A 57671-nucleotide genomic window follows, 5' to 3' on the forward strand; every position below is an offset into this window, starting at 1 on the left:
CCAGAGTGAATGCAATACAAAAGAATACGCCAACCATGTTAGCTAATGCGGTACCAATCCGTTTAGCGTTTTCCGCAACCATGAGCTTTCAAGCGTTATTGGAGCAAACCTCCAAAGTCGTACGTCATGCGTTACGTCATCAGCTATACCGTTATGAAGATTTGAAACGAGATCTGGGCATGCTCTCCGTCAATCAACAAATTGCGTCTTTAGGAGTGAATATTGAACCTTTTGATTACGACGTGAATTTTGGTGATTGCTCGACCACATTGCACAATCTCAGCAATGCCATGATCGATGATTTGACAGTGTTTATCTTTGATCGCAAGAATGGCAATGGCCCGAGCATTGAATTTGATGCCAATCCAAAACGTTATACTGATAAGGAATTGAGCCAGCACTTACAACAATTTGAACGCTTAATTAAAAGCCTATTGAGTTCAGTAAAACAACCCATCGCACAAGCACAACTGTTAAGTGATGCAGAACAACAGATTATCCTTCATGATTGGAATCAAACACACAGCAAACTTACTGACTATGGTTATTTAGACCTATTTCATCAGCAAGTAAAGCAACGAGGATCAAGCACAGCAGTCATAGGAGAAGATGGCAATTTCACCTATCAAGAACTTAATGAAAAAGCGGTGTCTTGGGCTCACCGCCTCATTCAATATGGCGTCAAACCAGAGCAATTAGTTGCGGCCTGCCTACCTCGCAACAGTGAGATGCTCGCTGTGCTTTTAGGCATATGGAAAGCTGGGGCAGCTTACCTACCACTCGATCCAGAGTTTCCACAAAAAAGGTTAGCCAACATACTGGAAGATGCTGAACCAGCTTGCATTATTACCAACCACGAAGTCAGCGCCAGTCTTCCGGATAGCAAACTCAGTTTGCTGTATACCGATCAAATAGAGGCAATAACAACTGACTTATCGCAACAACAAGCCGTTCTACAAACACAAGTTCAAGTGGCGCCTCACGCACCGGCTTATGTAATCTATACCTCAGGCTCTACTGGTCGCCCTAAGGGCGTTGAGATCTCTCACCATGCCTTGAAAAATTTCTTGCTCGGGATGCAAGCAGAACTCAACTTCAGTCAACAAGATCGTTTTTTAGCGGTCACCACTATCTCTTTCGATATTTCGTTATTGGAACTCTTTTTGCCTATCATGCTTGGCGGTTCTGTGGTCATAGCAACTCGAGACACCGTCAGAGCACCAGAGCGTCTTACCCATTTAGCAAACGAGCAGCAGATCACCTTTATGCAAGCCACACCTTCACTCTGGCAAGCTCTATTGCCAGAGTATCAAACACAGTGGTACGGGGTGCGAGCATTAGTCGGTGGTGAAGCCTTATCAGGGCAACTGGCTAAACATATGCATGCCTTAGGTCATCCGGTGATGAACCTCTACGGGCCAACCGAGACTACTATATGGTCAAGTGTCATGCCTCTTGAGCATGAGCGAGACCTGCAAAGTCCCCCCATTGGTCGTCCCATTTTTAATACTCAAATGTATGTGCTTGATAAAAGTATGCAACCCGTTCCCGTTGGCGTCACGGGCGACCTCTACATTGCAGGGCAAGGGTTAGCATTAGGGTATTACAAACGCCCCGACTTAACCGCTGAACGTTTTATTGATCACCCTTTCGTCAGTGGCGAAAAGGTTTACATCACGGGAGATAAAGCCAGATGGCGTGAGGACGGTGTTTTAGAATACCTAGGACGTGAAGATAATCAGGTGAAAATTCGCGGCTTCCGTATTGAGACTGGTGATATCGAATCGGCCTTAGCTGCTATGTCAGCCATAGAGCAAGCAGTGGTTATGCCGCAAACCTCTCCAACCGGCAATAAACAACTCGTCGCTTACCTTCTTACGGATCAGGCTGAATTAGACATGCATGATATTCGACAGACATTAATCACTAAGTTACCCGACTATATGATTCCGAGTCACTTTATCTGCATAGATGAAATGCCTTTAACGCCGAACGGCAAAATCAATCGAAAAGCACTACCACAGCCCAGTTGGCAGACGGCAAATCATTATCAAGCGCCACGCAACCACACGGAAGAGATGCTCGCTAACCTGTGGGCAGAAACCCTTGGGTTGACCTTAGTGGGAATACACGACAACTTCTTTGAAATAGGTGGAGATTCCATAACGGCCACTCGTATTCTGCATAAGTTAGAACAAAACCTAAGCATGGACATTCCCTTAGGCGTCTTGTTTAAAGCAGCGACTATTGCGGAATTGGCGGAGCATTTACAACAAACTTCCAACTGGAACCCTCTACAAGCATTATTACCCATTAAGTCGTCAGGCGAACACACTCCTCTATTTTGTATTCACCCCGCCTTAGGGCTATCTTGGGGTTATGCTGCACTACTCAAACATTTACCTCAATCAACCCCATTGTTTGGCTTACAGTCCCCAAGCTTAACGCAAACAGAGACCATACCAGAGACCTTAGAAGACGTCGCAACTCACTACTTAACCCTAATACAAAGTGTACAACCCAAAGGGCCATACCAATTGTTAGGTTGGTCCTTCGGCGGCTTAGTTGCTCATGCCATAACACGACAATTAGAAGCTCAAGGGGAATCCGTTTCTTTCCTATGTATGCTAGACAGTTACCCATACAAAACAGACTATCAGCAACCCAAAAATGAAGCCGATATAGTCAAATCTGCGTTAATCTTTTTAGGCTATGATTTGAGTAAACTTGAGGCTCTGCCTATCAATAAAGCAGAATTAGCAGCCTTGCTCTGGCGTGATTACGACGACTCATCCATGTCGGTGGTGAAGAAAATACAAGCTAGCCAAGAGGATATTATGAGTCGTATTCAAGCAACCGTTGAACATAACCTAGCACTGGCTAGTCAATATAAAGCCCATAACATAGAAGCAGACATTCTGTTCTTTGCGGCTGCAGACAGTGTTAACGGCTCAATGGAAAAAATACTCGAACATTCTAGCATCGCTTGGCAAAATCGTACCCGTGGTCAGGTGGTCAGTCATCAAATCGCCTGCCATCATCAGGATATGCTCGACCCATCGGCACTCAGTCAAATAGCCCCCATACTGCGCAATCAATTAAACAAGGTCCAGATTAAGCAACCCAAAAATAAAAAAGATAAACTGCGTTAATTCAAACAATTTAACCTTTATATAAAGATCATAAAAACTGACAAGCTGAGATTAAAAAGCCCCGCATAAGCGAGGCTTTTTGATACTAATCGTCTAAGGGATTAAGTACGCTTCATGGCAAACAAACCATAAGCAGCAACCACTAGGAAACAAGCTGCAGGAACAATATAAGAAACGGTTGCACTGTATGCGTCAATCGTTGCACCTTGAACCAATGGCATAATCGCGCCACCCAAGATCGCCATGACCAAACCAGCTGAACCGAACTTGGTATCACTGCCTAAACCATTCAAAGCCACACCATAAATGGTTGGGAACATAAGTGACAAACAAGCCGAGATAGACACGATCGCCCATACACCAGATACATTTGGTGTTACTACCGCATACAAGCACAATGCTGTACCAGCCGCAGCCAACAAGCTAAGCAACAAGGCTGGACGGCAGAAGCCCATCAACCAAGTCATCACGAAACGCGAAATTAGGAAGATGATTAAGCTGTATTGTAGGTAATCCGCTGCACTGGCTTCCGTACCACCAATCGCTTCTTGAACATATTGGATAGTAAAAGTCCAGGTACAGGTCTGTGCTGCAACATTAAAGAATTGCGCCACCACACCCCAGCGGTATTGTGCATTACCAAACAAACGGCCTAGAGTGGCAAAGAAATCAATCTTAGTGGCTTCTTCACGGTAACCTGCACCAGATGCATTGGTTTTTGGTACACGAATGAAGAATACCAATACCCAAATCAACATAAGCACAAATGCCATGCCAACATAAGGCGTCATTACCCCTGTCAACTCATCTGCTTGAATGCTCTTAAGCATTTCAGGCGCCATGCTGGCACGTTCTTCAGCGGTGGCTGTATTCAACTTAGGAAGGATCAAAGTCGCAGCAAGAAAAACACCGATGTTAGTACCAACTGGGTTGAAGGCTTGTGCTAAATTCAAACGGCGTGTTGCTGTTGCTTCTGGGCCCATCGCCATAACAAAAGGATTGGCAGACGTTTCCAGAATGGACATGCCGGCCGCCATAATGAACAAGGCCGCTAAGAAAAATCCATAGGTCATGGAAGTACTGGCAGGATAAAAAGCCAACGCGCCCAAAATCGCAAGGCCAAGACCACTCAATACACCCGCTTTATATGAATAGCGCGCATTGATAAATGCAGCAGGAATGGCTAAGCAGAAATAAGCACCATAATATGCAAACTGCACTAAGGCAGATTCAAAAGTACTCATAGTAAAAATTTTACTGAATACTTTTACCAGAGGATCGGTCATATTGGCCGCGACACCCCAGGCTGCAAAGCAGGTAATCAATAAAATAAACGCCAGTTTCATATTGCCATAAACAAACTGGTTAGAAGAATTTTCTTGGATCGCTGAGTTTTGATTTTTCATAAAGCAACAACATCTATTATTTATAGTTAGAAGACAGCGTTAAGGAAATAGTTTTCCTCACTGTCAGACATTGATAATGATGCTCAAGAACTAAAAATCCACAGCACTTCATCTAGAAGAAAAATGACACGATTTTTAGCACTCGCAGTATCAAAATTTGGTGCAGGATCCTACCACCAAGCGTGCTAAAAAATGACCGAAATGACGAAAACTTGTATTAATCACAAGCATTTAACTTTTTCTTGCCAAGTTCGTTAACATTAATGAAACATTCGTGACGCAACATTCACTAAAGCCAATCAAGCCTTGTCGAACAAAAACCAACAGACACCTAAAGATGGGCGACCATGACTCATGCTAAACTGATTAACGTTCTGCCCTATTTGCTATTTTCAACAAGAGAATCTTCACACTATGTCCAGCAGTCAGCCTAAAAAGCGTTACCCTCGCCCTCCTATGAGCTTAATCGTTGAAAATATCGAGGGCTATGATATTGATATTTATCTGGGCGGCTCAGCTGGCGCTGCAGATCGTCAACTGCATGAAGAAAACAATATAAAAGTTATTTTCAATTGTGCGGTGAACCTGGATATTGACCTTGCCAGCACCACCGACCATAAACATCAGCCTCCGTTACTGAATTTTGGTACGGGGCACGTACGATATTACAAGATTGGTTTGATTGATGGGCCAGGCAATCCCTCAGAGATGTTGTTATCTGGCTACTATTTACTGCGTGCTGCGTTACTCCAACGTATGCCTGAAAAAGCCTCTTACCCAATTAAAGAACAAGGCAACCTATTAATACATTGTCGGGGAGGTAGAAGCCGCTCTGTGGCCTTACTGGCACTGTTTTTACACCTAGAATACCCACAAACCTATCCTAGTCTGCAATCAGCCATTGATTTAATCCGTATCAAGCGAGAATTGCACCCAGACGAATGGTATGAAACCCCAAAACCAGCTTTGATTGAAGCAACTGAGCAAGCCGCTTTGATGGCTAAGCATTTGCAAAAAATGACGCTGTAATTCCTTGCGCTGCCATACTGTCATTAAAGTTAGGCGATTTTGTCATTTGCTTGCTCTGCTTGTCCCTTTAACCTTGATGAGAATAAAAATAACAGGAGGGTTATATGCAAGGTAAAGTGCAAATCAAAGTCAGAGGCTATCACCTCGATATTTTTCAGCATGTTAATAATGCCCGCTATTTAGAGTTCTTAGAAGAAGGTCGCTGGGCTTTTTTTGATGAATTCAACGTCGGCGATGACATGCTAAAACAAGGCATTGTATGGGCGGTAGTGAACATTAATATCGATTTCAAAGCTGAGGCAGGATTTGGCGATGTGCTTGAAGTAGAAACTCAATTTTCCAAATTAAGTAATCGCAGTATCACCATGAAACAACGTATTCTAAATGCCAGCAACAACAAATTGGTGGTGGAAGCTGACGTTACCTATGTGTGTTTTTCAAAAGAGCATCAAGCCGCCATTCCGCTTCCCGAAGACTATCGCCAAAAAATAGAACAAGCGATTGTTTGACGCTTTTCAAACTTCATATTAAGGCCCATAAAGCATTGTGCACAATTGGGCCTTTATTGTCTTAAATTAAGCATAAAACCTACCTAATTTAGCCAAAAAACCACGCAAAATCAGATAGTTGAAATAAGCTCACCAATGACCTGAAAACACATCAATTGTATACAACAAAGTCTCCTTTTAAGCTTGCCCCATTCGTCACCCAAGAGGGGGAAATCATGATGATTATGCTGTTCACAAGAAGGTTAAAAGGCACCATGAAACTACTAAACAAAGCGTATAAATTTCTCTTTACCGAAGCTAAGCTAGAGCGATTCCCAAATCCGAATAGCCCAGCCTCCTACATCAACTGGAGCGGTGTTGAGACAACGGACTGGTTGGCCTAAAAACCCCATCAAGCCATCCGGTTTTAGAGCATTATTAGCAAAAAAAGCCCCTTTACATTATTGCAAAGGGGCTTTTTCATTAGGGGAAAGAATCGCTAAGCTAATTCATTACCAAGAAAGCGATACTTTCTCACCAGTATCGAATGACTTCTGTGCCGCATCGGCCAAAATCTGCGCACGACGACCATCTTCGAAGCTTGGTGATACCGGACGCTTCGCCAAAACATTCTCAATGAAAGCCGTCAGCTGTAGGTTGTAAGCTGCACCATAGCGATCTATGAAGAAGTTAAACAAAGGATCTTTCACGCCTGTGGTATCTGTGTTGTAGCGTACGACAGAAGTTGGCGTTTGGTTGTCAGAAAGCACCATTCCTTCCGAACCAAACACTTCAACACGCTGGTCATAACCGTAAGTTGCACGACGTGAACCATTAATATGGATCAAACGACCTGATTGGCTCTTCATATTGATCATGACACTGTCAACGTCACCAATTTCAGTGATTTTTTCGTCCACCAAAGCACTACCAAAAGCTTGAATTTCAACCACTTCTTCACCCAAGATGAAACGCGCCATATCAAAGTCATGGATGATCATATCGCGGAAAATACCACCAGATGATTTCAAGTACTCAACCGGTGCCATGCCTGGATCGCGACTGCTGATGATCACTTGTTCAAGCTTACCGACGCTACCATCATGCGCCGCTTTAGCCGCAGCACCGTGACTTGGGTCGAAACGACGATTAAAACCAATTTGAATCGGTACATTGCAATCTTTGATCTCTTCCATACAAGCGTTTACGGTAACTGTATCCAGATCAATTGGCTTCTCACAAAGAATCGCCTTACCCGCTTTCGCCGCTTTAATGATCAAATCCACGTGCGTATCCGTACTGGTCGCAATCAATACCGCATCCACTTCAGGATCCGATAACGCGTCTTCCACACTGGCTGCCACTTTCGCACCCGTGGCCTTTGCCACTTCTTGAGCCGCTGGCGCATACACATCATAAACGTATTTCAAATTTGAATGAGCGAACGCCTGAAGGTTTTGCGCATGCATCTTGCCAATACGACCCGCACCAAATAAAGCAAAGTTCAACATAGTGAAATCCTTATGTTATTTTTATTCAATCAACCATTGGTTACTTTTTTATCCCGTTCTATGATCCACTCATGGTCGGGGTCATTATGAAAGATCCAGTTACGACTGGGTCCTGCCATGACATTTAGATAGTAAGATTGATAACCGTGTGGCACCCCCACAGGATGGTAGCCCTCTGGTACCATCACCAAGTCACCATCTTCCACTGCCATGGTTTCATCAATGCTGCGATCGTCCGTATAGACACGCTGAAAGGCAAAACCTTGAGGTGGATCTATCTTATGGTAATAAGTTTCCTCTAACTGAGTTTCCGCAGGTGCTGCATCGGTATCATGCTTATGAGGCGGATAACTCGACCAACCACCACTAGGTGTGATGACTTCACACACTAACAAACTATCCGCAGGTTCATTACCAAACAAGATATTGCAAACGTGGCGCGTATTACTCGCCACACCACGGGTTTCGTACTGACACTGATCAGGACGAATCAATTTAGCGGCATGACCGCCTTTGCCTGGCGCTTTGCAAAATGCGACTTCCACATCGGTCAGCGCCTCAATAGCAATTTCATCTTGAGCAGGCGCATACACCGCATAAGGGGCTTTTTGATCAAACACACTCATGCGATCGCCAATGTCATCCCAGGACTCATTCTGAGTGCGTGCATTCGCCTTACCACTCAAAATCACGGCGCAAACTTCGTCGCTGCCAGTCGCAAGGCTAACTGACTCACCCGCTTTTAGCTGATGAGCCTCAAAGCCAACATACTGCCAATTGGCACTGGCTGGCGTCACCAACTGAGTTTGTGACTGCCCGGCCTGTTGACGCTTTTTACTGAGTAAACGTGACATATTGCTTCCCCTCGTAAAACATTACTTCATGGTTGGCATAGAGAATTCCAGCCCTGCACGAAGCCCTGTTGGCCAGCGTGCTGTGACGGTTTTCATGCGAGTATAAAAACGTACGCCATCTGGACCATGCATGTGCAAAGGACCAAATAAAGAACGCTTCCAACCACCGAAGCTGTGGAAGGCCATTGGCACAGGAATCGGTACATTGACGCCGACCATGCCCACCTGTACTTTCTCAGTGAACTGACGTGCAGTATCACCATCGCGAGTAAAGATGGCCGTACCATTACCGTATTCATGTTGGTTAATCAGAGCTAAGCCTTCTTCATAAGAATCCACTCGCACCACAGACAATACTGGGCCAAAAATCTCTTCTTTATAAATTCGCATATTCTCTTTCACATGATCAAACAAGGTTGGTCCAACAAAGTAACCCTGTTCATGATTTTTGCGGACAAACTGACGACCATCTACCACCAAAGTCGCGCCTTCTTCTTCACCTGAAGTAATGTAGTCACGAACTTTCTGAGCATGCTCTTTACTGATCAGCGGTCCCATGTGAGGCTCTTCTTCTAGGCCAAACTGTTTGTACAATCCAGGACCAACTGTCATGGTCGAAATCTCTTGCTGCAATTTTGCAATCAAGTTATCCGCCACTTCATCACCGACACAAACGGCCACTGAAATTGCCATGCAACGCTCACCTGCAGAACCATAAGCCGCTCCCATTAGAGAGTTCACTACTTGGTTAGGATCTGCATCTGGCATCACCAGCATGTGATTTTTCGCACCGCCAAGCGCTTGAACACGTTTACCATGAGCGCTGGCTGTCGCATAAATGTATTCTGCGATGGGCGTAGAACCCACAAAGCTCACCGATTGAACACGTTCGTCTGTTAGCAAGACATCAACCGACTCTTTATCGCCGTTCACCACGTTAAACACGCCATCAGGTAAGCCAGCTTCTTTCAACAATTCTGCCAAACGCATAATGGTGCTTGGGTCTTTTTCGGATGGTTTCATCACAAAAGTGTTACCACAGGCAATCGCCACAGGGAACATCCACATTGGCACCATGGCTGGGAAGTTAAATGGGCTGATACCAGCGCACACACCCAGTGGCTGCATCAAACTGTAGCTGTCTACACCACGGCCAACATTGAGGCTGTGTTCACCTTTTTGTAGGTGTGGAATACCGCAAGCAAACTCCACGACCTCAAGACCACGAGTCAATTCACCTAAGGCATCAGAATATACTTTACCGTGTTCACTGGAAATCAACTCCGCCAATTCACGACTGTTCGCTTCTACCAATGCTTTAAACTTAAACAATACTCGAGCACGATTTAGCGGTGTCACCTGAGACCAAGTTTCAAAAGCGGTTTGCGCGGATGCAATCGCTGCTTCCGTCTCAGAAACCGTACTTAACGACACCTGCAACGAAACATCACCGGTCGCAGGATTAAATACATTGGCCTGACGAGCTGAGGCACTCGCGACAAACTGATTATCAATAAAATTACCCATCAGTGTGTTTGAACTAGACATAAACCTTCTCTCTTTCATTCATCAATTCGGTAAACAGAACACCTTTTTTGATGCTCCCTGTTGTTATCAATCTTGTTGTCAGCTTGTCTTAAATCGCAAACCCTGCTTGTTGCAGATTGCTCGACAAGTACTTATACCCCATGGTGGCATAGGTTAGCGGATGCGCAATCGCCGGATCCTGTTCAGCTTCCACCACAATCCAACCTTGATAATCGACGCTTTTTAACACATCGAAAATCGGCGCATAATCTATGCTGCCGTCACCTGGTACGGTGTAAACACCATCTAATACGGCATTTAAAAACGGACTGTCACGGTTTAGATTGTCCTTTAAGATGCTTGGACGAATATCTTTACAATGCACATGAACAATACGTTGAGCATGTTTCTTCGCCATTTCCAGAGGATCACCACCAGCAAAGGTGATGTGACCTGTGTCTAATAGCAACCCGACATTATTGCCCGTCATGGCCATCAATTTGTCCACTTCTTCAGCGGTTTCAATGACAGTGCCCATATGATGGTGATAAGCCAATTTAACACCTTGCTCGGCCATGTAATCCGCCACTTGGGTAATACGCTTAGCGTACTCAAGCCATTGCTCCTCAGTCATACCTGGACGCTGTGACAAAGGAGCAGACTGATCACCGTGAATGCAATTGGTGACTTCGGCAAACACCATGACATCAGAACCTAATGCTTTGAGCAGGTTAAGGTGATCTTGCATGGCGGCAATTTCTTCCTCCGCACTGCGCTCCATTAAACGCGCACTGTACCAGCCTGACACTAAAGACAAATCGTGCGCTTGCAAAATTGGCCCAAGAACCGCTGGATCACGAGGAAATTTGTTACCCAACTCGATGCCACTGTAGCCAGCTTGGCGAGCTTCGCTCAAGCACACTTCCAAAGGCGTATCTGCACCCAATGAAGGCAAATCATCGTTAGTCCAAGTCAGCGGATTAATGCCAATTCGAACATTAGAAGCGGTTACGGCGTTGTTATTTTTGTTCATCTGATTGCATCCTAAATCGTTTCAATGATTAATAAGGCTGTTTTTGTTTCGCTGCTTGATAGCGACGCTCAGCGTCCACTACTTGCTGTCTACTCGATACCTCTGGTACGGCTACATCCCACCATGCACCACCTTCTTGCGTGCTTGGCATAGGGTCAGTATCAATGGCGATCACATAAGTTTTGTCACTGGCTCGGGCACGCTCTAACGCGGCGTCCAATTCGGCCAAACAAGCGACCTGCTCGGACTCAGCCCCTAACGCTTTGGCATGTGCCGCAAAATCGGTTTTTGGCGCACCGGCTTCCACCGTATGACAGTCTTGTAGTAGGTTGTTGAACGGCTCACCACCACAGGCATTTTGCAAACGGTTAATGCAGGCATAACCACGGTTATCCAACACCACTATGGTGAGTTTCAACCCCAGCATGACTGAGGTAGCAATTTCAGAATTGAGCATCAAATAGCTACCATCACCAACCATCACAATCACATCACGCTCCGGTGTGGCCATTTTCACGCCCATGCCACCCGCAATTTCATAGCCCATGCAAGAGAAGCCATATTCCACGTGATAACCCAAGTCGTCCGAAGTACGCCACAACTTATGTAGCTCACCTGGCAGACCACCTGCCGCTTGCACTATGGTGGTATTGGCTTGTGCCTGACGATTGATGACACCAATGACGTTGGCATCAGTCGGCAAATAAGCGCTATCACTCGCCTGTTGTGGCAAAGCTGTCGCCTTGTCTACGGCGGCCAACCAAGCTTTATTCCAATCCATGACTTGCGTTTGCCATGCCTGATCACTCTGCCAAGCAGACAAATCCGCTTGCATCTCTTGCAAGCTGGTTTTCGCGTCCGCCACCAATGGCAAAGCATTGTGCTTTTCCGCATCAAAAGGTGCCATATTGAGACTCAACAAGGTGCAATCTGGATTGGCAAACAAGGTACGTGATGCCGAGGTAAAATCTTGCAAACGAGTCCCTACGGCGATAACCAAGTCGGCTTCCTGAGCAGCCGCATTCGCCGCGCTGGAGCCCGTCACACCGACTGAACCCAAATTCCATTGATGATCCCAAGGCAAAGCGCCCTTACCCGCTTGGGTTTCACAGGCTGGCACACCATGTTTTTCAACGAAAGCTTTGATTTCTGGCAAAGCTTGGCTGTAATGGGCGCCACCACCTAGCACCATTAAAGGTTTCTTCGCTTGCTTAATGGCCTCAATCGCATCAGACAATTGTTGTACATCAGCACGATTGCGACGCAATCCATGTACTTTTTTAGCGAAGAAGCTAACTGGATAATCATAAGCCATGGCTTGCACGTCTTGCGGCAAAGCAAGAGTGGCTGGACCACAGGAAATCGGATCCAACATAGTGTTGATCGCCACAGGCAAACTGGTAATCAACTGTTCAGGACGATTAATACGATCAAAGTATCGTGACACAGGGCGGAAACTGTCGTTTACCGACATACTTGGATCATTGAAATGCTCTACTTGCTGAAGCACAGGGTCTGGCGTTCGCGAAGCAAACACATCACCTGGTAAGAACAGCACAGGTAGACGGTTGGCCATGGCCAAACCGGCCGCTGTGACCATGTTCAGAGCGCCGGGGCCGATCGATGTAGTACAAGCCATAATTCGCTGACGTCTGTGCTGTTTCGCAAAGGCACAAGCGGCTAGCGCCATGCCCTGCTCGTTGTGTGCGCGAAAAGTGGTAAATTCCTCTTTTACTTGCGCCAGTGCTTCCCCGATCCCAGCCACATTACCGTGACCAAAGATCGCCCAAGCACCGCCAAATAATGGTACTTCTTTACCATCAATCACTGTGTATTGCGCTTGCAAATGCTTTACCAAGGCCTGTGCCATGGTCAAACGAATTGTTTCCATTTTTTGCCTCCGTTAGCGGGCGATTAAAGAGATTTACCCGCTTCGTTACGCTGACGCCAGTATTCGCTCATTTCAAGATAATTGCTCTTCACTTGAGCAACAAATTCCGCATCACTAATGTCATTTCTCAGCCAAGCCTTGGTTGGCGCTGAGAAAATCGTGCGACCAATGGCAAAGCCTTTACATACTTCTTGACCTGCTGCCGCATAGAAACCTGCTTTCAATTCCTCTACCGGCGCATCCAAGCCCAGTAACACCACCCCACGACAGTATGGCGCACGCGCTTTGATAATATTATCTATGTTCTGCCAAGCGATTTTGCTTGGAGAAGGCAGTTTCCACCAGTCTGGGAACACACCAAGATTGTAGAAACGCTCAATAGAACGAGACAAGGTTTCATCGTCTACATCGGAATCCGCTGGCGGAATGATTTCCAACAGAAGTTCATGTCCAGTGGTACAGCAAGCGCGATACAAGTCCATGACTTTTTGTTCTTGCTCACTGCGTAGATTCACCTCGTCATCTGGGTGATAAAACACCAAGCATTTGACGATATGATTGGCAGGCCAGGTTGCAATGGCTTGACCGACATTGTTCCCTAACTCAAAACGCAAAGGGCGACTGCTCGGCATTTCGACCGGACGAGCAATCCAATGGTCCTTACCCGTAATGTCATTCAACACATTTTGTGCAAAAGTGCCATCTGCCAAGATGCCCGTTCCACCCACGGTATCACCTAGCGTCTGCGCACCTTCATAAGCCGCTTGCAAAATCAACTCTTTCGCTTTGCTGATACGCGAAATAGGTGCACCGGCTTCACGACACATATCAACAAATTGACGTCTATGATCAAAGGCCAAAATACACATATCTTGCCAATCTTTGTCATCCCCTTCACGTTCGATACGCTGGGTCGTCACACGATGCAAATAATTCAACACTGGATCCAAATCTGGACGTGGAATTTCATCACGATGGATCAGATAATAATCCAGCTCTTCTAAGCTTGGCATGGCAGGCGAACAACCATGACGTGATACAACAATGGCCCCACAGGCATTGGCATAATCACACGCGTTTTCGGTACTTTCTTGATTGATCCAACCTCGTAAATAACCACTCAAGAAAGCATCCCCAGCACCCAATACATTAAGCACATCAACGGTCACACCGTAACGAGTAATGCCTTCATCCAAGGTTTCAGGAATGTCACCTTTGAACACAGAGCATCCCAAAGCACCTCGTTTTACAACTAACTCAGCAGACGACACCTTACGAATACGCTTCAGGCACTCAATGGTATCTTCGCAACCACCCGCAATGTGAATCTCTTCTTCCGTCCCCACAATTAAATCGCACAAGGGCAAAATAGACATAATATGTTGCGTCACAGCATCGTCAGAAACAAAACGGTTTTCACCTTCACCACGCCCCGTCAAGCCCCAAAGGACAGGACGATAGTCGATGTCGATGATGACTTTGGTGTCATTTTCTCTAGCGTATTCAATGGCTTTGCGTGCCGTTTTGTCAGTAGACTCAGTAGAAAAATGGGTTCCCGTAATCAATAAAGCTTTTGATGAGGCAATAAACGCCTCATCAAAATCCTCTTCTGAAATGGCCATGTCGGCGCAATTTTCACGATAGAAAATAAGCGGGAAAGTATCCTGATCTTTAATGCCCAGCAATACCAAACCAGTTAAGCGGTCCTGATCCGTCACCGTATGAGACACATCGACCCCGGCACGAGCTAACTCGTTGCGCACGAAGCGCCCCATGTGCTCATCGCCTACACGAGTCAACATGGCAGACTTTAACCCCATGCGAGCCGTACCAAATGCGATATTGGCTGACGAACCACCCAAATACTTCTTAAAGCTACTGACATCTTCCAACGGTGATCCGATTTGTTCGGAATACAAATCCACCGCCGCACGACCTAAACAGATGACATCCAGATTCTTATTTTTCATTATTGATCCCCATCATATTGTTCAACCTTGACCCAAGCATTTCCTTCATATGACTTAAGTACGTCATCGAGTATCACATTCACTTGTGCAGCTGCTCTAAAATCTGGCCACAAAGCTTGACCATGAACAATGCCCTCATAGAGGTCACGAATTTCAACTGCTTTCATATCATTGAAGCCCAAACCGTGCCCAGCCGACACACAAAATGCGGCATAGTCCGGATGTTCAGGCCCAACCAATACTCGTTTAAAGCCCTGTACGTCTGGCTGTTCACCAGACAGGTAAAGTGAAAATTCAGACAAACTTTCCTGATCAAAAACCACACTACCTTTCGTGCCAGTGAGTTCAAACGACAAACCATTTTTCCTACCCCAAGCCACACGAGAGGTTTCCAGCGTGCCTTGTGCACCGTTGGAAAACCGCACCATCATGTGTGCTTGGTCATCATTTTCAACCTGACCTTTTGCCATACTATTCGTGGCTGACGCTTCTAAAGGGCGTTGCTGATGTACAATTTTTAAATCCGCGCACAAGGCACTAATGGGTCCAACCAAATGCAACGCCAATTGCACCAGATGCGAGCCCAAATCGTTCAATGATCCAGTTCCAGCAAACTCTTTCTGGAGTCGCCAGCTAAATGGCACAGCAGCATCGGCCAAGTAGTCTTCATTAAACACGCCACGAAAATGCACTATGTCGCCCAACTCACCACGCTCGATAAGCTGCTTAATAAATTGCACTGTAGGATTTTTGATGTAATTAAAGCCAACCAATGTTTTCACACCTGCGGCCTCAGCCGCTTCGGTCATAAGTTTGGCATCTGCGGCGCTCAACGCCAGTGGCTTTTCACTGTATACATGCTTACCTGACGCAATGGCTGCTAAAGCAATGTCTTTATGAAGAAAATTCGGTGCGCAAATATCAACCACATCAATCTGCGGATCGGCGACTAACTCTTTCCAGTCCCCAGTGGAGCGGTGAAAGCCAAGCTCTGCGGCTTTTTGCTTGGCCAGCTCAGGTGTTGCATCCGCTAACATGTCACATATCAGGGATTGATTGGATATTTCAAATGCCGCCATCGCGTTACGATAGGCAATCGCATGGGCCTTACCCATGTAACCTGATCCAACCATTCCCACTCTAAGTTGCTTAGACATCCACTTTAACCTCTAAACAAAACCCGAATTAAACCGGGTCCTATGTTTCATCTGTTTCTTGTTCAGCGGTGGAATACTTACCTGCGCCGAAACAAAGTTTGTTTTTATATTTATCGTTTATTTCAACAACAGAACAATAATAGAATATTTGTTTCAAAAATTTCAAGAAATAAAAAAAATATTTTGCTTTTTTTAACAACTTTCTTATCTGAAATCAAAAAATGAAAAAATAATTCTTTATAAACAATTAGGTAGGACTTAACTCTTAAAGAAAACAACACTTCCATTTAATTTGCATTATTGAAACATAGGTTCTAAAATTTGCGTTTGGGGAATCTGCTATTTAATGCAAAGCCTTATTTAAAGAGGAAGTCATCTAATAGTAGCTCCAGCTGGAATGCCCATAATCAGCATCTCCATAAAAACTCTAATAATGATAAGGAGAGCTACTTTGGCCGCACCTTCTAGCCTTGAGCAATTACAACAAGCCATCAGTCGAAACTACGACAATTTATCGAAACGTTTACAACAGGTAGCACGCTTTTTACTAGAACATCCCAATACGGTTGCCCTAGAAACCGTTGCTAGTCTCGCACAACAATGTGGTGTGCCGCCTTCTACTCTAGTTCGCTTTGCAGCGGCGTTTGAATACAATGGTTTCAGTGAAATGCAAAACCTGTTTCGCCAATCCTTGGTGGAACAAACCTCGACCGCCAGTTACAGCGAACGGGTAAAAATGAACAAAAATACGGCTGGCAATAACATCAACGCCAGCGATGTACTGAATGAATTTAGTAGTAGTAATGCCTTTTCGATGAGTCACATGGCTCATCAGTTCTCACCTGATGCGTTAAATGCGGCTGTGGATCTATTGGAACAGGCACAAAACATCTACCTTATTGGCTTGCGTCGGGCATTTCCCATTTCCAGTTATTTTGCCTACAGCTTACGCCACCTGAATAAAACCACACACTTGATCGATGGCGGTGGTGGCATGTTAGTCGAACAAGCCAGCAACATACGAAAAGATGATGTGATCATCGCGACCACTTTTAGCCCTTATGCCCAAGAAACCGTCACAGTGAGTGAATACGCCTATGCAGCGGGGGCCAAGGTCATCGCCATTACCGACAGTAAAATTAGTCCATTAGCCGGTATGTCTGATGTGTGTTTTGATATCAAAGAAGCTGAAGTCATGGGCTTTCGCTCCCTAACCTCTTCTATGACACTGGCTCAAACCTTATTGGTATCACTGGCGTATCGATTAAATGCAGACGGTCAGATTGGCGATACTAAGCAGATACAGTGGAAACATTAGCTGTAAGCTGATTCATTTCAAAAAGATGAAGAAAGTCGGTTGTTCGACTTAGGCTTGTCTCGCTGTAGTACCCAAAACAAATAACTCACAACGATGAGATTAAAGAGCAAAATCATCCAATTGCTGAGTTTTGCTACGTCTTGATAAATCGCATAGAGCTCAAACGGGATATACAAGCAACCACTGACAAAGGCAAACCACTCCGTCCAACGTAAGTGAAACCAAAGTCCATACGCCATGACAAAACGAAAGCTGGCGTACAACAGAGCCAAGCCAGTAAACATAGGAAAACGACCTTGTGAGACTTTATCAGCAAGCATCAATAGCCATTGGGCGTAATGGCTTTGCTCAGATATGGCCAAGGCTCGCATTCTCTCCAGCGTCATCGCATGCAAATCTTGTCCTGATAAAAAGTACACCAATAAAACAAGCATCAAGGCAATCACTCCTTTGACGCCTTCCATCAAGGCTAATGCATGCAAACCTTCAAACTTCATTTGTGCCTCTGACCCTAAAAATGACAGACTAACCAGAGAAGATGACAAAAGCATGATGAGACAAGCAGATTGGGGACACATACACAAAAAAAGCCAAACAGAATATTCTGTTTGGCTTTGCTGTGTAGAACGTTAGAAAAACTTAGAACATTAAACCTTAAACTTGTCTAACGACTTAGCTTGTTCTGATGTGATGCCAACCATGGTTTCACATAATTGAGATTGATCACCCACAGCCTCAGAAATCGTTTGACTGATGTCGCGGATATTCGTGGTGTTGCGATTAATTTCATTTGAGGTCGCACTTTGCTGCTCTGCGGCGGCGGCAATCTGCACCGTCATATCATTAATCTCATTAATACTGCTGCGTATAACCTCTAATGAAGCTTTCGCTTTGCTTGAAACTTCTTGAGTAACCGTAGCGTCTTCACGGTTTTCCAAAATAACTTTTTCCGCCACACGTACGCCATTTTGCAGCTGTTGAATCATGGTTTGAATCTGCTCGGTAGATTCTTGCGTTTTCGAGGCCAAGGTTCTGACTTCATCCGCAACCACCGCGAAACCTCGACCCTGCTCGCCTGCTCGCGCCGCCTCAATCGCCGCATTCAGCGCCAATAAATTCGTTTGATCCGCAATGTCTGTAATAACCGTCAAGATAGACTCAATGTTATTACTGTACCCCACCAGTTCATTAATGGTCTCGACCACTTCTCCCATACGCTCGGTCAAACGAGCAATGGAGGCCGTTGTCTGTTCTACCACTTGTTGACCATCTTTAGCGGCGACATCCGCTTGATTAGCGCGTCCAGCTGCGGTTTGCGCATTATCAGCAACATCATGCGCGGTAGCCGACATTTGATGCATGGCCGTAGCCAACTGGTCTAGCTCACTTAACTGGGTGTAAAGAGCATTGGCAGACTGATTTGCTGACGCCGCGGTTTTATCGGTATTCTCACGCACTTTTAGAGAGCGTCCCTTGACCTCTGTAATCAAGGTCTGCAAATGCGCTACAAACTTATTAAATTCGTCCGACACTACACCAAATTCATCATTGCGATTCACTTCCAAGCGTTTCGTTAGATCACCATTTCCATCGTTGATCTCTTGCAAAGAACTTTGTAAAGCTCGCAATGGTTGCAATAGCTTAGTAATGACCAAATATAAAACGACCGACACAAGCAATACGGCAATTAAAGTACTAAAGAATGCGATCCAGCCGAATGAACGAACATCAGCAAACAATTTATTTTCGTCTAACACCACACCAACATACCAATCCGCTCCGTATAAATCTTCTAACGGGCTGAATGTCACATAGACATCTGTTCCATCGGCGAGTTTTTTCGGCGTCAATTCGGTCGCCATTTTCGGCATACTGCCCTGCAATAAGTCTGATACAGACTGACCATTCAATTCGGTATTTGGATGACTAATGATCTTGCCATCTTTACTGATCAAAAAGGCATAACCCGTTTGATTAAAGTTCAAAGAGTTCACCGCATCAGAGACCACTTTTAAACTTAAGTCTCCACCAAATGCGCCTTTAAACTGTCCGTTATCAGTGAAATTAGCAACAACAGAAATCAGAATGTCGCCGGTTGTCGCATCCTCATAAGGCGCGGTTAACACAGCTCGATCATGAGGTTTTGCCGTCGCGTACCAAGGACGTTTACGAGCATCCCAATCCGAGGGTGGAATCCAAGAAGGGTCATTGCTTATCGCCTTGCCATTTTCCGACTCTAAACCACCGAAAAGCAATATGAACTCATTTTTATAGAGGGGTAAATTAAAGGTATCCTGAATTTGTTGCTTACTGAAATTGCCATCAATATTTTGTGCCGCTAGATCTATCACTGCCAATTTGGCGTTTAGCCAGTTGTTAATTTGCAATGCCAGCGCTTTACTGCTTTCTTGCGTGCTCACTTCTGTTTTTTCATACAAAGCAGATTTTAAACTTTGGTACTGAACAAAAGAATAAAGAGAAAAGGCGAACACAACGACTAATGAAGCCGCCATTACAACCTTGTGAGATACTTTCATATTTTAACCCTGCGCATTGAAACCATGAGAAAGAAGCAATAAAAACGCGATTATTACTGTTCTTTAGATTAAACAGGATAGATTTTGACAAATTATTACAAAATCAAAATATCAGCATCATAAGAAGAAATGAGCAGATGAACGCGCACGCGGTTTCATCTGCTTGTTCTAACTAATTAAAAGGATCAATTCTCGATCACTAGGACTTTCCAAGCCAACATAGACTTGTCCGACATGGCTTTGGTCGACATCAAAAAGCCCTGATAGCCTTGTGATGGAAACACCGTATCGGTGGCATTGGTGGTATCGGGTGCACCGTGTCCAGAATAAACCGCTTCATTCACCATGATGTCGTGAACTAGTGCGTCATCAAAACCAACTTGGGTGGTTAACATGCTGTTTGATGTCGTAATAGTAAGGTGAATATGAACCGCTCGGCTTACATACCAACCAGGGAAACAGGTCTCAAAATATACCAAACCATTTTGGTCTGTGATCTGTACACCTCGGAACCAATCGCTAGCTTGATAGGTTTCATCGCCATTGGTACAAAAATCCACCATTTGCATATCACTGCCACTGTACACACCTAACGGATCACAATGCCAAATATCCACTTTTGCCCCCACCACAGGCTGACAATCGTCATCTATCACTTTGAACCATAAACGTACCGGTAAGCCATCACGTCCTGCCGAAATATCTTTACGAAAACGTGTACGTGAATAACATGGCCCCTCTGTGGTTGGCTCACTGACTATACATGCATTTTCTAAATTGGCTTGTCTCAGTGGATTAAAGTACATCAGGTTTTGATCCATTGCCTGTGTGCCGCCGGTCAGCCATTTGGCATTCGCCGCTGCTTTGCCTGCCACTAATTCTCGTGATGGTGGCGTGCCTGGCATACCATCCGGTGGAGGCATACCTTCAACGCCATTTGGTGGTGGCATATTGGCTTCTCCCATGGGAGGCCTTCTGCTTTGCCCCATGGATGGGTGTGAAGCAGAAGTAGATGCGCTTTCCTTCGTCGTAGCAGAAGAACAGCCTAGTAAATTCACAAAAGGTAAAGCCACGAGACTCGAAGAGGCTAATTGAATCAGTCGTCTTCGGCTGGTTTGCAATTTGACTAAGTTTTGTTTCATCACTGTCATTCTCCTCCATTAAAAGCCGTAAGATACTGTGCCAAGGTATCGGAATAAACCGACTATACATTGCTTTACCTTCTTGACACTTTCACCACCAACAATAAAAAGCCCCACTACTTTTCAGTAGCGGGGCTTTGCGTGGTAACACTAGGAAGTGGGAATCAATCTATTAGAATCATTCACCTTTCCCCTAGGAGTTAAGCGAGATCAAAACGATCTAGCTCCATTACTTTCGTCCATGCTGCAACAAAATCCTTCACAAAGTCATCTTGTGAATCTGAGCATGCATAGACTTCAGCAATTGCGCGTAATTGCGAATTCGAACCGAAAATTAAGTCTGCTCGAGTCGCTGTCCAACGTTTGGCACCGGTGTTACGATCACGTCCTTCAAACGCCATTTCATCATCCGAAGTCGCCACCCATTGTGTGCCCATATCGAGCAAATTGACAAAGAAGTCATTACTCAATACCGCTTTTTGTTCCGTAAACACACCCTGTTCAGAGTCCGCGTGGTTTACACCCAACACTCGTAAGCCACCTAACAAGACGGTCATTTCAGGTGCTGTCAAAGTCAACAATTGTGCTTTATCCAATAGCATTTCTTCTGTTGTCACAGTGAACTTGGCTTTTTGATAGTTTCTAAAACCATCCACTAAAGGTTCCAGCACTTCAAAGGACTCAATGTCTGTCTGTTCCTGCGTTGCGTCACCACGACCAGGGGTAAATGGCACCTCAATGTCATAACCTGCTGATTTGGTAGCTTTCTCTACCCCAACCGAACCAGCCAATACAATCAGATCCGCCAATGAAATGTGTTTTCCACTGGTTTGCGCTTGATTGAATTCAGTTTGAATGGCTTCCAGTTTTGCCAAGACAACTGCCAATTTCTCAGGCTCATTCACCGCCCAGTCTTTTTGTGGCGCCAAGCGAATACGAGCACCATTAGCACCACCACGCATGTCAGAACCACGGTAAGTCGAGGCAGACGCCCAAGCCGTTGATACCATTTGAGCAACAGACAAACCACTTTGTGCAATCTTTTCTTTTAATGATGCAATATCATTTTGATCCACTACTGAACGTGTGCTTTCAGACACAGGATCTTGCCAAATCAATTCTTCACTTGGCACCAAAGGCCCTAAGTAACGCTCAACAGGGCCCATATCACGGTGTGTCAACTTATACCAAGCTCGGGCGAAAGCATCCGCTAATTGATCAGGGTTCTCGTAAAAACGTTTCGAAATCTTTGCATACTCTGGGTCTATTTTTAACGCCATGTCAGCTGTCGACATCATAGGCGCATGACGTTTAGTTGCGTCGTGTGCATCTGGCACAGCATCCGCTAACGCCCCGCCTTTTGGAATCCATTGAGTGGCTCCGGCTGGGCTAGTCGTTAATTCCCACTCATTGTTCAACAAGGTTTCAAAGTAACCGTTGTCCCATTCAATTGGGTTTGGCGTCCAAGCGCCTTCCAAACCGCTGGAAATGGTATCGACACCATGACCACTGCCTTGGCTATTACGCCAACCAAAACCTTGTTCGGTGATACCCGCCGCCTCTGGATCTGAACCAACTTGAGCCGCATCACCAGCACCGTGAGTTTTACCAAAGGTATGTCCACCAGCGACTAAGGCAACGGTTTCTTCATCGTTCATCGCCATACGTGCAAAAGTGTCGCGAATATCATACGCTGATGCCAATGGATCTGGCTTACCATCTGGCCCTTCTGGGTTAACATAAATCAAACCCATTTGTACCGCCGCTAATGGGTTTTCAAGATCTCGATCACCTGAGTAACGACTCTCTTCACCACCGCTTAGTTCCAACCACTCTTTCTCTGATCCCCAGTAGATATCATCCTCTGGTTCCCACACATCCACACGACCACCGGCAAAGCCAAAGGTCTTAAAGCCCATTGATTCCAAAGCACAGTTGCCCGCAAGAATCATTAAATCTGCCCAAGAAATTTTACGTCCGTATTTTTGCTTGATAGGCCATAACAAACGACGAGCCTTGTCTAAGTTGACGTTATCTGGCCAGCTGTTAAGTGGTGCAAAACGCTGAGTACCGGATGTAGCACCACCGCGACCATCTGCTGTTCGGTAAGTACCTGCACTGTGCCAAGCCATTCGAATAAAGAAAGGACCATAGTGTCCGTAATCCGCTGGCCACCAGTCTTGAGAATCCGTCATTAGCGTATACAAATCCTGACGAACCGCTTCCAAATCTAGACTATTAAATGCCTCAGCATAATCAAAATCGCCCCCCATTGGGTTCGATTCTTTTGAGTGCTGATGTAACATTTTTATGTTCAATTGGTTCGGCCACCAATCTTTGTTCGAAGCACCGCGTCCTGCAGACTGAGTGGTAGCGCCTGCACCGTGATTAAAAGGACATTTACTTTCGTTCGACATAATCTTCTCCTGCTTGATACGTTATGTTGCTTTGACTGCTCCAAGCAACACACTCTTTCTTATATAGCTGGTTAGAGGTTTCCCCTCCGTGTAGGTATATTTATAGAACTATTAATAAACAACATCTAATAAATAAAAACTAATTAACCAATAGCCTAATGACCGACTTACTTCAAACTTGGCTATAATTTAGTGCATTCAGTAAATTCATTTTGCTCCTCTCAACAACAAGATAGAACATCCTTGTACAACTTGCCTAACCTTAGCCATCATTTTTTGGGTATCTCGCCAACAATTCACCACCAGCGAACATTTAACGAAAACTGGTTCATAAGTTGCTTTGTAAAAGATAGACCAGAGCAAAAATCATCCAAAGGAGAGTGTCATGAACCAGTCTGATTATCCGTTATCGGAAGTTCCACAAAGTGCGCGTCGAGGCTTATTGCCGATGGCGTTTGTGTTGTTGGGTTTTACCTTTTTCACCGCCACCATGTGGGCTGGAGGAACATTAGGTAAGGCCTTTTCTTTTTCTGAACTATTGTGGGTGATATTACTAGGCAATTTCTTGCTTGGAGCTTACGCTTCTGCGCTTGCTTATATCGCCTTTAAAAGTGGTTTAAACAGTGTATTAATGGGACGTTATTGTTTTGGTGAAGTCGGCAGTAAACTGTCTGATTTTGTATTGGGTTTCACCCAGATTGGTTGGTATGCGTGGGGCACTGCAACATTAGCGATTGTGCTGGTAAAAGTAACCGGCATCACCGAAAGTTGGCAAACGCCTTTGATGATTTTGTTTGGCATGGCCTTCTGCATTACCGCCATGATAGGTTTCAAAGGCATGGATATCTTGTCACGATTTGCTGTGCCGCTGATGCTGATCTTTATTTTAATCAGTCTTTATACCGGCTTAGTGGATGTGGGCGGTATGGCTGGCTTGCTCAACATTGAAACCACCGAGAGCCTCAGTTTCACCGCGGCGGTGACCATAATGATTGGTACTTTCATCAGTGGTGGTACGCAAGCCACTAATTGGAGTCGTTTTGCCAGCAGTGGCAAAGTGGCCATTATCGCCACCATGGCGGCTTTTTTCATTGGTAATGGGCTTATGGTGCTTACTGGCGCATTGGGAACCCTTATCTATCAACAAGCCGACATTGTGGATGTTATGTTAGCGCAAGGCTTTTTGGTACTGGCGATACTCATGTTGTTTATGAACATCTGGACCACACAAGACAACACCATTTACAACTTTGCCGTGGCAGGTTGTAACCTAGTGCGAACAGATAAACGCCGCACAGTTACTTTAGTGGGGGCCGCCATTGGTACTTTGCTTGCTGTTTTTGGTATGTACAATTTCTTAATTCCTTTCTTGGTTTTACTTGGTACCTTTATTCCTCCCATTGGTGGCATTATCATGGCGGACTTCTGGATTCGTCATAAGGGTCAATACCCAAGCCTTGAAACCAGCCAATTACCCGCTTTCCATTGGCCGGGCTTGGTGGCTTATGTTATCGCCTCGGCGGCGGCCTATACCTCACCAATATTACCCCCCATTGTGGGTGTGATCAGTGCCATTCTGGTTTATGCTGTACTCACTCTGATTACACAAAATCAACCTAAGACAGCAGTTAAGGAAGGTCCTTAAGCATTCGTGAGCAAACCTGGCGTCGCTGCTCTCAATTTACAAGAGACCAACACAAAGAGTGTTGGTCTCATTTTCAAAAAGCGAATTCATCTAACTTTGGATGACAGAAAACTGATTTTTATGACACACATGACTAACTTCTATACCAACGAACGGTTTGCTAAATAATGCTCAGCTCCGTTTTGTAAACCAAGGATTAAAGACACTTATGCAAATTATTAACGCCCGTTTACGTCACGAATCCGAACTTTTTACACTTGATATTGAACACGGCAAGTTCACCAAAATCACCTCACAAACTCAGTTTATTCAAGCCACGGAGGGGCAAATAGATGCGCAACAAAACCTTATTTGTGCGCCCTTTGTGGAACCTCATATACACTTGGATGCGGCACTGACCGCCGGAGAACCCGAGTGGAACCAAAGTGGCACTCTATTCGAAGGCATTGAACGCTGGCGTCAGCGTAAGCCCATGCTGGATGAAGCGGATATCCGTCGCCGAGTCATGTCCACCATCGAATTGCTGGTGCAAAATGGCGTACAGGCTATTCGCACCCACGCAGATACTACCGACCCTAGTTTAATTGGCATAAAGACATTGTGTGCGATTCGCGATGAATTGAAAGACAAAATTGATATTCAAGTGGTCGCTTTCCCACAGGACGGCATGCTGTCTTACCCAAACGGTTTGGACTTGATGGAACAAGCGTTGGAAATAGGCGCCGATGTCGTCGGCGGCATCCCGCACTTTGAATACACCAGAGAACTCGGTGAAGAATCCGTCAAAACCTTAATTGCTTTAGCACGAAAATACGATCGCTTAGTGGATGTGCATTGCGATGAAATTGACGACCCCAACTCACGCTTTTTAGAATTCCTTGCTTACGAAGCGTTGCAACATGACATGGGACACAAGGTCACCGCCAGTCACACGACGGCGATGCACTCTTACGATAATGCCTATTGTTCAAAGCTGTTCCGCTTATTGAAAAATTCAAACATCCATTTCATTTCTTGCCCTACGGAGAGCATTCATCTGCAAGGCCGTTTTGATAGCTTCCCAAAACGCCGTGGAGTGACTCGCGTAAAAGAGCTATTAGAAGCCGGTATGAATGTCTGCTTAGGCCAAGACTCTATTTTTGACCCTTGGTATTCCTTAGGCAATGGCAAGTTATTGAGAACCTTAGATTTTGCCCTTCATATCTGCCAAATGATGGGCTATCAAGACTATCGCCAAGCACTCGACCTTATTACGAATAACAGTGCAAAAACTCTGTGCATAGAAGATTACGGCATTGAAGTTGGCAAAACGGCAAACTGCATTTTATTGGAAGGCGAAGACGATTACAGTGTCATTCGTCGTCAAGGTGAAGTGTTGCTGTCAATACGAGCTGGCGAGATCATTATGCAACGGCAAGCCTCCAAACTATTAACACTCGATTATCTAATAAATTAAAACGGCTCATGACTAAAGAAATCTCTAAGCCTTTCTTTTTACTAAACTTTACAAATTAAATGAATACAATTTTGGCATAATACTTCTCACATAACCTAGACTATTTTTTGTACAGTCCATATTACTAGGTAAAGGGAACAAAAATGCGCATTCATTCAATTCGATTAAAAGTCATGATGCCAATCATATCGCTTGCTCTCATTTTAGTGGCCCTATTTGTCTTCATGATGTTTATGAGTAATTTTCAAAAACACACCATGGGGGTGCAAACAGAGCATTATTTTGAGGCCATTTCTGAAGTGCTAAATGCCGATCGCGATATTTATCAAGCTCGCTTGGCGCAAGAGAAATTATACGCAAACGATGGCCACAGAGAGCAAAACTTAAAGGATTATGAAGAAAACGCCCAACAAGTTTATGATCGTTTTCAGCTATTTTTACAACACCTTGAAGACGAACCTGCTGAATTAACTCAACCTTTTGAATCGTTTGAAGCACTTTATAATCGATGGCTTACTGCCAGTAACCAATTAGCCATTACCTCAAAAGCACAAGTCACTATTTCACAAGAATTTCTAGAACTTGATGAGAAGTTTATGGTGATTCGAAATATGCTGGATGAAGCAGGTGAAAAGCTAAGAGATCACACCCATGCTATGGAAAAAAAGTATGGTTCTGATCTGGATTTACAGCATTATATTGAAGCAATAAGTGAAGTCCTTAATGCCGACAGAGATCTATATCAGGCCAGACTGAGTCAGCAAAAAATCATTAATGGCGTGGGTGACTTTGCAGAAAACAAACTGTCTTTTCAAGAAAATACCCAACAAGCCTTACAGCGTTTCCATACTTATGGCAGTTTATTAGTTTCTGAGCCTTTCCTTACCGAACCATATCGTGAGTTCGATACCTTATTTAATGAGTGGTTCCAAGCAAGTGAAGCACTTATCGACTCTCCCAACATTGAAAGTAAAATCATGCTTTCAGACAGCTTTATGATTGCCGATAAGGTTTTTTCCGACATTCGAGAAATGCTGGATCAAGCCGGCGAAACCGTCAGAAATTACTCCAGAACGGCAGAAGAAATTACTCAAGAAAAAGTGAAGTCTTATCAAGAAATTGCCATGGTGATCATTGCCATCTCCTTTATAATTGCCATGATATTTGGCTACTTCATTCCGCTTAAATTGACGAAAGATGTCAAAGACATGACTCAGCGTATAAAAGAGATTGCAGAAGGCGATGGTGATTTAACCCAAAAAATCAACTCAACCTCGAAAGATGAATTAGGGGATTTAGCAAAAGAATTCGATGGTTTTGTCGAACAGCTTCGTCTGATTATTGCCAGTATTCATAAACAATCTAATTCATTAGGTAAAATGACCAATGAATTAAAAAGCGCGTCAGACGATACCACTCAAATCACCAAGACCTTAGCCACCGTTTCGGATTCCATCGTCAGCGCTGGTCATGAAATGAACATGGCCAATCAGCAGATGGAAGATGTCGCCACCGAAACTGCCACTGAAGCCACCACATCAACCAACCTTATTCAACAAGGTATCGAGGCCGTCAAAACCTCTCACGATGCCATTGCAGGTTTAATCGGTGATATAGAGGAATCATTAACAAGGGCCAAAGAACTGGAAGAAAGCTCGGAAGCCATTGCATCGGTTCTGGAAGTGATTCGTAACATTGCCGAACAAACCAACCTCCTAGCACTAAATGCCGCCATTGAGGCCGCTCGAGCGGGAGAACAAGGGCGAGGCTTTGCTGTGGTTGCCGATGAAGTTCGTACGCTTGCTACGCGTACTCAAGACAGTACGGATGAAATAGAAACCACCATAGATCAACTAAAAATTAATGTACAAAAGTCGTTGAGTGTTACGCAAAACAGCCGTTCTAACGTTAATAATACCGCTGCTAACTTTGATGAAGTCACTCAAACCTTTGACTCATTAAAAGAGTCTTTTGATAAAGTTCAAAATATGGCGGCTCAAACAGCACAAGCCACACAAGAGCAATCCACTGTTGCGAATAGCATTAACGAGAATCTAATGTCATTAAAAGAACAAACTGAAAAAGCGGAAGAGGTTTCCTCCCTGGTCAGAAATCAATCAGAGCATATTTCAACACTCTATCAAGGGCTAAATAAACAAGTTGACAGCTTTAAAGTCTAGGGACAAGTTGTTGTGGTTTTCCATCCGCGAAAGCCACTGCATTTTCAAAAGCCGCGTTAAAATACAACTCGTAACTATTGTGCTCAACATAGCCAAGATGCGGTGAACACAAGACATTAGGTAAGCCTAACAAGGGTTCATTTTGTGCATTCGCTGGCTCATTTTCATAGACATCCACCGCGGCGCGTTTACTGGGCACACGACTTAATTCGTCAAACAAAGCTCTCGACTCAACCAGCTCCGCACGACTGATATTGACGAATAAAGAATCAGACTTCATTTGAGCCAAATCTGCTTTGGTCACACAATATTTGGTTGCCTCATTGAGGCGCAAATGCAACGACACTATATCGGCCGATTGAAAAAATTGAGACTTAGACTCAGCGGCCGAAAAACCATCCGCCAAGGCTTTTTTACGTGAGGCTTCACTGCCCCAAATCATTACTTGCATACCAAACACTTTAGCAAATTGCGCAATACGCTGGCCGATTTTTCCGTATCCCCAAATACCCAAAGTTTGCCCATTGAGTGTTCGCCCCAAACCAAGTTCTTGGGACAATTGCCACTGACCTTGTTGTAACTGATTCACATAGGTTGGGATATGACGACTCGCCGCCATAATCAAAGCCCAGCAAAGCTCAGCCGGTGCCACAGGAGAACCAACACCTTCCGCTACTTCCACGCCATACTGGTGGCACAATGCTGGGTCTAAATGGTTACTGACTTTACCGGTCTGACTAATGAGTTTGAGGTTAGGCAGTCGTTTTAGCAGTGTTTCAGTGATAACAGTCCGTTCGCGGATCAGTACCAAGATCTCCACATCACCCAATTTCGCAACCAATTCATCCTCATTGAAAGTGTCATTGAAGATCACCACTTGATGATCTTTTAACAAGGCGAAGCTGGCCAGATGTCTAACACTGTCTTGATAATCATCCAATACGGCAATCTTCATGCAGAACTCCTTAATACACATCTAAACGGATCTTTCGATTGGTTATCATGATACAGAATCGCCACAGAGTCACGATGGCGAATAACCTAGCAGGCAAAAAAAAGCCCCACACAAGGTGGGGCAAAAGACAGAAGTTAGAGATAGATCTTATCGAAGTAGCATTCGACAAGTTATCAGCATCACACTCGCTCGAAGACGGTTGCGATGCCCTGCCCCATGCCGATGCACATGGTAGCAAGCCCGAGTGTTGCGTCTTTATCACGCATCACATTAAGCAGAGTGGTGGAAATACGTGTACCAGAACAACCCAATGGGTGTCCAAGAGCAATCGCACCACCGTTTAGGTTGACTTTATCATCAACCAAATCAATCAATTTAAGGTCTTTCAATACAGGAATAGATTGCGCAGCGAAGGCTTCGTTTAGTTCCACCATATCGATATCATCAATCGTCAGACCCGCACGCTTAAGTGCTTTCTTAGTCGCTGGTACTGGACCATAGCCCATGATCGCTGGATCACAACCCGCTACTGCCATACTGCGTACTTTGGCAATTGGCGTTAAGCCCAAGTCTTGTGCCTTTTGAGCCGACATCATCAACATCGCTGATGCACCATCAGACAGAGCAGAAGACGTACCTGCGGTTACCGTACCTACTTTTGGCATGAAAACAGGTTTCAGACCCGCTAAAGATTCCATAGACGTTTCTGGGCGAATCACCTCATCTACTTCAACTAAGATCTTATTACCATCTGCGTCATGACCTTCAATGGCGACAAGTTCGTTATCAAAACGACCTTGAAGCGTCGCTTCATGAGCAAGACGATGAGAACGAACAGCAAAGGCATCTTGCGCTTCACGGCTGACGCCATGCATTTTGCCCAACATTTCCGCTGTTACACCCATCATCATGGACGCTTTTGCCATGTGCTTAGATAAGGCAGGGTTAACATCTACCCCATGCATCATGCCAACGTGGCCCATGTGCTCAACACCACCTACCACAAACACATCACCTTGGCCTGTCATAATGGCTTGAGCCGCAGTATGGATCGCAGACATTGAGGAACCACATAGACGGTTTACCGTTTGCGCTGCCGATGTGATTGGCAAACCAGCCAACAAAGACACGGCACGTGCCATATTAAAACCTTGCTCTAGAGTCTGGTTTACACAGCCCCAGATTAGGTCTTCGACGTCATTAGGATTAACATCTGGATTACGTTTGAATAAGGCCTTTACTAGACCTGCAGATAAATTTTCCGCACGCACGTTACGAAACACACCATTTTTGGATTTACCCATAGGTGAACGAACTGCGTCGATGATTACGACATCATTTGGATTCAGTTTCATGGAGATTCTCCTCTTCCTTTGGGCAATTAAGCGCTGTAGTAAGTTTCGTTGTTTTTCGCCATTTCACGCATTTTCGCGGTTGGCTCGTACAACTTACCTAAGTGGCTGTATTTATCTGCAAGATCACAGAATGCTTGCAGTCCCATCTGATCCAAGTAATGCAGAGCACCACCCAAGTATGGAGGGAAACCGATACCGTAAATCAAGCCCATGTCCGCCTCAGCAGCAGAAGAGACAATGTTCTCTTCCAAGCAACGAACGGTTTCGATGCATAATGGAATCATCATACGAGCGATAATATCGTCTTCGCTTAATTCCGTTTTAGAGGTCACAACAGGGGCGAGCAACTCATTAATTTCTTCATTAAAGATTTTCTTCGGCTTACCTTTGCGATCTGGCTCGTAAGCGTAGAAACCTTTACCGTTTTTCTGACCAAAACGCTCAAGTTCAAACAAACGATCAACCGCATTTTTGCCTTCGTGCTTCATACGATCCGGGAAACCATCCGCCATCACCTGATCCGCATGATAAGCCGTATCCACACCCACTACGTCAAGCAAGTAAGCCGGGCCCATTGGCCAGCCGAAACGCTCCATAGTCTTATCAACCACTTGGAAATCCGCACCTTCTTGCATCATCAAAGAGAAACCTGCGAAGTAAGGGAAAAGAACTCGGTTTACCAAGAAACCTGGGCAATCGTTTACTACCACTGGGGTTTTACCCATGGCTTGTGCGTAAGCAACAGTCTTAGCAATCGCTTCATCACTGGTTTTTTCACCGCGGATAACTTCTACTAATGGCATACGATGCACAGGGTTGAAGAAGTGCATACCACAGAAGTTTTCTGGGCGTTTTAAGGCTTTCGCTAATTCTGTGATTGAGATGGTCGACGTATTGGATGTCAAGATCGCGTCATCAGCGATCTTACCCTCTACTTCAGCCAAGACAGACTGCTTGATTTTCACGTTTTCAACGACGGCTTCCACCACTAGATCAACGTGTTCAAACTCACCATAACTCAATGCTGGAGTGATACCATTCATGGCTTTAAGCGCTTTATCTGTGGTCAAACGACCACGCTCAACTTGGCCATTGAACAACTTGTTCGCTTCACTCAAACCAAGATCCAATGCTTCTTGGCGAATGTCTTTCATGATAATCGGCGTGCCTTTCGAAGCAGATTGGTAAGCGACACCGCCACCCATAATACCTGCTCCTAGTACCGCAGCTTGCTTCACTGGCGTCGCACCTTTCGATACTTTGCCTGCGGTTTTCTTAATGGCTTGATCACTTAGGAACAAGTTCACCAAAGATTTGGCTACAGGCCCTTTAGCAAGCTTAATGAAACCTTTAATTTCCGTCTCAATGGCTTTTTCCATAGATTGGCTGATGCCTTTTTCCATGGTTTTAATCGCCGCCATTGGTGCCGGATAATGTTTACCGGCTTTCGCCCCAACCACACCACGAACAGATTCGAAAATCATCATTTTTTCAATTGGTGTGAATTCCATTGGCGCACGCAATTCTTCACGGCGTGCTTTGTAGTCTAGCTTGCCATCGATTACTTGCTGGATAAGGTGGCGCGCAGATCCCTGAACTTTATCAGCCGACACAACAGCATCAACTGCACCATCTTTCATAGCATCGGCACTGCGTTTTTGCGCACCGCCACAGATCCATTCACAGGCATTGTCAACACCGATAAGGCGAGGTAGACGCACTGTACCACCCCAACCTGGGTAGATACCTAGTTGCGTTTCTGGAAGACCAATTTTCGCGGAATCAGCCATCACACGATAGTCACATGACAATACCAATTCCATACCGCCACCGAGTGCAATGCCATTAATGGCCGCTACGGTTGGGCAAGGTAAGTTGGAAATGTCATTAAAAATGTTATGTGCATCGCGCAGTTTGTCTGTCAAATCTTCATCTGACAATTTAAACCATGAGGTAAATTCAGTGATGTCGGCACCGACAACAAAAACGTCTTTTGCACTGGCAATGACGACACCTTTTAGGTCATCAGTTTGTTTAAGAACATCAACGGCTTTTGCTAATTCGCTTAACGTAAGACTGTTAAACTTGTTAACCGACTCACCGGCCAAATCCAGAGTGACGGTTGCCACACCTGCATCATCGACTGCAACCTTGACTGCTTGTCCTTCGAAAATCATGCTGGTCTCCAATTATTTTTATTATGACCCAGCTCAACAGAAATGAACTGGGCCCAGATTAAATCGTTTTCCCTAGGGAATACTTATAGATTGCTTTCCAGTTCTGGCACCGCGTCAAACAAATCCGCTACCAGACCGTAATCCGCCACTTGGAAAATTGGCGCTTCTTCATCTTTGTTGATCGCCACAATCACCTTGGAATCTTTCATACCAGCCAAATGTTGAATGGCACCAGAAATCCCCACGGCAATATACAGATCAGGGGCAACGGTTTTACCCGTTTGACCTACCTGTAGATCATTCGGTACAAAACCAGCATCTACTGCAGCACGAGAAGCACCGACGGCAGCACCCAGTTTGTCAGCCACACCTTCCAATAGTTTGAAGTTGTCGCCATTCCCCATACCTCGACCACCAGACACCACCACTTTCGCTGCGGTTAACTCTGGACGATCAGACTCTGCCAATGCTTCTTTTACAAAGCGACTCTTGTCTGCAGCGATAACTTGCGACAAGACTTCACGTTCAGCACTGCCACCTTCGCTTGCTGCCGCATCAAAACCTGTCGCACGAACCGTCATCACTTTAACGGAATCAGAGGACTTAACGGTGGCGATGGCGTTACCTGCATAGATAGGTCGAACAAAGATATCCGCTGATTCCACTTTGATGACATCAGATAGTTGAGCCACATCAAGCAAAGCGGCCACACGAGGCAAGGTATTTTTACCTGTCGTAGTAGCGGGCGCTAAAATGTGCGTATAGCCTTCAGCAACATCAATAATTAACTTAGAGGTGTTTTCGGCCAACTGGTGCTCATAAGCTTGGTTATCGGCAACCAATACTTTTGCTACGCCAGCAACAGCGGCAGCTTGTTCAACCACCGTTTGACATTCAAAACCTGCAACCAACAAATGAATATCACCACCAATTTGTGACGCCGCAGTCACCGTATTCAAAGTAGCCGGTTTAAGAGACTTATTATCGTGTTCAGCAATGACTAAAATACTCATGACACCACCTTCGCTTCATTTTTAAGTTTATCTACCAACTCAGTAACAGAGCCTACTTTGATACCACCAGCACGCTCTGGTGGAGGCGTAACCGATACCACACTAACGTTAGAGCGAATTTCCACACCCAAATCAGCAGGCGTTTTTACATCCAGAGGCTTTCTTTTGGCTTTCATGATGTTTGGCAAAGAGGCAAAACGCGGCTCATTCAAACGTAGGTCAGTGGTTACCACTGCTGGTAATGTCACGGCCAATGTTTGCAGACCACCATCAATTTCACGTGTCACTTGCGCTTCACCGTTTTCGATCACTACTTCAGAAGCAAAGGTCGCCTGAGGGTAATCCAACAAAGCCGCTAACATTTGACCTGTCTGATTATTGTCAGAATCGATCGCTTGTTTACCCATAATGACCAAATCAGCCGCCTCTTCTTGCGCAACTTTCGCTAGCAATTTTGCGACAGAGAGAGAATCAACATCGTCTTCTGCTTCTACTTGAATGGCACGATCAGCACCCAACGCAAGGGCGGTACGCAAAGTTTCTTGGCAAGCTTTAGAGCCGATAGAAACCGCCACAACTTCAGACGCTACGCCCTTCTCTTTCAGGCGGATAGCCTCTTCCACAGCGATTTCGCAGAAAGGGTTCATAGACATTTTAACGTTCGTTAAATCGACCGCAGTATGGTCGGCTTTAACACGAACTTTAACGTTATAATCAATAACTCGTTTAACAGATACTAGGATTTTCATAAGTCCCTCATATTTATTATTTTCTTGCAGTCTATATTAGTTTGAGAGCGATTTTCATCAATAACAAAAAAGCGCCAGTTAACTAACAAAAATATTCAAGAGGATAATTCCAAAGTGATTCCAGCGGTTTACGCTCTTTGAGTTTAGACCGAATTCAATAAAACAAATGACAAATACCGTACAAACAAAAAAGCCCCACCAAAAGGTGAGGCTCATCGGCACACTCGCAGCGACTTATTTATTACGGGAAAGAAAAGATGCGAAAGCTTGATAAGCTTCTTTGGATTTTAATCTATCTTTAAAAATCCGCCCTTCTCGCATCAAAGCCATCTGCACATCGTCTTGCGCTCGATGCTTGAGCAGATCTTTACTGAGGGCAACGGCCTCAACAGGTAACGCTGCCACTTTCTCTACATATCGTTGCGCAACTTTAAAGGCTTCGCCCGGCTCACACAAATGGTTGATCAAGCCCATGTCTTTCGCCTCTTCAGACTCAACAAAATCCCCTAAGATTAGAATCTCAAACGCTTTTTGATGCCCTACTAATTGCGGTAGAAGGTGGCTTGATGCGGCTTCTGGCACCAAGCCTAACTGTACAAATGGGAACTGCAATTTAGCATGACGTGATGCCACCACCATATCACAATGCAACAACATGGTTGCACCAACACCGACAGCTCGCCCCTCAACCCCGGCGATTAAAGGCTTTTGATAACGCGTCAACATTTGCAAAAACGCCATGATGGCTTCCATCTTATCTGGTGCTTGGGCAATTTGCAGAAACTCATTGATGTCATTACCTGAAGAAAAATCTGGCCCAGCGCCATAGATCATACTGGCTTTTACCTCAGCATTGTTCTGGGCAGACTGCAAAGCCTGCGTTAACGCCTGATACATCTCTAATGTAATAGCGTTTTTCTTTTCAACTCGATTCAAACAGATGTATTGAATACCAGATTCAATGCTTTCAGTAACAAATTCACTCATGACTGATGCTCCTCATTCGGCAATGTTAGTACTTGTTCATCCACCAGTTTTCTAACCATAGGACCATCATCAGCCCAACCTTGACAGGTATTCACTAATTTACCAATCGCAATTGGCACCTGCTGTGGGTACTTTTCACTCAACGGCTGCCACATAGTTTGAAAGGCCGTTGTCGCCGCTACTGGCAATAGCTCCATAATATGGGTACAACCAGACTTACCGGCAAAGGTTTGCTTTAACCAACGGTTCCAGCCAGCCCCAATACGAGTACCTTTAATAACATCAAACGCAGGCACAGCACCGCCACAACCAGGGAACGGAAAAGCATCCATAGACACTTCAATGTCTTTAATGAGAAAGCTATCGTCGAGCGTGAGGCGAACGTACATATCATGAAAAGGACTGTCTTTAGGAACTAGGCTACCATCGTATTCGCGGTACACATCTTGAGCCTTAAGGTCTTGCATAGTGGCTTCGACTTCCCATAAGCCGTCGTCACGCAAGAAACCATAGGACTCAATGCGACGCCGATGCAGCAACTGACGTTTCACTTGCGTCATCATTCTCTCCTAGAAAAGGCGTAAAGAAAGAAAACACCTAAGAAACAGCTAATTGCCCAGCGGTTTCTTAGGGTTAAGTCCAGCCTTAGCTGGCCATTTCCTCTTCACGTAAGGCACGACGTAGAACTTTACCGACATTTGTTTTAGGTAGCTCAGTACGCACTTCGATGTGTTTCGGCACTTTATAAGCGGCCAAATGTTCCTTACAGAATAGACGCAGAGTATCAATATCCATTGCTTCATCAGATTTCATCACCACGAAGGCTTTTACCGCTTCACCGGTTTTGTCGTCTGGCACACCAATGGCAGCGGACTCTAAGATAGCAGGATGAGAGGAAATGCAATCTTCCACTTCTGTAGGGTAAACATTAAAACCTGACACTATGATCATGTCTTTAGCACGATCAACGATTTGCAAGTAACCGTCTTCATGCTGCATGGCAATGTCACCAGTAATCAAGAAACCGTCTTCGGTCATCACTTCGCGAGTGGCCTCTTCACGATTCCAATACCCTTTCATGACTTGTGGGCCACGCACGCACAACATGCCAGATTCACCTTGTGGCAACGCCTCACCATTATCACCTTGGATCTTGATGTCCGTTTCACCGACTGGCAAACCTATGGTTCCGATACGTTCTTTACCAATTGGATTGAATGACACAACAGGTGAGGTTTCCGTTAAACCGTAACCTTCAACCACTTGGCATCCGGTAATGCGTTTCCACTCATCGGCTGCAGCGTGAGTAAGTGGCATACCACCCGAACAGGTCAATTTAAGACTAGAGAAGTCCAACGCGCGGAAATCTTCACGATTGCATAAACCAACAAAAAGCGTATTTAGTCCCACAAAACCAGTGAACTTCCACTTTTTAAGTTCAGACACAAAACCTGGCAAGTCTCGTGGATTTGGAATCAAAATGCTGTGCGCACCACGCTGTAACAAGGTCAAGCCATGAATCAAGAAGGCGTAGATATGATACAAAGGCAAAGGGGCAATGTAGGTTTCGGTGCGCTCATCAATGATGGACTCAAGACGGGAACTCAATTGGTACATGTTAGCCAACAAGTTGGCATTCGTTAACATGGCACCTTTAGCAACACCAGTCGTACCACCTGTGTATTGCAACACTGCAATTTCCGCCGGCTTAGTTGATACTTTTTCAACCACCTTACCACGACCTTTAGCTAAAGCTTGGTTTAACGTAAGCGCACCCTGTATATGATATGGCGGTACCATCTTCTTCACGTATTTCACTACAGAGTTCACCAATAAACGCTTTACAGGTGAATGCAAGTCGGCAATTTCTGTGATGATGACATGCTGAATGCTGGTTTTAGCAAGAATTTTTTCCACATTGCTCGCCATATTAGCGAACACCACTAAAGCTTTAACATCGGCATCATTAAACTGATGTTCCAATTCTTTAGGTGTATAAAGCGGATTCGTATTTACCACTACCATACCCGCTTTCATGGCGCCAAAAAGGACAATCGGATATTGAATGATATTAGGTAATTGGATGGCAATACGATCGCCAGGAGATAAGTTTGTTTCATTTTGCAGGTAGGCCGCAAACTCGTTAGATTTTTCATCCAGTTCACGGTAAGTAATGGTGCGCCCCACACTTGTGTAGGCAGGCAAGTCGGCGTATTTATTAACCGCTTTTGCAAGTACATCCGTTAGACATTGATAACCATTAGGGTTTAGCGAGTCTGGTAAATAACTACCTGGCACTTTCTCGTTTTCTGCGTTGTTATTTAGAGAAGTATCCATTGTCATAAAAAGCTCCAGTTGTTTTTTTTATGTTGGAGAGAAATGCAAAAGCCCAACTACAGTTTAGCAGTTGAGCCTTAAGAGCGTTGCGCAAAATTTCAACTTATTGGGGAAAGATTTGCGTCAATTTCGTGGCTAGCATAATGTCTCCATCTGCACGAATTTTACCTTGCATAAAGGCTTGCATGCCATCTAATTCGCCACTCATTACATCTTTAAGGGTTTCCAGGTCCATGCTTAAGGTCACGGTTGGATCATCATGCTCACCTTCACCCATTTCACATTTTCCGTCTTCAATACTTAAGTGATAGTTCTCTGCATCATCTAAGTCAAATTGAAAAACCGCTTCCATATCATCCGCTTCATCTGCGTCAAAACGACCTAGCATCGCATCAAAAACCGCTTTAGCTTCGCTCATAGTACACCTCTTCAATATTCTATTTATCAGGCACACCACATAGTATGGTGTGCCATTTTGTTATTAAGCATTTAGGAATAAGAAATTGTCTTCTTCCATTGCAAGTAGATTATCTGCACCAGACAACATGGCTTCCACATGAGCTTTAGTGCGTGGCAAAATACGCTCGTAGTAGAAAGTCGCTGTTTGCAACTTAGCGGTATAGAAACCGACTTCGTCCGTACCCTCTTCTAACTTGGTTTTCGCCGTAACAGCCATACGTGCCCAGAAATACGCTAACACCACATAGCCAGAGAACATTAAGTAATCTACAGACGCAGCGCCGACTTCTTCTTTGTTGCGCATCGCTTTCATACCAATCTTCATGGTGACATCACCCCACTCACTGTTGAGCTTATCCAGTGCCGTGATGTAAGACTTAAAGCGCTTATCACCTTTGTGCTCTTTACAGAACTTGTGAACCATTTTAGTAAATCGACGCAAGGTAGCACCTTGGGTCATCAGGACTTTTCGACCCAAAAGGTCCAGTGCCTGAATACCGGTTGTACCTTCATAAAGCATCGCGATACGGCAATCACGTACGTTTTGCTCCATACCCCACTCAGCAATAAAGCCATGCCCACCAAATACCTGCAAACCTTGGTTAGCCGCTTCAAACCCTGTTTCCGTCAAGAAAGCCTTCGCAATTGGTGTCAACAAAGACATCAACTCTTCTGCTTCTTCTTTCTCTTCTTTGCTGCCATGCTTAGTGCTATCCACTAACATAGAACAATAATGAATCATTGCACGACCACCTTCTGCGAAGGCTTTTTGAGTCAGTAACATACGACGCACATCAGGGTGAACAATAATTGGATCTGCGGCTTTTTCAGGTGCTTTTGCACCAGACAAAGCGCGCATTTGCAGACGATCTTTAGCGTAAGCCACAGAATTCTGCAACGCCCATTCAGAGTGAGCCAAACCTTGCATTGCCGTACCCAAACGCGCTGCGTTCATAAAGGTAAACATGCAATTCAAACCACGGTTTGGTGGCCCAATTAAGAAACCTTTTGCACCGTCAAAGTTCATCACACAAGTCGCATTACCGTGAATCCCCATCTTGTGCTCGATGGATCCACAAGCCACTTGGTTACGGTCGGCTTTTTCACCTGCGTCATCCACGTTGAACTTAGGCACAATAAATAATGAAATACCTTTAGTACCAGCTGGTGCATCAGGCAGACGCGCCAACACAATGTGGACAATGTTGTCCGCCATATCGTGCTCACCCGCAGAAATAAAGATTTTTGTACCACTGATGGCATAGCTACCATCTTCTTGAGGTTCTGCTTTGGTTTTCAACATACCTAAGTCAGTACCACAATGCGGTTCAGTCAAACACATGGTACCAGTCCATTCACCTGATACGAGCTTGCTTAGATACGTTTGTTTTTGCTCATCCGTACCGTGTTGCTCGATGGTGTTCATCGCACCATGGCTCAAACCTGGGTACATTCCCCAAGACCAGTTTGCCGTAGAAATCATTTCTGTGACCAACATACCTAGAGAGTCTGGCAAACCTTGACCACCCATTTCTTCAGGGTGAGACAAAGATGGCCAACCACCTTCAACGTATTGCTGGTAAGCTTCTTTAAAACCTTCTGGCGTGGTAACAACACCCTCATTGAACTGACAACCCTGTTGATCACCAACACGGTTTAAAGGAGAAAGAACACGCTCTGCAAACTTAGCGCCTTCTTCTAGAATCGCAGATACCATATCTGGTGTTGCTTCTTCAGCACCAGGCAGTTTTGCGTAATGACCGTAAATATCCAGAACTTCTTCTGTGACAAATTTGATGTCGCGCAAGGGCGCTTTATATTCAGGCATGGCCTATGACCTCTTATTGTTTTTGTTGGAACAGTTCCAAAATGAACTCTTTCGATGTTAGAAAGAGTCGTCTATAACAGCCATTCTCTCAATAACAAAAGATGCCAAAGTTAATGACAAAATACACCAAGCGATTTTTTTTGAACCTTCCCAACATGAACAATTCGTAAATCAAACCGCTCCACACACCCTTGAAATGAATTTCAACGCTCTAATTTCAACAAGTTATAAAAACTAACATTGATCATCACCCCTTATTGTCATGGGATATGTTTTTACCTCTTTAGCCACATTGTCCGCTCATAAAAAAATGGCATAAACGAATAAAAAAGCATCAAGATGAGACTTTCCCCCACCACGTCATGCTGTAGAATTCATTTATTAAGGAAACCATGTAATGACTTAAAGAAGGCGTTTCTCTGATGGGGCTGATGTTCAGACGACCTATTCGTACCTTCTTCACATTGGGCAATGTATTGGCGCTGACATTCATTTATAAAGACGGATCAACACCCTATGCAAAACTTAAAACACAGTGCTTTAATGTTCATCGCGGTGCTTGGGTTACAAGCAGAAGCGGCGTCCGTATGGAAAATATCCACGGAGACCAAGCATCTCTACTTAGGCGGAACAATTCATATGTTGAGCGCCTCGGATTATCCATTACCAAGCGCCTATGACCAAGCCTACTCCGTGGCGGATAAAGTCGTTTTTGAAACCGATATCACCGCACTAAATCAGCCCTATTTCCAACGCAAACTTCAAGACACCATCACCTATTCTGATGACACTAAAATCCATCACATCTTAAATAAACCGACCTACCTCAACCTCTTCCAATATCTCCAATCAAGAAACATCACCAGTGAAAGTATTGAACACTTTACGCCCAGTGGACTGTCTCTTTTACTCAGCATGCAAGAACTCAAACAACTTGGTATGAACCAAATAGGAGTCGATGCATTCTATGCTGAAAAAGCCAAACAGGATCAAAAAGCTCAAGCATGGTTAGAATCACCGGATGAGCAACTTCGCATCTTGAGTAGTCTTAATCAAATTGACCCAAATGACTTAATTAATTACACCCTTGAGGACATCAATGGCATGGCGGACTCATTACAAGCGTTGAAACTAAGCTGGCGCAATGGCCAGTTAGATAGCTTGGCAAAACAGCAGTTAAATGAACTTCAACAGAGTTACCCTACGATTTATCACACCTTGATTGCTGAACGAAATCAAAATTGGCTCCCTAAGATAGAGCAGCTAATCAACACAGCAGAAATTGAATTCATTATGGTTGGAGCCTTACATCTAGCGGGGCCAGACAGTCTTTTGCAGAGTTTAAAAAGCAAAGGTTATCGGATCGAACAGCTCTGACTCCCTGTCACAGGATGAATAAGATTGTATCCCGCAGCAGGGTTAGAGATAATAACCGTTTAAAGCAAAAACTGTGGACTACAACAACTATGACACCCAATAACAAAAAGCCGGTCTTAATCGCTGGGGGCGGTATTGGCGGCTTAAGCCTTGCCTTAACACTTCACCAAATTGGCGTACCTTGTTTAGTACTTGAATCCGTAGCGGAACTCAAACCCCTTGGTGTCGGCATAAACATCCAACCCAATGCTGTTCGCGAATTATATGACATGGGGTTAGAGCAAAAATCACTAGACACCATTGGCATTCAAACGAAAGAATGGACCTTAGTAGGCCTCAATGGTAAAGAGGTATACAGTGAACCTAGAGGGCTAGATGCTGGGTATCATTGGCCACAGTATTCTGTACATCGTGGTGAGCTCCAAATGTTGCTATACCGCACCGCGATTGAGCGCCTTGGTAAAGAGGCCATCAAAACCGGTCATAAAGTAACGCACTATCAAAATACAGCGGACGGTGTCATCGCCACAGTGGCGTTAACCAACGGAGAGCAGATCGAACTAGAAGGGGCTTTATTGATTGCCGCCGATGGTTTGCACTCTGCCGTACGTGCGCAAATGTACCCACAACAACCCCCTATTCACTGGGGCGGTGCGGTTATGTGGCGCGGAACCGCAAAAGCAAAACCCATTCGCACTGGGGCTTCCTTTGTCGGGTTAGGTACTCATCACCATCGCATCGTGTTCTACCCTATTACACCTGCCGACCCTGACACAGGCTTAGCGACCGTCAACTGGATCGCTGAGGTTACCATGGACAACTCTGAGGGTTGGACCAGCGGTGATTGGAACAAAAAAGTCCAATTAGAAGACTTTATTCATCACTTTGAAGGCTGGGATTATGATTGGGTAGACATTCAAGGCTTACTCCGAGGCGCGGAAGAAGTATTCGAATACCCAATGATAGATAGAGACCCCGTACCAAGTTGGGTAGATGGTCATGTCTGCTTAATGGGCGACGCTGCACACATCATGTACCCGACTGGCTCCAATGGCGCGAGTCAGGCCATTGTCGATGCTCGCGAGCTAGGCGCTTCCATCTTGAAATTTGGTGTCACCCAAGCTGCTGTAACGGATTTCAATGACCGTTTGTGTGCTGGCATTTCCGAAGTGGTATTACGCAATCGTGGTGCCGGTCCCTTTGTCATTTTGAATGAGCTAGATAAACGCTGCGGTGGAGTATTTGATGACATTGAAGCCGTTTTTCCAGCACAAGAGCGCCAAGATTTGATGGCCAAATACAAAGCAGCTGCAGGCTATGCGATGGAGGCTCTTAATCATGCAGCCCCCACTATAAACACAGACGCACCAACACCAACACAAAACGCCAACCAAAAAGCGTCTTAAGCGGATAAGAGGAAGTTACATGCTGCAACATTATGTGTTTATCAAATATCAAGACAACACATCGGCCGATCACATCGACGCGTTTGTTGAAAAGATGCAAGCATTGAAAGGTCGCATTGATGAAATTAAAACGCTGCATATTGGCAGGGACGAGTTAAAAGAAGCGCGCAGTTGGGATCTCATATTGGATATGCAATTTGCTTCCATTGAAGATTTACGTCGTTATCAGACTCACCCTGAACACCAAGCAATCATGGCGTTTAACGATCCTCATGTGGCCGATGTTGGCGCCATCGACTTCGATAAATAACCCCGCCAATATGGTGCAGTTAATATTTTTTCAATATTAACTGCACAAATCCGCCTTATTTTTTTATACTAACGCCGTTTTTTAAACCCTCAAATTTATAAACCACAATTAAGGCAAATCAATGCTTGAACGTTTATTTCAACTAAAAGCACATAATACAACCGTGCGAAACGAAGTGGTTGGCGGTATTACTACCTTCCTAACCATGGCTTACATTATCTTTGTAAACCCATCCATTCTAGCGCAAGCTGGCATGGACCAAGGCGCGGTATTTGTTGCCACTTGTCTTGCGGCCGCAATTGGCTGTTTGATTATGGGCCTTTACGCCAACTACCCAATCGCGATGGCGCCAGGTATGGGCCTTAATGCTTTCTTCACTTACGGTGTTGTATTGGGCATGGGCTACTCTTGGGAACAAGCGCTAGGTGCAGTTTTCCTATCTGGTATTTTGTTCATCATCATCAGTATCTTCCGTATTCGTGAATGGGTCATCAATGCCATTCCTTCTTCTTTGAAGCTGGGTATTGCGGCAGGTATCGGCTTATTTTTGGCTATGATTGCTCTGCAAAATGCGGGCATCATCGTCAAAAATCCAGCCACTATGGTCGCTCTAGGCGATTTGTCATCACCTTCTGCTATTTACGGTCTGATGGGCTTTTTCATTATTTGCGCACTTGCTTACCTTAATGTAACAGGCGCGGTAATGATTGGTATTTTGGTTATCACCGTGTTGTCTATGATACTTGGCCAAAATCAGTTTGGCGGTCTAGTGTCTATGCCACCTTCCGTTGCACCCACTTTCCTTGCGATGGACATTGAAGGCGCATTCCAAATCAGCATGATCAGTGTGGTATTTGCTTTCTTCTTTGTTGACCTGTTTGACACTTCTGGCACGTTAGTCGGTGTTGGTCAGCGTGGTGGTTTGTTGGATAAAGATGGTAAATTGCCTCGCTTAAAGAAAGCCTTGTTAGCCGACTCTACTGCCACTGTTGCAGGTGCCGCTCTAGGTACTTCTTCAACAACAAGTTACATTGAAAGTGCTTCAGGTGTTGCTGCGGGTGGCCGTACTGGTCTTACTGCTGTCGTGGTTGCTGCGCTTTTCTTGTTGAGTTTGTTCTTTGCGCCATTAGCTGGCTCTATCCCAGCGTACGCGACTGCAGGTGCGCTAATGTACGTTGCTGTGTTGATGACCAGCAGCTTGGCACGTGTTGAGTGGGAAGACATCTCCGAAGCTGCACCTGTATTAATTGCCGCTTTCACTATGCCGCTAACCTACTCCATCGCCGATGGTATCGCTTTGTCTTTCATCAGCTATGCTGTGATCAAGCTACTTTCAGGCCAAGGCAAGCAAGTTAGCCTTGCTGTTTATACTTTAGCCGCTTTGTTTATCGCTAAGTTCTTTATCTTCGTGTAAGACTGGCGACCACCATAAAAAAATGGGAAGCCAATTGGCTTCCCATTTTTTTTCCTTAAATATTGCTTCAGTTCATTGCCATTTTTAAAAATGAACTAGGACAAAGGCAACACCACTTCAATCATCAAGCCACCCAAAGAACTTTTCTTCGCCTGTATATGACCGTTGTGCTGACGAATAGCATTTTCAGTAATAGCGAGCCCTAGCCCTGTACCACCAGAATGACGATCTCGTGCGGTAGATACGCGATAAAATGGTCTAAAGATAGACTCTAATTCATCATCAGGCACACCATCGCCATCGTCTTCTACGCAAACCATGAGGCGCTTGTCCTGCAATACCAGAGACACCTTAACTAGGCTGTGGCTATAACAAATGGCATTACGAATAATGTTTTCCAGAGCGCTCATTAACAATTGTGGATGACACATAATGTCGCAGGCCGGAATGTCTGGTAGCTCAACTTGCTTATGTCTTTGCTCTGCTTCGAACTGACTGTCTGCAAACAAGCCTTCCAATAAACTCGATAACGGCTGACGTTCACGGGTGAGGTGACTATCCACTTGCAAGCTCGATAGCTCAAGCAGCTTACCTATCATTTGCTCCAGTCGTTGCGCTTCAATATCAATCCGCTCCAGCTCGGAACTTTCCCCCTGTTTACGAGACGCCAACGCCTGCGCCATACGCAATCGAGTTAAAGGGGATCTCAATTCATGAGAAATATCCGATAACAAACGTTGCTGACGACTGATCATCATATTGACGGCTTCGACCATTTGGTTGAAGCTGGCCCCTGCTTGACGAAACTCCTGAGTGCCTTTCTCCAATTCTGGGTCCGTTTCAAACACACCTTGCGCTACACGTTTAGCCGCTTCTTCCAAGCGCCTCGCTGGTTGACTCAGCGCCCATGCCAACCAGAGTAAAAATGGCGTACTTACCAGCATGACAACCAAGAGCAAACGCAGAGGATGATCAAACAACTGTAATAAGAAATGCGGCGGTTCATTCCAGCGGTGAGCAAAGATTAAATAATAATCTTGACGCGCAAGATAGATGGGAATGGGACCAGAAAACATCGTTTTGCCATACAAGCGTTGGCGAGGTATTTCAGGATTTTCAATACTGGAAACAAAATTACGCAAAGAACGATCAAGGAAATCGGAACGCTTCCCCACTGTAACAATATTGCCGTCAAGGTCTGTTAAGAACATACGTAGACGACGGTCATCTTTGTCTTTATTACGTGGCGGGCGCCCTTCCAATATGGCAATCACTGGCTCAATGCTGTGAGCTTCGGCATAACGCTCCTCAAGCCGATCGCGCATTTTTAACATCATATCATGATGAGGTGGCGAGATAGCCCGACTCTTGCGCGGGTCTAAATGCGGCAGAGTCAATACCACCATCACGATTAAAAACATGGTAAACCAGAAGATGGCAAAAATTCGGCCATACAAGCTGGTGATTTTTGGCAACCGCATCAGGCGCTCTCCACCAGTAAATAACCACGACCACGCAAGGTTTTAATTCGCGCTTTACCATTGTCCCAGTCAGGCAGCTTTTTACGTAAATTGGAAACATGCATGTCAACCGCACGATCAAAAGCCGCAAGGCGCTTACCCAGCACTTCAAGACTGAGATCTTCCTTAGTTAACACCTTTCCCGGATGCTGTACAAAGTAATGTAGCAAAGCAAATTCTGTGCTGGTTAAATCCAATAACGCGTCTTGGCAATACGCCTCTAAGCGCCCCGGATACAGCTTTAAATCATGATAAACCACACCATCTGACGCTTTTTCACTGCTCACTGGTGCTTGGGTACGACGCAAAATAGCGCGAATACGCGCCAGCAACTCTCGTTCGCTAAATGGCTTAGGCAAATAATCGTCCGCACCTAACTCCAAGCCGACAACACGATCTATTTCATCGCCTTTTGCGGTTAACATTAATACGGGGACCGACCACTTCTCACGCAGCTGCTTCAAGGTGTCGAAGCCATTTAATTTCGGCATCATGACATCCAATAAAACCAAATCCACGGACTCACTCATCGCCGCTAATCCCGCTAATCCATCATAAGCAGTCGATATCTGGAAGTTTTCAAATGACAACACTTCTTTAAGCAAATCACTCAATTCAACATCGTCATCAATAATTAAAATATGTGTCATCACGTTCTCAAACCTTACTGATCCTAAAGTCTATTTTACGTTGAAACCCCGTTGAGATTTTATCCTTTACGATACTTTACCATGCTTAGACCGCGCTTTACCTAGCAGATCCTATTCTAGTTCACATGCAGTCGAACACTGCCAAAGAGAGCAACCTTTAATCATATTGAGGATCAGACTATGAAATTCACAAAGCAACTTATCATCGCTTCCCTTGTTTTACCTTTAACCCTAGGCGCAACCAGCAGTTTTGCTCACGGCGACAAAGAAGGTAAAGGCCCACGCGGACCACAACAAGAATGTCGTATGGGCGGTTTTGACCGCGGTATGATGAAAGAGTTGACGTTAACAGACAGCCAAAAAGAACAATTGAAAGAATTACGCAAAGACAGCCGCGAAGCAATGAAAGCTGAGTTTGATAAAGCGCCAAAACCGGATATGCAAGCACGTGAAGCACACATGCAAGCGCTAAAAGATCTGATGATGGCTGATAACTTTAACCCAGCGAAAGCCACTGAGCTGGTAAAAGAAATGAGTGAAAAACGCACTGAACGTCAAGTACACAAGCTGAGCCAACAACATAAAATGCTAAGCGTATTAACGGCCGATCAAAAAGAGACATTCTTTGAGCTTCAACAAGAGCGTGCTGAAGATTGTGCCGACAAGCCTCATAAAGGTAAACGTCACTAAGGTCGATTCAAGACACAAAAAAGGCAGCTTACGCTGCCTTTTTTTTATCACCTACCAGCTAAAAGATACTTATTTAGTTCCGTTTCCAAATACGGGCCACAGCGCGATCACTACCAAGTAACCCAACCACTTCGCAAACCAAACCGGTACCACAGAATAATACAATTGGAATCATTCCTGCGAATTGCCCTGTCACCAAAGTCACATAAATCGAAATGGCACCAATAACCAAACACAAGACCCCTAACGTAATGAGCACTTTACGGTGGGATGGTTTGTAATCATACGCCCCTTCACCATCCTCAAAGAGGTTTAAAATAGGTGAACACAACTTTTCCAAAACCGCTTTCATAACTCGATCCCAATCACTTTATCAATGTATTTTGCCTAATATCATCAATCAAAAGAAACCCACTGTCATCAAAATAAAACCAAATTGAGATTAAACTTCGCTCTCTTGTCGTCGATATAGAAATACACATACAAACTATTTTCATTTACTAACATAATGGAGAAAAAATGAAAAAGATTTTGTTATCTAGCTTAGCAACCGCAGCGGTTACTCTTTCAACAGGCACTTATGCAGAGTCATTATTTACTTTCATTGATTATGGATTCGGTAAAGTAGACGTTAGCTCTTCTGATGATGACTACACTTCCCTTTCTGGCGCATTTGAAACCTCTGGCGGGCCTTATGTTGCATTTGAATCAACGGAATACGGCAGTTTGGATGTCATGGCCGTTGGTGCTGGTGTGTATTCCAGTGTTGGCAGTCAATCCAATGTTTTTGGACAATTACAATATGTGGAAGTGGATCTGGGCCGCAATGACGAAACAGGCTTCCGTCTTACTGCAGGTATACGCTCCACTATTTCAGATCGCGTTGAACTGGAAGGTAAGTTCAAATACGACGACGTTTTCTCTGACACAGATTCCAGCTTTGCTGTGGCGGCTCGCTATTACGTCACAAAGAACTTCTCAGTGGCAGCCAACTATGACACAGCGGAAATCGCTGGGTACAACTACGATGCCATGTTCGCTTCACTACGTTTGAGCTTTTAAGTCCGTTTAAGCAACAAGGTTAAATCAGACAATAAAAAAGCGCTTGTCGGTCTCCACATGGAACACCAACAAGCGCTTTTTTTGTGCATCAACCCCGATTAAACGACTTTCGTTAACCAGTTGTGCTTGTCTTCTGCTTTACCCCATTGAATATCATTCAATGCTTGACGAAGCTTCTGTGCAATTGGGCCAGGTTCGCCACTGCCCACTTTGAAGTCTTTGCCATTATGAATAAAAGTACCTACAGATGTCAGCACCGCAGCGGTACCAGACAATACCGCTTCCACTTCTGGCTTAGCAGCACGTTCCAATAGCTCATCAACCGTAATATCACGCTCAGATATTGTCATACCCAAGTCTTTCGCTAGCGTCAAAATAGAAGAACGTGTCACACCATGTAGGAAACTCGTGTCCAAACCTTTGGTGATGATTTCATTACCGTCAATCAACAAAAAGTTAGCGGCTCCCGTTTCCTGAACATCCCCATTTGGACAAAACAAGATTTGATCCGCTTGTACCGATTCTTGTGCTTGGAAAATCGGCCCGAGTGCACTGGCATAGTTAGCACCGCTTTTTACCATCCCCATGTGGGGTGCACAACGCATACCCGTTTCTTCAAGCAGCAAGCGTAGCGCTTTTGCGCCACCGGTAAAATAATCGCCAACAGGCGATAACAAAACATACAACATAGAGGTCGCCGTTGGTACAGCCGCTTTACCAATGGCCGCTTCCGTACCAATATGAGTTGGACGAATGTACATAGAACCAGGAGGTGTGGGAACATCCTCAGCGTATTCTGCTACCACATCCAAAATCATTTTCGACACCGCCGCCTCATCCAATTCCGGCAAAGATAACAAACGGCTACTTTGCACCAAACGTTTGACGTTTTGGTCCATTCGAAATACATGCACACTGCCGTCTTCATGGCGAAATGCCTTCAAACCTTCAAAGCAGGTACTAGAGTAATGTAAGACGTGCGCACCTGGATGCAATTGAATGCTGTCCGCCGCTACTATGCTTGCTTCACTCCACTGATTATTTTCGAATGTCGCTAATGCCATCTTAGGCATAAAAACGCTACCAAAAGCCGCCATTACTGTTTCCTAATTTAGTTGAAAAAAAATGAATTACTTGAGCTAAACAAGCCACAGAACGAGCCTTTTTTAGCATGACTGATTCCGTCCACAAATATTAAAACGGAACCGAGTTTGAAGGAAGCAAATATGAGGTTAGGAAGGAAATAAAATGAAATACTCAATATTTTTTGCCATATTGGTTACATAAAAGCCGACCATTGGCTTAAGACCAAGACCAACCCCAATAAATTGACAAACACGCTTGCCCAAAACACCAACATAAAACGCTTTTTACTCCGCTTATGATGGAATAACTTTTGCGCCACCAGCGCTCCAATCCAACCGCCCAACAAAGACAGTAAGTGCAAGGTGGATTCCTGAACTCGCCAATGACCTCGTATCGCCGCGTGTTTATCAAAACCGTAAGCCAAAACAGCTAAAAGGCTGAAAAAAGCATACCAAGCACAAATTAAGCTGAACATCATAATTGGGCTCGAATTGACTCCATGCGTTTACGGTTTACGCCCAAATCAGAGTAGCCCACTCGAGAAGCTGATCGAATGTGAATAGTCGTCAAACTCGGTGACTCTTCAACAAAGTAGAATTCCACATCATCAACAAAGCGAAACAAGGCAGACTTAAACTCAGCATGTAAATAGTTTGCTTCCTTGATCACGATATTCACACGTTTAGTCTGCTGCAGAATGGCTATAATTGCCTGATAAGCATTTTCTAGATTGCCATGAAATAACAATGGATCAATATAATGCTCTCTGTCTTGTGCTTGACTACTGACACAGTTCGGCTTATTCGAACAGGCCGTTAGTTGACCTTGATTCACACCCAGTTTTGCCATGCTATTTCCTCTACCACTGATGCCAATTAATGTATCGTCATAGTTTGCTTATTCACGCAAGCTTTCGACAAATTATACCATCCTTCAAAGGCTGCAGCTCCTTGTAACAACTTATACTTTATACGCCCGTCAAAATATAACAGGCGAGACCACTACTAACGGTTCTTAAGTGATTCAGTCGTGTCCACCTCGTTGAGTATTCATGCCAAATGGCATCACTTTGTTGCTTGTCTTCTGGGCTAAGCTTTAGTCGCTCATTCAATGGCACATTTCCAAACAAGGTGACCGCAAACATACCAAATAAATACATCACGGCTGACGTTACCCAAAGCCATGAAGTATTCTCTTGCCAGTGAAATACATGCCATATAAAAGCCCCCAACAACCAAAGACTGGTGGCAAAGAAAACGGGCATAAAGCCACTGCGTAAAATTACTTGATTTATGCGGTTCATGGCCTTAATCGCGTCACTTGCCGACAAACGATTTAATGCCCTCATCACGAACACAGAAAAAGCGAAATAGGTGCCCGTCATGGTGCCCAGCAAGACAATCAACAATCCTGTCATCTCAGCGCTCCTGTTGCTCACGCCACATGGACAAACTTGCTAGGTCAGCAAGATATTGATCAAAATTACGTGCAGGTCGATCCAATACTTGCATTACCGTATCTGTTGTAGACGCATTACGACCATCCAACACATTGACAAACAGCTCATTGATTAGCCAAGCCATTTCATCCGGTAAACCTTGCTGTTTAGCACCTGACAAATAGGCCTCTACTGGCACAGGAGTGAAGTGTATTTTCCGCCCTAAGATGTTGCTGATTTTCTCAACACAATGATCAAAACTTAGCAATTCAGGCCCAGTCACTTCCAGCAATCGATTTTGTAAATGAGGCTGAGTTAACGCCGCAGCCACCACATCGGCAATGTCTTCTACATCAATAAAAGGTTCTTTAGCGTTAGGCTTTGGCAAGACCAAGTCTCCAGCTGCAATGCCCTGTGCCATAAAACTTTCACTGAAATTCTGCATAAACCAACTGGCACGAACCACATTCCATTGTAGCCCACTCTGCATTACCACCTGCTCCGCTCGAAGTGCTCCCTCTTCTCCCCGACCAGATAACAAAACAACATGCTCTATCCCAACTTGCTTTGCCACCTCAACAAACGCCACCATATCCTCTTGTGCTTGTGGCACTGCCAGATCAGGATAATAAGTCACATAGACGGCTTTTACTCCGGACAAAGCCGACGCCCAAGTACCTAGCTCTGTCCAATCAAAAACAACATCACTATGGCGTGACAAACCTCGAGTACTCAATCCCAACGCACTCAATTTATTAATGACTCTTGCACCCGTTTTACCCTGTGCACCTATCACAGCAATCACTTCACGTTTCATTTTAAACCCTCACTTTTAATTGGGAGTTAGCAAGCTGCTGCTAACCTGAAACAAAGTGTAAAAGGCGCCACCTTGATATTTAATGCTTTAACATCCATACTTTTTTGCAGTTTGTCTAAAAAATCATTTTAATGGACTTTTGCATGCTCCCTCCACGTGACATCCCAAGCCACTCAGACACTCTTGGCGAAACACTCTACTCGCTTAGATTAAATGGCTTGATCTACGCCAATTCAGAATTAACAGCCCCTTGGGGAATCGCGATGCCACCATTGATGGGAAAAATGATGTTCCACATCGTGACGCAAGGCAGCTGCTGGTTAAGCTTTGAGAACGGTCAAAGCCATTTTTTACAACCTGGGGAATTAGCGCTGGTGCCAAAAGGATTGGGGCATACCATTAGCCATGAAAAGGAACAGGCATGCGAACCTTTCTTTGATATTCCTGTTACCAAGCTCTCAGAACGATATGAGTTCTTGCGCTATGGTGGAAAGAGAAAGGCAAATGAAAGAGAAAGTCAAAGCCACCTCACTCGACTCATCTGCGGGGTGTTAAGCTTTGATCATCTTGCTGGGCAAAAGCTGGTAGAACAACTACCCGAAGTCATACATCTTACGCCGTCAAAAGACAATCTGCCTTTATCGCTGCAAAACATGATACAAACACTGGAACAAGAAGCCACTACCCTCGCCCCAGGCGGCGAAACCATCATGACGCATTTGGCAGACATTATAGTAATTCAAGCCATTCGTAGCTGGATCACTCAGAATAACAGTGGGACAAGCGGATGGCTTAGTGGACTGCAACACCCAAAATTGAGTAAAGCCCTATCCGCCATTCATACTCAGCCACAACACGCTTGGACGGTAGACAGACTGGCTAAACTATCTGGCATGTCACGCTCAGGATTTTCAGCACAATTTACTCAAGTTATCGGTACGTCGGTAAAGCACTATCTCACCGAATGGCGAATGAATTTAGCGAGAAATAAGATACAACACACTTCTGTCACATTAGCAGATCTGGCCGAAGAATTGGGCTATCAGTCTGAAGCCGCCTTTTCCAGAGCCTACAAGCGTATCTTAGGTGAGCCACCCCTTCGGCCCAAAAAGCTCATAGGGGATAAACGCGTTTAAAGTGCTCCAACACCAGCAACATATTTTCTTTAGGAGAAATCCCTAATTCTTCACACTCCTTTGAAAAGAAATCCCAGTGAGCTTCACGCCACCAGCGCAATGACTTATCACCTTCACCCTCTGCCGCCGCAAACTCGGCCGTCACGTCATTAAAACGGCATTCGCTAACTTGGGTCGTCTCAATAATACAAACAGGCTCACCCTGCCAGTTGGTGACCACTTGCAAATGCCCAACTTGGGGATAGGCTTCATTCTCATGATGATACCAATGGGCCATACTGCAAGACGCACGCTTTTCACCTCGTAAAACCAGCTCAGCACAAAGATTGGCATTCACCTCATCGGCACAAAAGTGATCCGCACTAAACGAAGAGTACTGCTCAGCTTGCACCTTGGGCAAAGAATTCAAATAACGTGTTAGGTAGGATCGACTATTCGATTGCATTACAAGGAAATAATAAGAGACAAAATGATAAAACTAAATATAGACGGCTTTATAAATAAAGCCGTCTAATTCGACAATTAATCGTCAATCGTTTCACAAACCATATTACTGGAATCAATTGCCTCACATAAATGAAGCTCTCCAGAAACACCAAACGGGCGGTTATGATTTTCAGTTACAAAGTACATATTATCTTCAGCAGCAGGTTCAATACTTGTAAAGGTTGAAGCACAACCAGTCAGACCAACCGCAATCAGCAAAGCTAATAATTTAAATTTCATTTTTCAAAATCCTTTTACTTAAAATCAACATTTATACGTTCACAATCACCAGCATCTGGTGTTGATGGACAGTGAAAAATAGCTTTACTGCCATCATATTGACCGGACACGAAACGACCACCATCTGGTGCGACAGCACTATCATTGTAAAAAGATGAACAGGCACTGACACTTGCTGCGACAGTAATTAATAAACATAATTTTTTTAGCATCATTGATACTTCCTTTTAAAGTAAAACAATCCTTAAGCGCAATTTAGATATATTAGAAAGGAGCTCTTATCCTTAAAGCTAAACATCCATAATTATAACGAAAGAAGCAAAGTTCCCTCGAGCTTAAGAGCATATTATCTAGCCACTTCATATTACTAAACAGCCAATTAAAATTCCAACTCTAATTAATGATCAAACAAAAATATAAATCAACTAAATGCTTTTATTCTTGATAACCATATACCACCTTTCTTATTAGAGCGTCATTATACTTTTCCTATGAGCTATAATCAGGCCTGAACAAACTCTTTCGGCCTGTCACTTAACGCCTCTACAATGTCGTTAATCATGGCCCTAACAATGGGCTTTTGTGCCGATGACGGTTTCCAAACCAAATACAACATAGCGTTATCTTGTTCAGTCAGTGAAGCCTGCCAATTTGGCAATACCTCAACCAAACGACCGTCTTTTAGATCCTCTTCAATAAAAAGTTTACTCACCAAAGTAATACCCTGGTGCGCTTTGGCCCACATCAACAAAGGTGTTCCGCCTTCTGACGAGAGCATTGGGTCAATGCGGATTTTTCTATGCTCAGTTCCCTTTTTAAAATGCCACCAAGTATGCTGACGAGATCGATAAAAAGCCAAACAAGCGTGAGATTTTAGATCCTCTGGTGATTCAATGGGGGCAGACTGTTGCAGATAAGACGGTGAGGCAACCAGTACATTGGGCATCAGTCTTAATGGCCGAAAGAGCAAACTTGAGTCATCTGGACGCCCATATCGAATGGCCAAATCAAATGGGCCTTTATGAAGATCAGAGAGATTATTGTCCAAACTGATCGCAATCTTAGTGTCTGGGTGTTTCTGTCTAAATTGGGCGATAAGAGGCACTAGAATGGCTCTGCCTATGGAGTCAAATGTGGCGATGCCTAAACTGCCATCAACCTTAGCATCTTCTTTAACAAAACTGTGCTTGGCGGTATGAACTGACTGCAAGATTTGTTTGCATTGATTATAAAACTGCTCCCCATCTGGTGTGAGATCCAGCCGACGAGTTGAGCGAATCAGCAACTTGGTTTTCACTTCATGCTCAAGCTGATTGACCTTTCTAGTGATGGAGCTCGGCTTTTTCCCTAACGACTCCGCCGCCGCACTAAAAGAGCCTAATTCCACCACTCTGACAAATTGTTCCATCGCCTCAAACACAAGATGCATTCCTTATTTATCAATGAAAAAGCAGTATTCCCCATTATTGCGCATAACGCAAAAATAGAAACCTAATCTAGGCAGTTTATGCATTGGTAGAAACTCGGCACCATGTCCTTATTCACTTAAAACACATAGGAGCAAACCATGAGTGTATTCAATCTAATCGAGAAAAGACGTTCAATTAAACACTTTGATCCCGACCACAAAATGTCTGAGCAAGAGTTTGATAAACTCATCAAAGCGGCGATCCTGGCCCCTACCTCTTTCAACATTCAGCATTGGCGCTTTGTACGTGTGGTGGACGAAAATCAGCGTCACAAAATCCAAAATGCCGCGTGGAACCAAGAACAAATCAGTTCCGCATCTGAACTCGTTATCATAGTCGCCAACACCCAAGCTTGGTCCGACAACCCGAGAAGATACTGGAAGAACGCCCCAAATGAGGTTCAAGACATGCTGGTGTCCATGCTGGAAAACTTCTATCAAGACAATGCATGGCTACAAAGAGACGAAGCCATTCGATCCGGTGCCATGGCTGGGCAGAACCTAATGCTGGCTGCGGAAGAAATGGGCTACAACACCAGCCCAATGATCGGCATCGAATTTGATAAGGTCGCCGAACTGATTCAGCTTCCCAAAGACCATGTCATCGTCATGATGTTGGCCATCGGCAAAGGCACCAAACCCGCACAACCGCGAGGTGGACAGCTTCCTGTAAAGGAACTGGTGATTGAAAACTGCTTTTAATCGCTCCCCTTTGCGCTCTAATTAGCCGCGCCCAAATGGTGTTCATTTACGGTATTTAAGCGGCCATTAAAACAAAGCGGTTTCGATCAGACTTTTGACTTCAACGAGCTGGCTTTCATTGTCGACTAGACACTCAATTTTGGATTGAGAAACACTGTCTTGCATGGCGAATGCCAGCTCATTTTGGGTGATGTTGCACTCAATCGCGCTGTCATCATTCAGGTTGAGCCGACCTTTGAGTCGCCAAAAGCCTTTGTGCTGCTTGAGTTGATGGGCGAGGTTTTCAACCGTGTCTTGCTGAAAATGCATTTCACCTGCAATCACCCAACCAATGCTACAAAGGGTTTGATCGCGCTTTTCATAACAAGTGATCTTTTCATGCTGGAATCTGAGCGTATCAGACTCATGATGATGACTGTTTTCATGATCATGGGAGTGATGATGGTTTGAGTGATCATGGTGCGCATGGTGATGAGGCAGTACGGACGAAGCATTGCTCTTTGAATAATCCAGCCAGGATAAAGCGATATCACCATGATAAGAAAAAGCGTACTTTTTCGGATCGTTAAGCTGTGCAACGAAAGCAAGAAATTGGTCTTGCTCGACGTCTGAGTATTGATCGGCTTTAGAGGCAATAAGCACGTCGGCTTGGTCAATCTGATCAAAGAACGCCGGATGACCTAAGTATCTTGGGTCTTGCAGGTTACGCACATCCAATAGACAAACTGAGGCTTTGACATCCAGCACGTCACGGTAATGCTCGGCTTGCAATTGCGCCATGATTTGCGCTGGGTGGCCAATGCCAGTGGGTTCAATGAGTATGCGATCAGGATTCACCTGCTTGATCAGTGCGTTCAAACCGGTACTAAACGCCGCCGAGGTCACGCAACACAAACAACCACCTGGTACTTCTTTGATGCTGGCACCACTGTCTGCCAGTAACGCGCCATCTATGCCCACTTCACCAAACTCATTAACCAATATCGCCCAGTGTTCACCCGCTGGCGCCTTACTAAGCAGTTGGCGAATGAGTGTGGTTTTACCGGACCCTAAAAATCCGGTAATGATGTTCACTGGGATATTTTGATAAGTCATAGTGTCGGCTTAAGCGTAACGACTTTTTATTGCGATTTATCGCCACTAATGCGACTGCCAATCGCGGAGGTTTGATCCTTGTACTTGGCATTGTCACGCTTGTTGTATGGACGCTCAGCAGGGCCAGACAAGGTTTCAAAGTTAATCGCCCCTATCGTCATGCCTGGGCTTAAAGCAATCGGCAGTTTACCGCCGTTAAGG

52 protein-coding genes (2 of these 52 only partly in view) are annotated in these 57671 nt (G+C 44.8%); 16 read left to right on the forward strand and 36 right to left on the reverse strand.

The window, feature by feature from the left end; genetic code table 11:
• Window positions 1–3152, forward strand: the 3' portion of a protein-coding gene (locus tag DFP76_RS06615) for a non-ribosomal peptide synthetase (RefSeq protein WP_113873870.1). Its footprint begins 874 nt before the window's first position; 3152 of the gene's 4026 nt are visible here — the last part of the coding sequence; its start codon lies beyond the left edge, outside the window; the stop codon is at window positions 3150–3152.
• A gap of 101 nt (window positions 3153–3253) precedes the next feature.
• Here the strand turns inward: DFP76_RS06615 and fucP are convergent, their stop codons facing one another.
• Complete coding sequence (gene fucP, locus DFP76_RS06620) at window positions 3254–4558, reverse strand: L-fucose:H+ symporter permease (RefSeq protein ID WP_113873871.1); 1305 nt, start codon at window positions 4556–4558, stop codon at window positions 3254–3256.
• A gap of 414 nt (window positions 4559–4972) precedes the next feature.
• On the opposite strand from fucP, the gene DFP76_RS06625 reads away from it, so the two are divergent.
• The 3 genes from DFP76_RS06625 to DFP76_RS18095 all read left to right on the forward strand — a co-directional run bounded on the left by DFP76_RS06625 (window position 4973) and on the right by DFP76_RS18095 (window position 6479).
• The gene (locus DFP76_RS06625) at window positions 4973–5587 is read left to right on the forward strand and encodes a dual specificity protein phosphatase family protein (RefSeq protein WP_113873872.1); all 615 of its coding nucleotides are present in this window, start codon (window positions 4973–4975) and stop codon (window positions 5585–5587) included.
• Between the two features lie 104 nt (window positions 5588–5691).
• On the forward strand, window positions 5692–6096 hold the full coding sequence (locus tag DFP76_RS06630; protein WP_113873873.1) for an acyl-CoA thioesterase: 405 nt from the start codon (window positions 5692–5694) through the stop codon (window positions 6094–6096).
• 215 nt (window positions 6097–6311) lie between these two features.
• A complete protein-coding gene (locus tag DFP76_RS18095; protein ID WP_181799803.1) occupies window positions 6312–6479 on the forward strand; it encodes a hypothetical protein in 168 nt (55 codons plus the stop codon).
• Between the two features lie 108 nt (window positions 6480–6587).
• Here the strand turns inward: DFP76_RS18095 and iolG are convergent, their stop codons facing one another.
• The 7 genes from iolG to DFP76_RS06665 all read right to left on the reverse strand — a co-directional run bounded on the left by iolG (window position 6588) and on the right by DFP76_RS06665 (window position 16018).
• A complete protein-coding gene (iolG, locus tag DFP76_RS06635; RefSeq protein WP_113873874.1) occupies window positions 6588–7586 on the reverse strand; it encodes an inositol 2-dehydrogenase in 999 nt (332 codons plus the stop codon).
• A 29-nt stretch (window positions 7587–7615) separates the two neighbouring features.
• On the reverse strand, window positions 7616–8440 hold the full coding sequence (iolB, locus tag DFP76_RS06640) for a 5-deoxy-glucuronate isomerase (protein ID WP_113873875.1): 825 nt from the start codon (window positions 8438–8440) through the stop codon (window positions 7616–7618).
• Between the two features lie 21 nt (window positions 8441–8461).
• Entirely contained in the window at window positions 8462–9988 is a 1527-nt protein-coding gene (locus DFP76_RS06645; RefSeq protein WP_281269729.1) for a CoA-acylating methylmalonate-semialdehyde dehydrogenase, read from the reverse strand.
• An 88-nt stretch (window positions 9989–10076) separates the two neighbouring features.
• On the reverse strand, window positions 10077–11000 hold the full coding sequence (gene iolE, locus DFP76_RS06650; RefSeq protein WP_113873876.1) for a myo-inosose-2 dehydratase: 924 nt from the start codon (window positions 10998–11000) through the stop codon (window positions 10077–10079).
• Between the two features lie 28 nt (window positions 11001–11028).
• Window positions 11029–12891, reverse strand: coding sequence for a 3D-(3,5/4)-trihydroxycyclohexane-1,2-dione acylhydrolase (decyclizing) (iolD, locus tag DFP76_RS06655; RefSeq protein ID WP_113873877.1), 1863 nt, complete (start codon window positions 12889–12891; stop codon window positions 11029–11031).
• A gap of 23 nt (window positions 12892–12914) precedes the next feature.
• Complete coding sequence (locus tag DFP76_RS06660; protein WP_113873878.1) at window positions 12915–14861, reverse strand: bifunctional 5-dehydro-2-deoxygluconokinase/5-dehydro-2-deoxyphosphogluconate aldolase; 1947 nt, start codon at window positions 14859–14861, stop codon at window positions 12915–12917.
• Window positions 14861–16018 carry a Gfo/Idh/MocA family protein gene (locus DFP76_RS06665; protein ID WP_113873879.1) on the reverse strand — a complete coding sequence of 386 codons (1158 nt, stop codon included), beginning with the start codon at window positions 16016–16018 and terminating at the stop codon, window positions 14861–14863. The genes DFP76_RS06660 and DFP76_RS06665 overlap by 1 nt, the downstream gene beginning before the upstream one ends.
• Window positions 16019–16469: 451 nt before the next feature.
• Between DFP76_RS06665 and DFP76_RS06670 the strand changes: the two genes are divergently transcribed.
• Window positions 16470–17336, forward strand: coding sequence for a MurR/RpiR family transcriptional regulator (locus tag DFP76_RS06670; protein WP_113873880.1), 867 nt, complete (start codon window positions 16470–16472; stop codon window positions 17334–17336).
• A gap of 17 nt (window positions 17337–17353) precedes the next feature.
• On the opposite strand, the gene DFP76_RS06675 is transcribed toward DFP76_RS06670, so the two are convergent.
• From DFP76_RS06675 to katG, 4 genes are all read right to left on the reverse strand, one after another.
• Window positions 17354–17833 carry a DUF2127 domain-containing protein gene (locus DFP76_RS06675; RefSeq protein ID WP_113873881.1) on the reverse strand — a complete coding sequence of 160 codons (480 nt, stop codon included), beginning with the start codon at window positions 17831–17833 and terminating at the stop codon, window positions 17354–17356.
• Between the two features lie 150 nt (window positions 17834–17983).
• Window positions 17984–19873 carry a methyl-accepting chemotaxis protein gene (locus DFP76_RS06680; protein ID WP_113873882.1) on the reverse strand — a complete coding sequence of 630 codons (1890 nt, stop codon included), beginning with the start codon at window positions 19871–19873 and terminating at the stop codon, window positions 17984–17986.
• Window positions 19874–20058: 185 nt separating this feature from the next.
• Window positions 20059–21015, reverse strand: coding sequence for a dioxygenase family protein (locus DFP76_RS06685; RefSeq protein WP_113874145.1), 957 nt, complete (start codon window positions 21013–21015; stop codon window positions 20059–20061).
• 200 nt (window positions 21016–21215) lie between these two features.
• Window positions 21216–23432: a catalase/peroxidase HPI gene (gene katG, locus DFP76_RS06690; RefSeq protein ID WP_113873883.1), complete on the reverse strand. Its 2217-nt coding sequence runs from the start codon at window positions 23430–23432 to the stop codon at window positions 21216–21218.
• A gap of 385 nt (window positions 23433–23817) precedes the next feature.
• Here katG and codB point away from each other — a divergent pair, with 385 nt between their 5' ends.
• The 3 genes from codB (at window position 23818) to DFP76_RS06705 (ending at window position 28713) form a co-directional block, all read left to right on the forward strand.
• Window positions 23818–25077, forward strand: a complete 1260-nt coding sequence (gene codB / locus DFP76_RS06695) for a cytosine permease (protein WP_113873884.1) — start codon at window positions 23818–23820, stop codon at window positions 25075–25077.
• Between the two features lie 208 nt (window positions 25078–25285).
• Window positions 25286–26533: a cytosine deaminase gene (codA, locus tag DFP76_RS06700; protein WP_113873885.1), complete on the forward strand. Its 1248-nt coding sequence runs from the start codon at window positions 25286–25288 to the stop codon at window positions 26531–26533.
• Window positions 26534–26676: 143 nt separating this feature from the next.
• On the forward strand, window positions 26677–28713 hold the full coding sequence (locus tag DFP76_RS06705; protein ID WP_113873886.1) for a methyl-accepting chemotaxis protein: 2037 nt from the start codon (window positions 26677–26679) through the stop codon (window positions 28711–28713).
• On the opposite strand, the gene DFP76_RS06710 is transcribed toward DFP76_RS06705, so the two are convergent.
• The 10 genes from DFP76_RS06710 to DFP76_RS06755 form a co-directional block, all read right to left on the reverse strand.
• Window positions 28703–29668: a D-2-hydroxyacid dehydrogenase family protein gene (locus DFP76_RS06710; RefSeq protein WP_113873887.1), complete on the reverse strand. Its 966-nt coding sequence runs from the start codon at window positions 29666–29668 to the stop codon at window positions 28703–28705. The two genes, DFP76_RS06705 and DFP76_RS06710, sit on opposite strands and share 11 nt — an antisense overlap.
• 179 nt (window positions 29669–29847) lie before the next feature.
• Window positions 29848–31023 carry an acetyl-CoA C-acyltransferase FadA gene (gene fadA / locus DFP76_RS06715; protein WP_063333069.1) on the reverse strand — a complete coding sequence of 392 codons (1176 nt, stop codon included), beginning with the start codon at window positions 31021–31023 and terminating at the stop codon, window positions 29848–29850.
• 26 nt (window positions 31024–31049) lie between these two features.
• Complete coding sequence (gene fadB, locus DFP76_RS06720) at window positions 31050–33200, reverse strand: fatty acid oxidation complex subunit alpha FadB (protein WP_113873888.1); 2151 nt, start codon at window positions 33198–33200, stop codon at window positions 31050–31052.
• Window positions 33201–33283: 83 nt separating this feature from the next.
• Window positions 33284–34213, reverse strand: a complete 930-nt coding sequence (locus DFP76_RS06725) for an electron transfer flavoprotein subunit alpha/FixB family protein (protein WP_113873889.1) — start codon at window positions 34211–34213, stop codon at window positions 33284–33286.
• Window positions 34210–34962 carry an electron transfer flavoprotein subunit beta/FixA family protein gene (locus DFP76_RS06730; RefSeq protein ID WP_063333066.1) on the reverse strand — a complete coding sequence of 251 codons (753 nt, stop codon included), beginning with the start codon at window positions 34960–34962 and terminating at the stop codon, window positions 34210–34212. The genes DFP76_RS06725 and DFP76_RS06730 overlap by 4 nt, the downstream gene beginning before the upstream one ends.
• A gap of 234 nt (window positions 34963–35196) precedes the next feature.
• Complete coding sequence (locus tag DFP76_RS06735) at window positions 35197–35949, reverse strand: enoyl-CoA hydratase-related protein (RefSeq protein ID WP_113873890.1); 753 nt, start codon at window positions 35947–35949, stop codon at window positions 35197–35199.
• Complete coding sequence (locus DFP76_RS06740; protein WP_113873891.1) at window positions 35946–36509, reverse strand: DUF2889 domain-containing protein; 564 nt, start codon at window positions 36507–36509, stop codon at window positions 35946–35948. The genes DFP76_RS06735 and DFP76_RS06740 overlap by 4 nt, the downstream gene beginning before the upstream one ends.
• Before the next feature lie 85 nt (window positions 36510–36594).
• Window positions 36595–38292, reverse strand: coding sequence for an AMP-binding protein (locus tag DFP76_RS06745; protein ID WP_113873892.1), 1698 nt, complete (start codon window positions 38290–38292; stop codon window positions 36595–36597).
• 97 nt (window positions 38293–38389) lie between these two features.
• The gene (locus DFP76_RS06750) at window positions 38390–38704 is read right to left on the reverse strand and encodes an SCP2 sterol-binding domain-containing protein (RefSeq protein ID WP_113873893.1); all 315 of its coding nucleotides are present in this window, start codon (window positions 38702–38704) and stop codon (window positions 38390–38392) included.
• Between the two features lie 63 nt (window positions 38705–38767).
• On the reverse strand, window positions 38768–40573 hold the full coding sequence (locus DFP76_RS06755; RefSeq protein WP_113873894.1) for an acyl-CoA dehydrogenase C-terminal domain-containing protein: 1806 nt from the start codon (window positions 40571–40573) through the stop codon (window positions 38768–38770).
• A gap of 516 nt (window positions 40574–41089) precedes the next feature.
• On the opposite strand from DFP76_RS06755, the gene DFP76_RS06760 reads away from it, so the two are divergent.
• The 4 genes from DFP76_RS06760 (at window position 41090) to DFP76_RS06775 (ending at window position 45080) form a co-directional block, all read left to right on the forward strand.
• Window positions 41090–41950, forward strand: a complete 861-nt coding sequence (locus DFP76_RS06760; RefSeq protein WP_113873895.1) for a TraB/GumN family protein — start codon at window positions 41090–41092, stop codon at window positions 41948–41950.
• A gap of 89 nt (window positions 41951–42039) precedes the next feature.
• A complete protein-coding gene (locus tag DFP76_RS06765; protein WP_113873896.1) occupies window positions 42040–43356 on the forward strand; it encodes a flavin-dependent oxidoreductase in 1317 nt (438 codons plus the stop codon).
• A 19-nt stretch (window positions 43357–43375) separates the two neighbouring features.
• Window positions 43376–43666 (forward strand): Dabb family protein, encoded by a 291-nt coding sequence (locus DFP76_RS06770; protein WP_113873897.1) that lies wholly within the window; start codon window positions 43376–43378, stop codon window positions 43664–43666.
• Window positions 43667–43787: 121 nt separating this feature from the next.
• Complete coding sequence (locus DFP76_RS06775; RefSeq protein ID WP_113873898.1) at window positions 43788–45080, forward strand: NCS2 family permease; 1293 nt, start codon at window positions 43788–43790, stop codon at window positions 45078–45080.
• 95 nt (window positions 45081–45175) lie between these two features.
• Here the strand turns inward: DFP76_RS06775 and cpxA are convergent, their stop codons facing one another.
• Together cpxA and DFP76_RS06785 are read right to left on the reverse strand one after the other, a co-directional pair.
• Window positions 45176–46561: an envelope stress sensor histidine kinase CpxA gene (cpxA, locus tag DFP76_RS06780; RefSeq protein ID WP_113873899.1), complete on the reverse strand. Its 1386-nt coding sequence runs from the start codon at window positions 46559–46561 to the stop codon at window positions 45176–45178.
• The gene (locus tag DFP76_RS06785) at window positions 46561–47250 is read right to left on the reverse strand and encodes a response regulator (RefSeq protein WP_113873900.1); all 690 of its coding nucleotides are present in this window, start codon (window positions 47248–47250) and stop codon (window positions 46561–46563) included. The genes cpxA and DFP76_RS06785 overlap by 1 nt, the downstream gene beginning before the upstream one ends.
• A 180-nt stretch (window positions 47251–47430) precedes the next feature.
• On the opposite strand from DFP76_RS06785, the gene DFP76_RS06790 reads away from it, so the two are divergent.
• Window positions 47431–47940 (forward strand): CpxP family protein, encoded by a 510-nt coding sequence (locus DFP76_RS06790; RefSeq protein ID WP_113873901.1) that lies wholly within the window; start codon window positions 47431–47433, stop codon window positions 47938–47940.
• A gap of 73 nt (window positions 47941–48013) precedes the next feature.
• On the opposite strand, the gene DFP76_RS06795 is transcribed toward DFP76_RS06790, so the two are convergent.
• A complete protein-coding gene (locus DFP76_RS06795) occupies window positions 48014–48292 on the reverse strand; it encodes a hypothetical protein (protein WP_113873902.1) in 279 nt (92 codons plus the stop codon).
• Between the two features lie 167 nt (window positions 48293–48459).
• On the opposite strand from DFP76_RS06795, the gene DFP76_RS06800 reads away from it, so the two are divergent.
• Window positions 48460–49002 (forward strand): hypothetical protein, encoded by a 543-nt coding sequence (locus DFP76_RS06800; RefSeq protein ID WP_113873903.1) that lies wholly within the window; start codon window positions 48460–48462, stop codon window positions 49000–49002.
• Between the two features lie 98 nt (window positions 49003–49100).
• Here the strand turns inward: DFP76_RS06800 and DFP76_RS06805 are convergent, their stop codons facing one another.
• The 5 genes from DFP76_RS06805 to DFP76_RS06825 all read right to left on the reverse strand — a co-directional run bounded on the left by DFP76_RS06805 (window position 49101) and on the right by DFP76_RS06825 (window position 52343).
• Window positions 49101–50099, reverse strand: a complete 999-nt coding sequence (locus tag DFP76_RS06805) for a branched-chain amino acid aminotransferase (RefSeq protein WP_113873904.1) — start codon at window positions 50097–50099, stop codon at window positions 49101–49103.
• A gap of 182 nt (window positions 50100–50281) precedes the next feature.
• On the reverse strand, window positions 50282–50566 hold the full coding sequence (locus DFP76_RS06810; RefSeq protein ID WP_245931889.1) for a DUF1294 domain-containing protein: 285 nt from the start codon (window positions 50564–50566) through the stop codon (window positions 50282–50284).
• The gene (locus DFP76_RS06815; RefSeq protein ID WP_113873905.1) at window positions 50563–50937 is read right to left on the reverse strand and encodes a DUF1499 domain-containing protein; all 375 of its coding nucleotides are present in this window, start codon (window positions 50935–50937) and stop codon (window positions 50563–50565) included. Before DFP76_RS06815 ends, DFP76_RS06810 begins: the two co-directional genes overlap by 4 nt.
• A 118-nt stretch (window positions 50938–51055) precedes the next feature.
• Window positions 51056–51505, reverse strand: coding sequence for an anthrone oxygenase family protein (locus DFP76_RS06820; protein WP_113873906.1), 450 nt, complete (start codon window positions 51503–51505; stop codon window positions 51056–51058).
• A 1-nt stretch (window position 51506) separates the two neighbouring features.
• Entirely contained in the window at window positions 51507–52343 is an 837-nt protein-coding gene (locus DFP76_RS06825; protein WP_113873907.1) for an NmrA family NAD(P)-binding protein, read from the reverse strand.
• 143 nt (window positions 52344–52486) lie between these two features.
• On the opposite strand from DFP76_RS06825, the gene DFP76_RS06830 reads away from it, so the two are divergent.
• Complete coding sequence (locus tag DFP76_RS06830; protein ID WP_113873908.1) at window positions 52487–53479, forward strand: AraC family transcriptional regulator; 993 nt, start codon at window positions 52487–52489, stop codon at window positions 53477–53479.
• Here DFP76_RS06830 and DFP76_RS06835 read toward each other — a convergent pair.
• The 4 genes from DFP76_RS06835 to DFP76_RS06850 form a co-directional block, all read right to left on the reverse strand.
• Window positions 53457–53924 carry an ASCH domain-containing protein gene (locus DFP76_RS06835; protein ID WP_113873909.1) on the reverse strand — a complete coding sequence of 156 codons (468 nt, stop codon included), beginning with the start codon at window positions 53922–53924 and terminating at the stop codon, window positions 53457–53459. The two genes, DFP76_RS06830 and DFP76_RS06835, sit on opposite strands and share 23 nt — an antisense overlap.
• 77 nt (window positions 53925–54001) lie before the next feature.
• Window positions 54002–54205 carry a hypothetical protein gene (locus DFP76_RS06840; protein ID WP_113873910.1) on the reverse strand — a complete coding sequence of 68 codons (204 nt, stop codon included), beginning with the start codon at window positions 54203–54205 and terminating at the stop codon, window positions 54002–54004.
• A gap of 14 nt (window positions 54206–54219) precedes the next feature.
• Complete coding sequence (locus tag DFP76_RS06845) at window positions 54220–54420, reverse strand: hypothetical protein (protein ID WP_113873911.1); 201 nt, start codon at window positions 54418–54420, stop codon at window positions 54220–54222.
• Between the two features lie 287 nt (window positions 54421–54707).
• Window positions 54708–55625 (reverse strand): LysR family transcriptional regulator, encoded by a 918-nt coding sequence (locus DFP76_RS06850; RefSeq protein ID WP_113873912.1) that lies wholly within the window; start codon window positions 55623–55625, stop codon window positions 54708–54710.
• A gap of 147 nt (window positions 55626–55772) precedes the next feature.
• Between DFP76_RS06850 and DFP76_RS06855 the strand changes: the two genes are divergently transcribed.
• The gene (locus DFP76_RS06855; protein ID WP_113873913.1) at window positions 55773–56375 is read left to right on the forward strand and encodes a nitroreductase family protein; all 603 of its coding nucleotides are present in this window, start codon (window positions 55773–55775) and stop codon (window positions 56373–56375) included.
• A gap of 66 nt (window positions 56376–56441) precedes the next feature.
• On the opposite strand, the gene DFP76_RS06860 is transcribed toward DFP76_RS06855, so the two are convergent.
• Window positions 56442–57470, reverse strand: coding sequence for a CobW family GTP-binding protein (locus tag DFP76_RS06860; RefSeq protein ID WP_113873914.1), 1029 nt, complete (start codon window positions 57468–57470; stop codon window positions 56442–56444).
• A 26-nt stretch (window positions 57471–57496) separates the two neighbouring features.
• Window positions 57497–57671, reverse strand: partial view of a dCTP deaminase gene (dcd, locus tag DFP76_RS06865; RefSeq protein ID WP_113873915.1) — the 3' end only. It continues 416 nt past the right edge of the window; 175 of the gene's 591 nt are visible here — the last part of the coding sequence; its start codon lies beyond the right edge, outside the window — the gene reads right to left on this strand; the stop codon is at window positions 57497–57499.

It is taken from the genome of Marinomonas aquiplantarum, assembly GCF_003314975.1.
Taxonomy (GTDB): Bacteria; Pseudomonadota; Gammaproteobacteria; order Pseudomonadales; family Marinomonadaceae; genus Marinomonas; species Marinomonas aquiplantarum.

What these genes read in the sequence shown, in the direction of transcription:
- fucP (WP_113873871.1), bottom strand. Translation starts at nt 4,558, where the DNA reads ATGAAAAATCAAAACTCAGCGATCCAAGAAAATTCTTCTAACCAGTTT.
- DFP76_RS06625 (WP_113873872.1), top strand. Translation starts at nt 4,973, where the DNA reads ATGTCCAGCAGTCAGCCTAAAAAGCGTTACCCTCGCCCTCCTATGAGC.
- DFP76_RS06630 (WP_113873873.1), top strand. Translation starts at nt 5,692, where the DNA reads ATGCAAGGTAAAGTGCAAATCAAAGTCAGAGGCTATCACCTCGATATT.
- DFP76_RS18095 (WP_181799803.1), top strand. Translation starts at nt 6,312, where the DNA reads ATGATGATTATGCTGTTCACAAGAAGGTTAAAAGGCACCATGAAACTA.
- iolG (WP_113873874.1), bottom strand. Translation starts at nt 7,586, where the DNA reads ATGTTGAACTTTGCTTTATTTGGTGCGGGTCGTATTGGCAAGATGCAT.
- iolB (WP_113873875.1), bottom strand. Translation starts at nt 8,440, where the DNA reads ATGTCACGTTTACTCAGTAAAAAGCGTCAACAGGCCGGGCAGTCACAA.
- DFP76_RS06645 (WP_281269729.1), bottom strand. Translation starts at nt 9,988, where the DNA reads ATGTCTAGTTCAAACACACTGATGGGTAATTTTATTGATAATCAGTTT.
- iolE (WP_113873876.1), bottom strand. Translation starts at nt 11,000, where the DNA reads ATGAACAAAAATAACAACGCCGTAACCGCTTCTAATGTTCGAATTGGC.
- iolD (WP_113873877.1), bottom strand. Translation starts at nt 12,891, where the DNA reads ATGGAAACAATTCGTTTGACCATGGCACAGGCCTTGGTAAAGCATTTG.
- DFP76_RS06660 (WP_113873878.1), bottom strand. Translation starts at nt 14,861, where the DNA reads ATGAAAAATAAGAATCTGGATGTCATCTGTTTAGGTCGTGCGGCGGTG.
- DFP76_RS06665 (WP_113873879.1), bottom strand. Translation starts at nt 16,018, where the DNA reads ATGTCTAAGCAACTTAGAGTGGGAATGGTTGGATCAGGTTACATGGGT.
- DFP76_RS06675 (WP_113873881.1), bottom strand. Translation starts at nt 17,833, where the DNA reads ATGAAGTTTGAAGGTTTGCATGCATTAGCCTTGATGGAAGGCGTCAAA.
- DFP76_RS06680 (WP_113873882.1), bottom strand. Translation starts at nt 19,873, where the DNA reads ATGAAAGTATCTCACAAGGTTGTAATGGCGGCTTCATTAGTCGTTGTG.
- DFP76_RS06685 (WP_113874145.1), bottom strand. Translation starts at nt 21,015, where the DNA reads ATGAAACAAAACTTAGTCAAATTGCAAACCAGCCGAAGACGACTGATT.
- katG (WP_113873883.1), bottom strand. Translation starts at nt 23,432, where the DNA reads ATGTCGAACGAAAGTAAATGTCCTTTTAATCACGGTGCAGGCGCTACC.
- codB (WP_113873884.1), top strand. Translation starts at nt 23,818, where the DNA reads ATGAACCAGTCTGATTATCCGTTATCGGAAGTTCCACAAAGTGCGCGT.
- codA (WP_113873885.1), top strand. Translation starts at nt 25,286, where the DNA reads ATGCAAATTATTAACGCCCGTTTACGTCACGAATCCGAACTTTTTACA.
- DFP76_RS06705 (WP_113873886.1), top strand. Translation starts at nt 26,677, where the DNA reads ATGCGCATTCATTCAATTCGATTAAAAGTCATGATGCCAATCATATCG.
- DFP76_RS06710 (WP_113873887.1), bottom strand. Translation starts at nt 29,668, where the DNA reads ATGAAGATTGCCGTATTGGATGATTATCAAGACAGTGTTAGACATCTG.
- fadA (WP_063333069.1), bottom strand. Translation starts at nt 31,023, where the DNA reads ATGAAACTGAATCCAAATGATGTCGTAATCATCGACGCAGTTCGTTCA.
- fadB (WP_113873888.1), bottom strand. Translation starts at nt 33,200, where the DNA reads ATGATTTTCGAAGGACAAGCAGTCAAGGTTGCAGTCGATGATGCAGGT.
- DFP76_RS06725 (WP_113873889.1), bottom strand. Translation starts at nt 34,213, where the DNA reads ATGAGTATTTTAGTCATTGCTGAACACGATAATAAGTCTCTTAAACCG.
- DFP76_RS06730 (WP_063333066.1), bottom strand. Translation starts at nt 34,962, where the DNA reads ATGAAAATCCTAGTATCTGTTAAACGAGTTATTGATTATAACGTTAAA.
- DFP76_RS06735 (WP_113873890.1), bottom strand. Translation starts at nt 35,949, where the DNA reads ATGAGTGAATTTGTTACTGAAAGCATTGAATCTGGTATTCAATACATC.
- DFP76_RS06740 (WP_113873891.1), bottom strand. Translation starts at nt 36,509, where the DNA reads ATGACGCAAGTGAAACGTCAGTTGCTGCATCGGCGTCGCATTGAGTCC.
- DFP76_RS06745 (WP_113873892.1), bottom strand. Translation starts at nt 38,292, where the DNA reads ATGACAATGGATACTTCTCTAAATAACAACGCAGAAAACGAGAAAGTG.
- DFP76_RS06750 (WP_113873893.1), bottom strand. Translation starts at nt 38,704, where the DNA reads ATGAGCGAAGCTAAAGCGGTTTTTGATGCGATGCTAGGTCGTTTTGAC.
- DFP76_RS06755 (WP_113873894.1), bottom strand. Translation starts at nt 40,573, where the DNA reads ATGCCTGAATATAAAGCGCCCTTGCGCGACATCAAATTTGTCACAGAA.
- DFP76_RS06760 (WP_113873895.1), top strand. Translation starts at nt 41,090, where the DNA reads ATGCAAAACTTAAAACACAGTGCTTTAATGTTCATCGCGGTGCTTGGG.
- DFP76_RS06765 (WP_113873896.1), top strand. Translation starts at nt 42,040, where the DNA reads ATGACACCCAATAACAAAAAGCCGGTCTTAATCGCTGGGGGCGGTATT.
- DFP76_RS06770 (WP_113873897.1), top strand. Translation starts at nt 43,376, where the DNA reads ATGCTGCAACATTATGTGTTTATCAAATATCAAGACAACACATCGGCC.
- DFP76_RS06775 (WP_113873898.1), top strand. Translation starts at nt 43,788, where the DNA reads ATGCTTGAACGTTTATTTCAACTAAAAGCACATAATACAACCGTGCGA.
- cpxA (WP_113873899.1), bottom strand. Translation starts at nt 46,561, where the DNA reads ATGCGGTTGCCAAAAATCACCAGCTTGTATGGCCGAATTTTTGCCATC.
- DFP76_RS06785 (WP_113873900.1), bottom strand. Translation starts at nt 47,250, where the DNA reads ATGACACATATTTTAATTATTGATGACGATGTTGAATTGAGTGATTTG.
- DFP76_RS06790 (WP_113873901.1), top strand. Translation starts at nt 47,431, where the DNA reads ATGAAATTCACAAAGCAACTTATCATCGCTTCCCTTGTTTTACCTTTA.
- DFP76_RS06795 (WP_113873902.1), bottom strand. Translation starts at nt 48,292, where the DNA reads ATGAAAGCGGTTTTGGAAAAGTTGTGTTCACCTATTTTAAACCTCTTT.
- DFP76_RS06800 (WP_113873903.1), top strand. Translation starts at nt 48,460, where the DNA reads ATGAAAAAGATTTTGTTATCTAGCTTAGCAACCGCAGCGGTTACTCTT.
- DFP76_RS06805 (WP_113873904.1), bottom strand. Translation starts at nt 50,099, where the DNA reads ATGGCGGCTTTTGGTAGCGTTTTTATGCCTAAGATGGCATTAGCGACA.
- DFP76_RS06810 (WP_245931889.1), bottom strand. Translation starts at nt 50,566, where the DNA reads ATGATGTTCAGCTTAATTTGTGCTTGGTATGCTTTTTTCAGCCTTTTA.
- DFP76_RS06815 (WP_113873905.1), bottom strand. Translation starts at nt 50,937, where the DNA reads ATGGCAAAACTGGGTGTGAATCAAGGTCAACTAACGGCCTGTTCGAAT.
- DFP76_RS06820 (WP_113873906.1), bottom strand. Translation starts at nt 51,505, where the DNA reads ATGACAGGATTGTTGATTGTCTTGCTGGGCACCATGACGGGCACCTAT.
- DFP76_RS06825 (WP_113873907.1), bottom strand. Translation starts at nt 52,343, where the DNA reads ATGAAACGTGAAGTGATTGCTGTGATAGGTGCACAGGGTAAAACGGGT.
- DFP76_RS06830 (WP_113873908.1), top strand. Translation starts at nt 52,487, where the DNA reads ATGCTCCCTCCACGTGACATCCCAAGCCACTCAGACACTCTTGGCGAA.
- DFP76_RS06835 (WP_113873909.1), bottom strand. Translation starts at nt 53,924, where the DNA reads ATGCAATCGAATAGTCGATCCTACCTAACACGTTATTTGAATTCTTTG.
- DFP76_RS06840 (WP_113873910.1), bottom strand. Translation starts at nt 54,205, where the DNA reads ATGAAATTTAAATTATTAGCTTTGCTGATTGCGGTTGGTCTGACTGGT.
- DFP76_RS06845 (WP_113873911.1), bottom strand. Translation starts at nt 54,420, where the DNA reads ATGATGCTAAAAAAATTATGTTTATTAATTACTGTCGCAGCAAGTGTC.
- DFP76_RS06855 (WP_113873913.1), top strand. Translation starts at nt 55,773, where the DNA reads ATGAGTGTATTCAATCTAATCGAGAAAAGACGTTCAATTAAACACTTT.
- DFP76_RS06860 (WP_113873914.1), bottom strand. Translation starts at nt 57,470, where the DNA reads ATGACTTATCAAAATATCCCAGTGAACATCATTACCGGATTTTTAGGG.